53 protein-coding genes and 1 pseudogene (1 of these 54 cut by a window edge) are annotated in these 56668 nt (G+C 67.4%); 33 read left to right on the forward strand and 21 right to left on the reverse strand.

Going from position 1 to position 56668, the window contains the following annotated elements; translation table 11 throughout:
* On the reverse strand, positions 1 to 933 hold a 933-nt coding region (coaA, locus tag AC5Y31_RS13075), incomplete at its 3' end, for a type I pantothenate kinase (RefSeq protein WP_499980812.1).
* A gap of 45 nt (positions 934 to 978) precedes the next feature.
* Between coaA and AC5Y31_RS13080 the strand changes: the two genes are divergently transcribed.
* From AC5Y31_RS13080 to AC5Y31_RS13105, 6 genes are all read left to right on the forward strand, one after another.
* Complete coding sequence (locus AC5Y31_RS13080; protein ID WP_065026071.1) at positions 979 to 2184, forward strand: DUF885 domain-containing protein; 1206 nt, start codon at positions 979 to 981, stop codon at positions 2182 to 2184.
* Between the two features lie 49 nt (positions 2185 to 2233).
* A complete protein-coding gene (glyA, locus tag AC5Y31_RS13085; protein WP_499981056.1) occupies positions 2234 to 3508 on the forward strand; it encodes a serine hydroxymethyltransferase in 1275 nt (424 codons plus the stop codon).
* 129 nt (positions 3509 to 3637) lie between these two features.
* On the forward strand, positions 3638 to 4465 hold the full coding sequence (locus AC5Y31_RS13090) for an acyl-ACP desaturase (protein WP_499980814.1): 828 nt from the start codon (positions 3638 to 3640) through the stop codon (positions 4463 to 4465).
* Positions 4466 to 4661: 196 nt separating this feature from the next.
* Positions 4662 to 5969, forward strand: coding sequence for an RNA 5'-3' helicase PhoH2 (phoH2, locus tag AC5Y31_RS13095; protein ID WP_065026076.1), 1308 nt, complete (start codon positions 4662 to 4664; stop codon positions 5967 to 5969).
* A 62-nt stretch (positions 5970 to 6031) separates the two neighbouring features.
* Positions 6032 to 6835, forward strand: coding sequence for a polysaccharide deacetylase family protein (locus AC5Y31_RS13100; RefSeq protein WP_499981058.1), 804 nt, complete (start codon positions 6032 to 6034; stop codon positions 6833 to 6835).
* Between the two features lie 68 nt (positions 6836 to 6903).
* Positions 6904 to 8427 carry an HNH endonuclease signature motif containing protein gene (locus AC5Y31_RS13105; protein WP_499980815.1) on the forward strand — a complete coding sequence of 508 codons (1524 nt, stop codon included), beginning with the start codon at positions 6904 to 6906 and terminating at the stop codon, positions 8425 to 8427.
* 13 nt (positions 8428 to 8440) lie between these two features.
* On the opposite strand, the gene AC5Y31_RS13110 is transcribed toward AC5Y31_RS13105, so the two are convergent.
* From AC5Y31_RS13110 to glpX, 3 genes are read right to left on the reverse strand one after another with little or no spacing between them, the layout of a single operon-like run.
* Complete coding sequence (locus AC5Y31_RS13110) at positions 8441 to 9769, reverse strand: MFS transporter (protein ID WP_499980816.1); 1329 nt, start codon at positions 9767 to 9769, stop codon at positions 8441 to 8443.
* Between the two features lie 8 nt (positions 9770 to 9777).
* Positions 9778 to 11175 (reverse strand): class II fumarate hydratase, encoded by a 1398-nt coding sequence (locus AC5Y31_RS13115; protein WP_499980818.1) that lies wholly within the window; start codon positions 11173 to 11175, stop codon positions 9778 to 9780.
* Positions 11176 to 11201: 26 nt separating this feature from the next.
* Positions 11202 to 12233 carry a class II fructose-bisphosphatase gene (glpX, locus tag AC5Y31_RS13120; RefSeq protein ID WP_301631110.1) on the reverse strand — a complete coding sequence of 344 codons (1032 nt, stop codon included), beginning with the start codon at positions 12231 to 12233 and terminating at the stop codon, positions 11202 to 11204.
* A gap of 56 nt (positions 12234 to 12289) precedes the next feature.
* Between glpX and AC5Y31_RS13125 the strand changes: the two genes are divergently transcribed.
* Positions 12290 to 12919, forward strand: a complete 630-nt coding sequence (locus tag AC5Y31_RS13125; protein ID WP_499980819.1) for a DUF4245 domain-containing protein — start codon at positions 12290 to 12292, stop codon at positions 12917 to 12919.
* Here the strand turns inward: AC5Y31_RS13125 and AC5Y31_RS13130 are convergent.
* Together AC5Y31_RS13130 and AC5Y31_RS13135 are read right to left on the reverse strand one after the other, a co-directional pair.
* Positions 12902 to 14026: an AI-2E family transporter gene (locus AC5Y31_RS13130; protein WP_499980820.1), complete on the reverse strand. Its 1125-nt coding sequence runs from the start codon at positions 14024 to 14026 to the stop codon at positions 12902 to 12904. The genes AC5Y31_RS13125 and AC5Y31_RS13130 overlap by 18 nt on opposite strands.
* Complete coding sequence (locus tag AC5Y31_RS13135; protein ID WP_499980822.1) at positions 14023 to 15072, reverse strand: NAD-dependent epimerase/dehydratase family protein; 1050 nt, start codon at positions 15070 to 15072, stop codon at positions 14023 to 14025. Before AC5Y31_RS13135 ends, AC5Y31_RS13130 begins: the two co-directional genes overlap by 4 nt.
* A gap of 74 nt (positions 15073 to 15146) precedes the next feature.
* Here AC5Y31_RS13135 and AC5Y31_RS13140 point away from each other — a divergent pair, with 74 nt between their 5' ends.
* From AC5Y31_RS13140 to AC5Y31_RS13160, 5 genes are all read left to right on the forward strand, one after another.
* On the forward strand, positions 15147 to 15671 hold the full coding sequence (locus AC5Y31_RS13140; RefSeq protein WP_499980823.1) for a 2'-5' RNA ligase family protein: 525 nt from the start codon (positions 15147 to 15149) through the stop codon (positions 15669 to 15671).
* A gap of 130 nt (positions 15672 to 15801) precedes the next feature.
* Positions 15802 to 18930: an ATP-binding protein gene (locus tag AC5Y31_RS13145; protein ID WP_499980825.1), complete on the forward strand. Its 3129-nt coding sequence runs from the start codon at positions 15802 to 15804 to the stop codon at positions 18928 to 18930.
* On the forward strand, positions 18927 to 22052 hold the full coding sequence (locus AC5Y31_RS13150; RefSeq protein ID WP_499980826.1) for an ATP-binding protein: 3126 nt from the start codon (positions 18927 to 18929) through the stop codon (positions 22050 to 22052). The genes AC5Y31_RS13145 and AC5Y31_RS13150 overlap by 4 nt, the downstream gene beginning before the upstream one ends.
* 134 nt (positions 22053 to 22186) lie before the next feature.
* Positions 22187 to 25204, forward strand: a complete 3018-nt coding sequence (locus AC5Y31_RS13155; RefSeq protein WP_499981060.1) for an ATP-binding protein — start codon at positions 22187 to 22189, stop codon at positions 25202 to 25204.
* A gap of 50 nt (positions 25205 to 25254) precedes the next feature.
* On the forward strand, positions 25255 to 27834 hold the full coding sequence (locus AC5Y31_RS13160; protein WP_499981061.1) for a helix-turn-helix transcriptional regulator: 2580 nt from the start codon (positions 25255 to 25257) through the stop codon (positions 27832 to 27834).
* A 22-nt stretch (positions 27835 to 27856) separates the two neighbouring features.
* On the opposite strand, the gene AC5Y31_RS13165 is transcribed toward AC5Y31_RS13160, so the two are convergent.
* Together AC5Y31_RS13165 and AC5Y31_RS13170 are read right to left on the reverse strand one after the other, a co-directional pair.
* Positions 27857 to 29176: an acyltransferase gene (locus AC5Y31_RS13165; RefSeq protein ID WP_499980827.1), complete on the reverse strand. Its 1320-nt coding sequence runs from the start codon at positions 29174 to 29176 to the stop codon at positions 27857 to 27859.
* Between the two features lie 6 nt (positions 29177 to 29182).
* Positions 29183 to 30520, reverse strand: coding sequence for a cytochrome P450 (locus AC5Y31_RS13170; RefSeq protein WP_499980829.1), 1338 nt, complete (start codon positions 30518 to 30520; stop codon positions 29183 to 29185).
* 172 nt (positions 30521 to 30692) lie between these two features.
* Between AC5Y31_RS13170 and AC5Y31_RS13175 the strand changes: the two genes are divergently transcribed.
* The 5 genes from AC5Y31_RS13175 (at position 30693) to AC5Y31_RS13195 (ending at position 36936) form a co-directional block, all read left to right on the forward strand.
* Positions 30693 to 30878, forward strand: coding sequence for a hypothetical protein (locus AC5Y31_RS13175; RefSeq protein ID WP_499980831.1), 186 nt, complete (start codon positions 30693 to 30695; stop codon positions 30876 to 30878).
* Between the two features lie 65 nt (positions 30879 to 30943).
* A complete protein-coding gene (locus AC5Y31_RS13180; protein WP_499981063.1) occupies positions 30944 to 31636 on the forward strand; it encodes an ABC transporter ATP-binding protein in 693 nt (230 codons plus the stop codon).
* A gap of 8 nt (positions 31637 to 31644) precedes the next feature.
* Positions 31645 to 34203, forward strand: coding sequence for an ABC transporter permease (locus tag AC5Y31_RS13185; RefSeq protein WP_499980832.1), 2559 nt, complete (start codon positions 31645 to 31647; stop codon positions 34201 to 34203).
* A gap of 29 nt (positions 34204 to 34232) precedes the next feature.
* Positions 34233 to 35774: a PE-PPE domain-containing protein gene (locus AC5Y31_RS13190; RefSeq protein WP_499980834.1), complete on the forward strand. Its 1542-nt coding sequence runs from the start codon at positions 34233 to 34235 to the stop codon at positions 35772 to 35774.
* Positions 35775 to 36267: 493 nt separating this feature from the next.
* The gene (locus AC5Y31_RS13195) at positions 36268 to 36936 is read left to right on the forward strand and encodes a hypothetical protein (protein ID WP_499980836.1); all 669 of its coding nucleotides are present in this window, start codon (positions 36268 to 36270) and stop codon (positions 36934 to 36936) included.
* An 85-nt stretch (positions 36937 to 37021) separates the two neighbouring features.
* Here the strand turns inward: AC5Y31_RS13195 and AC5Y31_RS13200 are convergent, their stop codons facing one another.
* Genes AC5Y31_RS13200 through AC5Y31_RS13215 form a run of 4 tightly spaced genes read right to left on the reverse strand, consistent with a single transcriptional unit; the run spans position 37022 to position 40271 of the window.
* Positions 37022 to 38131, reverse strand: a complete 1110-nt coding sequence (locus tag AC5Y31_RS13200) for a 3-beta-hydroxysteroid dehydrogenase (RefSeq protein ID WP_499980838.1) — start codon at positions 38129 to 38131, stop codon at positions 37022 to 37024.
* A 55-nt stretch (positions 38132 to 38186) separates the two neighbouring features.
* Complete coding sequence (locus AC5Y31_RS13205) at positions 38187 to 38426, reverse strand: exodeoxyribonuclease VII small subunit (protein ID WP_499980841.1); 240 nt, start codon at positions 38424 to 38426, stop codon at positions 38187 to 38189.
* A complete protein-coding gene (gene xseA, locus AC5Y31_RS13210; protein WP_499980842.1) occupies positions 38416 to 39660 on the reverse strand; it encodes an exodeoxyribonuclease VII large subunit in 1245 nt (414 codons plus the stop codon). Before xseA ends, AC5Y31_RS13205 begins: the two co-directional genes overlap by 11 nt.
* Positions 39657 to 40271, reverse strand: a complete 615-nt coding sequence (locus AC5Y31_RS13215) for a lipid droplet-associated protein (protein ID WP_499980844.1) — start codon at positions 40269 to 40271, stop codon at positions 39657 to 39659. The genes xseA and AC5Y31_RS13215 overlap by 4 nt, the downstream gene beginning before the upstream one ends.
* Positions 40272 to 40367: 96 nt before the next feature.
* On the opposite strand from AC5Y31_RS13215, the gene AC5Y31_RS13220 reads away from it, so the two are divergent.
* Positions 40368 to 41381 (forward strand): 4-hydroxy-3-methylbut-2-enyl diphosphate reductase, encoded by a 1014-nt coding sequence (locus AC5Y31_RS13220; RefSeq protein ID WP_499980846.1) that lies wholly within the window; start codon positions 40368 to 40370, stop codon positions 41379 to 41381.
* On the opposite strand, the gene AC5Y31_RS13225 is transcribed toward AC5Y31_RS13220, so the two are convergent.
* A complete protein-coding gene (locus AC5Y31_RS13225; RefSeq protein WP_499980847.1) occupies positions 41378 to 42409 on the reverse strand; it encodes a DUF6542 domain-containing protein in 1032 nt (343 codons plus the stop codon). The genes AC5Y31_RS13220 and AC5Y31_RS13225 overlap by 4 nt on opposite strands.
* Before the next feature lie 96 nt (positions 42410 to 42505).
* Here AC5Y31_RS13225 and ychF point away from each other — a divergent pair, with 96 nt between their 5' ends.
* On the forward strand, positions 42506 to 43579 hold the full coding sequence (ychF, locus tag AC5Y31_RS13230) for a redox-regulated ATPase YchF (RefSeq protein WP_499980848.1): 1074 nt from the start codon (positions 42506 to 42508) through the stop codon (positions 43577 to 43579).
* 165 nt (positions 43580 to 43744) lie between these two features.
* Positions 43745 to 43996, forward strand: a complete 252-nt coding sequence (locus tag AC5Y31_RS13235; RefSeq protein ID WP_499980850.1) for a hypothetical protein — start codon at positions 43745 to 43747, stop codon at positions 43994 to 43996.
* Here the strand turns inward: AC5Y31_RS13235 and arr are convergent.
* Complete coding sequence (gene arr / locus AC5Y31_RS13240) at positions 43989 to 44399, reverse strand: NAD(+)--rifampin ADP-ribosyltransferase (protein WP_499980852.1); 411 nt, start codon at positions 44397 to 44399, stop codon at positions 43989 to 43991. The two genes, AC5Y31_RS13235 and arr, sit on opposite strands and share 8 nt — an antisense overlap.
* Positions 44400 to 44516: 117 nt before the next feature.
* On the opposite strand from arr, the gene AC5Y31_RS13245 reads away from it, so the two are divergent.
* Complete coding sequence (locus tag AC5Y31_RS13245) at positions 44517 to 45746, forward strand: acetyltransferase (RefSeq protein ID WP_499981064.1); 1230 nt, start codon at positions 44517 to 44519, stop codon at positions 45744 to 45746.
* On the opposite strand, the gene AC5Y31_RS13250 is transcribed toward AC5Y31_RS13245, so the two are convergent.
* Positions 45736 to 46188, reverse strand: coding sequence for a hypothetical protein (locus AC5Y31_RS13250; protein ID WP_499980854.1), 453 nt, complete (start codon positions 46186 to 46188; stop codon positions 45736 to 45738). The genes AC5Y31_RS13245 and AC5Y31_RS13250 overlap by 11 nt on opposite strands.
* 171 nt (positions 46189 to 46359) lie before the next feature.
* On the opposite strand from AC5Y31_RS13250, the gene AC5Y31_RS13255 reads away from it, so the two are divergent.
* From AC5Y31_RS13255 to AC5Y31_RS13265, 3 genes are read left to right on the forward strand one after another with little or no spacing between them, the layout of a single operon-like run.
* On the forward strand, positions 46360 to 46758 hold the full coding sequence (locus AC5Y31_RS13255; protein WP_499981065.1) for a VOC family protein: 399 nt from the start codon (positions 46360 to 46362) through the stop codon (positions 46756 to 46758).
* A 40-nt stretch (positions 46759 to 46798) separates the two neighbouring features.
* Entirely contained in the window at positions 46799 to 47014 is a 216-nt protein-coding gene (locus tag AC5Y31_RS13260) for a toxin-antitoxin system protein (RefSeq protein ID WP_499980856.1), read from the forward strand.
* Position 47015: 1 nt separating this feature from the next.
* Positions 47016 to 47363: a type II toxin-antitoxin system PemK/MazF family toxin gene (locus AC5Y31_RS13265; protein WP_499980858.1), complete on the forward strand. Its 348-nt coding sequence runs from the start codon at positions 47016 to 47018 to the stop codon at positions 47361 to 47363.
* 64 nt (positions 47364 to 47427) lie between these two features.
* Here the strand turns inward: AC5Y31_RS13265 and AC5Y31_RS13270 are convergent.
* Positions 47428 to 48211: pseudogene (locus AC5Y31_RS13270) on the reverse strand (alpha/beta hydrolase).
* Between the two features lie 18 nt (positions 48212 to 48229).
* On the reverse strand, positions 48230 to 48583 hold the full coding sequence (locus AC5Y31_RS13275; RefSeq protein ID WP_499981067.1) for a Fe-S protein: 354 nt from the start codon (positions 48581 to 48583) through the stop codon (positions 48230 to 48232).
* 72 nt (positions 48584 to 48655) lie between these two features.
* Here AC5Y31_RS13275 and AC5Y31_RS13280 point away from each other — a divergent pair, with 72 nt between their 5' ends.
* Complete coding sequence (locus AC5Y31_RS13280; RefSeq protein WP_499980862.1) at positions 48656 to 49171, forward strand: OsmC family protein; 516 nt, start codon at positions 48656 to 48658, stop codon at positions 49169 to 49171.
* On the opposite strand, the gene AC5Y31_RS13285 is transcribed toward AC5Y31_RS13280, so the two are convergent.
* Positions 49168 to 50049, reverse strand: a complete 882-nt coding sequence (locus AC5Y31_RS13285) for a LysR family transcriptional regulator (protein WP_499980863.1) — start codon at positions 50047 to 50049, stop codon at positions 49168 to 49170. The genes AC5Y31_RS13280 and AC5Y31_RS13285 overlap by 4 nt on opposite strands.
* A 74-nt stretch (positions 50050 to 50123) precedes the next feature.
* Here AC5Y31_RS13285 and AC5Y31_RS13290 point away from each other — a divergent pair, with 74 nt between their 5' ends.
* From AC5Y31_RS13290 to AC5Y31_RS13305, 4 genes are read left to right on the forward strand one after another with little or no spacing between them, the layout of a single operon-like run.
* Positions 50124 to 51323: an MFS transporter gene (locus AC5Y31_RS13290; protein ID WP_499980864.1), complete on the forward strand. Its 1200-nt coding sequence runs from the start codon at positions 50124 to 50126 to the stop codon at positions 51321 to 51323.
* Positions 51324 to 51349: 26 nt separating this feature from the next.
* A complete protein-coding gene (locus tag AC5Y31_RS13295) occupies positions 51350 to 51673 on the forward strand; it encodes a putative quinol monooxygenase (protein WP_499981069.1) in 324 nt (107 codons plus the stop codon).
* A 60-nt stretch (positions 51674 to 51733) separates the two neighbouring features.
* Positions 51734 to 51979 carry a ribbon-helix-helix protein, CopG family gene (locus AC5Y31_RS13300; protein ID WP_109470856.1) on the forward strand — a complete coding sequence of 82 codons (246 nt, stop codon included), beginning with the start codon at positions 51734 to 51736 and terminating at the stop codon, positions 51977 to 51979.
* Positions 51966 to 52274: a type II toxin-antitoxin system PemK/MazF family toxin gene (locus AC5Y31_RS13305; protein ID WP_065026078.1), complete on the forward strand. Its 309-nt coding sequence runs from the start codon at positions 51966 to 51968 to the stop codon at positions 52272 to 52274. The genes AC5Y31_RS13300 and AC5Y31_RS13305 overlap by 14 nt, the downstream gene beginning before the upstream one ends.
* Here AC5Y31_RS13305 and AC5Y31_RS13310 read toward each other — a convergent pair whose 3' ends face one another.
* Entirely contained in the window at positions 52275 to 52970 is a 696-nt protein-coding gene (locus AC5Y31_RS13310) for a guanylate cyclase (protein WP_499980866.1), read from the reverse strand.
* Positions 52971 to 52992: 22 nt separating this feature from the next.
* Between AC5Y31_RS13310 and AC5Y31_RS13315 the strand changes: the two genes are divergently transcribed.
* Positions 52993 to 53151, forward strand: a complete 159-nt coding sequence (locus AC5Y31_RS13315) for a hypothetical protein (protein WP_499980867.1) — start codon at positions 52993 to 52995, stop codon at positions 53149 to 53151.
* Here the strand turns inward: AC5Y31_RS13315 and AC5Y31_RS13320 are convergent.
* Positions 53148 to 53969 (reverse strand): adenylate/guanylate cyclase domain-containing protein, encoded by an 822-nt coding sequence (locus tag AC5Y31_RS13320; RefSeq protein WP_499980868.1) that lies wholly within the window; start codon positions 53967 to 53969, stop codon positions 53148 to 53150. The two genes, AC5Y31_RS13315 and AC5Y31_RS13320, sit on opposite strands and share 4 nt — an antisense overlap.
* Positions 53970 to 54818, reverse strand: coding sequence for an alpha/beta fold hydrolase (locus tag AC5Y31_RS13325; RefSeq protein WP_499980869.1), 849 nt, complete (start codon positions 54816 to 54818; stop codon positions 53970 to 53972).
* A gap of 25 nt (positions 54819 to 54843) precedes the next feature.
* Here AC5Y31_RS13325 and AC5Y31_RS13330 point away from each other — a divergent pair, with 25 nt between their 5' ends.
* The 3 genes in view from AC5Y31_RS13330 to AC5Y31_RS13340 are tightly spaced (at most 10 nt apart) and all read left to right on the forward strand, a layout consistent with a single transcriptional unit that may run on beyond the window.
* On the forward strand, positions 54844 to 55347 hold the full coding sequence (locus AC5Y31_RS13330) for an Rv1363c family protein (RefSeq protein ID WP_065024973.1): 504 nt from the start codon (positions 54844 to 54846) through the stop codon (positions 55345 to 55347).
* Positions 55344 to 55817 carry a hypothetical protein gene (locus tag AC5Y31_RS13335; RefSeq protein WP_499980871.1) on the forward strand — a complete coding sequence of 158 codons (474 nt, stop codon included), beginning with the start codon at positions 55344 to 55346 and terminating at the stop codon, positions 55815 to 55817. The genes AC5Y31_RS13330 and AC5Y31_RS13335 overlap by 4 nt, the downstream gene beginning before the upstream one ends.
* Before the next feature lie 10 nt (positions 55818 to 55827).
* Positions 55828 to 56668: the 5' portion of an alpha/beta fold hydrolase gene (locus tag AC5Y31_RS13340; protein ID WP_065024975.1), read on the forward strand. 50 nt of this gene lie beyond the right edge of the window; the window shows 841 of its 891 coding nt (coding positions 1–841); its start codon is at positions 55828 to 55830; the stop codon falls past the right edge of the window.

Consider the following 56668-nt stretch of genomic DNA (forward strand, 5'->3'; position numbering starts at 1 on the left):
CTTGCGCAGCCGCAGCCGGTTGATGGAGTGATCGGCGTCCTTGCGCAACACCAGTGTGGCCCGCGGCCGGGTGGGCAGGATGTTCTCGACCAGGTTGGGCCGGTTGATGGAACGCCAGATGTCGCGCGCGGCGGTCACCGCCTGCTGGTCGTTGAGCGCTGCGTAGTGGTGGAAGTGCGACTCCGGGTTGGCGAACGAGGTGGAGCGCATCGCCAGGAAGCGCGAGACGTACCAGTGCTCGATGTCCTCCACCCGGGCGTCGACGTACAGCGAGAAGTCGAACAGGTCCGAGATCATCAGCGTCGGCCCGGTCTGTAAGACGTTGAGGCCCTCGAGGATCAGGATGTCGGGGTGGCGGACCACCTGCTTGGCGCCGGGCACGATGTCATAGCTCAGGTGTGAGTACACCGGCGCGCAGGCGTAATCGGCCCCGGACTTCACCGAGGTGACGAAGCGCATCAGCGCACGACGGTTATAGCTCTCCGGAAACCCTTTGCGGTGCATCAGGTGCCGGCGTTCCAACTCGTGGTTGGGATACAAGAATCCGTCGGTGGTGACCAGGTCCACCCGCGGATGGTGTCCCCAGCGGGCCAGCAGCGCCTGCAGCACGCGGGCGGTCGTCGACTTGCCGACGGCGACGCTGCCGGCCACGCCGATGATGAACGGCACCGGCCGGTCCGGGTTCTGGTCGTGCTCACCGAGGAACTCCGAGGTCGCGGCGAACAGCTGCTGACGAGCGGCGACCTGCAGGTGCAGCAGACGCGCGAGCGGCAGATAAACCTCTTCGACCTCCAGCAGGTCGACCTGCTCACCGAGGCCGCGCAGGGCCACGACCTCTTCTTCGGTGAGCGGCATCGGCGTCGACATACGCAGCGCCCGCCATTGACGTCGGTCGAACTCCACATAGGGACTCGGCTCGCTAAGCCGCCGCATGACCGTACAGTCTTGCAGTAACCCCGGCGGTTAGCCTGATCGGGTATGGAGCCCGCCGAATTGACCCGTGAATACCTGCTGCTCGGTCTGCGCTTCGACCGGATCGAGTCAGGTTATGTCGACGCCTTCACCGGTGATCCGGCGCTGCGACGACGTGTCGAGAACGAGCCGATGCCCGAGCCGGCCGCGCTGGCCCGCCAGGCCGAGACGCTGCTCGCGGCGCTGCCGAGTGGTCTGCCGGAGGCGCGCGCCGACTACCTGCGGGTGCACCTGCGGGCGCTGGCGTGCGCGGGGCGCAAGTTCGCCGGGGAACAGGTCGGTTTCGTCGACGAGGTGCGCGACTACTTCGATGTCGACATCGCCAAGGGTGACACCGACCGCTACCGGCAGGCGCATGCCCGACTCGACGAAGCATTGGGCGGGACCGGCCCCTTGGCTGACCGGATGGCCGCGCACCGCCGGGCCGAGGAGATTCCGCCGGAACGGCTCGAGGCGGCTATCCACGCGTTCTCCTCGGCGCTGCGCGACCGGGTGCGCGTCCACTTCCCGCTGCCGGAGACCGAGGCCATCACCTACGAGGTCGTCACCGACAAGCCCTGGTCGGGATTCAACTACTACCACGGTGACTACCGCTCCACGGTGGCGGTCAACGCCGATCTCAAGCAGCTGATGTCGAACCTGCCGCGGCTGGTGGCCCACGAGTCCTACCCGGGCCATCACACCGAGCACTGCCGCAAGGAAGCCGGGCTGGTCGCGCAACTGGGCCAGGCCGAGCAGACCATTTTTCTGGTCAACACCCCGCAGTGTCTGATGGCCGAGGGGTTGGCCGACCTGGCGCTCTACGCCGCGGTGGGCCCCGGTTGGGGCGGCTGGGCCGCGGAGATCTACGCCGACCTGGGGCTGCGGTTCGACGGCGGGCGGGCCGAGGCGGTCTCGGAGGCCGCGGCGGCGCTGGCCGATGTGCGCCAAGACGCGGCGCTGATGCTGCACGACGAGCACCGCGACGCCGACGAGGTGGCCGACTACCTGCGTCGCTGGCTGCTGGTCCCCGACGATCGCGCCCGCCAAACCCTGCGGTTCCTGTCGTCGCCGCTGTGGCGGGCCTACACCTCGACATACGTGGAGGGCTACCGGCTGCTGCGCTCCTGGTTGGACTCCCGCCCGGCCGGGGTGGACCTCACCGAGCGGTTCGGTCGGCTGCTCGACGAGCCGCTGATCCCGTCGTCGCTACGGGCCGAGCTGGCTCTATAGACTGGCCCGCGTGACTGCGATGCCCAAATCCCGCCCCGCCTCCGCTGTGTTGTCGGCCCCGTTGCGCGAGCTCGACCCCGATATCGCCGAGCTGCTCGGTAAGGAGCTGGGGCGCCAGCGCGACACCCTGGAGATGATCGCGTCGGAGAACTTCGTGCCGCGTGCGGTGCTGCAGGCCCACGGCAGCGTCCTGACCAACAAATACGCCGAGGGCTTGCCCGGCCGGCGCTACTACGGCGGCTGTGAGCACGTCGACGTGGTGGAGAACATCGCCCGCGACCGCGCCAAGGAACTGTTCGGCGCCGAGTTCGCCAACGTCCAGCCGCACTCGGGTGCCCAGGCCAACGCGGCGGTGCTGCAGGCGCTGATGGAGCCCGGTGAGCGGCTGCTGGGCCTGGACCTCGCCAACGGCGGGCACCTGACCCACGGGATGCGGCTGAACTTCTCCGGCAAGCTCTACGACAACGCCTTCTACGGCGTCGACCCGGTCACCCATCGCGTCGACATGGACGTGGTTCGCGCGCAGGCGCTCGACTTCAGGCCGAAGGTGATCATCGCCGGCTGGTCGGCCTACCCGCGGGTCCTCGACTTCGAAGCCTTCCGCTCGATCGCCGACGAGGTGGACGCGACGCTGTGGGTGGACATGGCGCACTTCGCCGGGCTGGTGGCCGCCGGCCTGCACCCGTCGCCGGTGCCGCACGCGCAGGTGGTGTCCACCACCGTGCACAAGACCCTCGGCGGCCCGCGCTCCGGGCTGATCGTCGGCAAGAAGGAGTTCGCCAAGCAGATCAACTCAGCGGTCTTCCCCGGTCAGCAGGGCGGACCGCTGATGCACGTGATCGCCGCCAAGGCCGTCGCGCTCAAGATCGCCGGCACCGCCGAATTCGCCGAGCGGCAGCAGCGGGTGCTCTCCGGCGCCAAGATCATCGCCGAACGCCTGCTGGCCGCCGACGTCGCCAAGGCGGGGGTGTCGGTGGTCAGTGGCGGCACCGACGTGCACCTGGTGCTCGTCGACCTGCGGGACTCGCCGCTGGATGGCCAGATGGCCGAGGATCTGCTGCACGAGGTGGGCATCACCGTCAACCGCAACGCGGTGCCCAACGACCCGCGGCCGCCGATGGTGACCTCCGGGCTTCGGGTGGGCACCCCGGCGTTGGCCGCCCGCGGCTTCGGCGACGCCGAGTTCACCGAGGTCGCCGATGTCATCGCCACCGCGCTGGCGGCCGGCTCGGCCGCCGACGTACCGGCGCTGCGGGCCCGGGTCGCCAAGCTGGCGCAGGACTTCCCGCTCTACGACGGCCTGGAGGACTGGAAGCTCGCCTGACCCGGGCGCGGCGGAGCTTGCGGAGCCGGGCGCGGCGGGTCGCCCGTGGATGACCGGCCGCGTCGGCCGTGGAGGACACGCCGCCCCCGAGTTGACAAGATAGTGTGAATTCGGGTTACAGTTACTTTCATGGCTCAACGTCCCGTTGCTAATGCGCTGATTCGCGAGCTGGAACCGGTGGTCGCCGCGAACATGGTCCGTCACATCGACACGGTGGACCCGTGGTACGCGCACGACTTCGTGCCGTTCGAGCAGGGTGAGAACTTCGCCTTCCTCGGCGGCAAGGACTGGGACCCGTCGCAGGTCAGTTTGCCCAAGGTGATCACCGACGCGTGCGAGATCCTGCTCATCGAGAAGGACAGCCTGGCCGGCTACCACCGCGAACTGGTCGAGCACTTCATCCTTGAGGACAAGTGGGGACGCTGGATCGGCCGGTGGACCGCCGAAGAGCACCTGCACGCCATCGCACTGCGCGAGTACCTGATGGTGACCCGGGAGATCGACCCGAACGAAAACGAGCGTGTTCGCATGGAGCACGTGCAGAAGGGCTATCGGGCCGACCGTTACAGCCAGGTCGAGACGCTGGTGTTCATGGCCTTCTACGAGCGCGCGTGCGCCGAGTTCTGCCGCAACCTGGCCGACAAGACCGACGAGCCGGTGCTCAAGGGTCTGATCAGCCGCATCGCCGGGGACGAGGAACGCCACGAGGAGTTCTTCGCCAACCTGATCGCGCACTGCCTGGACTACGTGCCCGAGGAGACGGTGGCCGCCATCGCCGCTCGGGCCGCCGAGCTGAAGATCGTCGGCGCCGACATCGACGCCTACGCCGACCGGCAGGCCGGAATCGCCGAAGCCGGCATCTTCGGGCCCGACCAGTTGCGCCGGGTGATCTCCGACCGGATCAGCGCCTGGGGCTTGGCCGCTCACCCCGATCTGAAGGCCTTCGCTATCAGCTGATCAGCTCCGGCGCGCCTGCCCGGCGGGCGCCCGACGACGGGGGTACCGTCGCAATCGATGGCTAGCCACACGCTCTGCTGTCTAGGCGGCACCACCGGTCATGAACTCGACAGGACCGGCCCTGGTCCTGGTGCCGTATCACCCCGTCGAATTGCTCGCGCGGGGTCGCGCGGGCCCTCACCCGCTGGAGCGCTCAGTGCCTGAAATCCGGACGTACGTGCTCGACACCTCCGTGCTGCTATCGGACCCGTGGGCTTGCACCCGGTTCGCCGAGCACGAAGTCGTCGTCCCGCTGGTGGTGATCAGCGAGCTGGAGGCCAAACGCCACCATCACGAGCTCGGCTGGTTCGCCCGCCAGGCGCTGCGCCTCTTCGACGATATGCGATTGGAGCACGGTCGTCTGGATCAGCCGATTCCCGTTGGTACCCAAGGCGGTAGGCTGCACGTCGAGCTCAACCACAGCGACCCTTCGGTGTTGCCCTCGGGGTTTCGCACCGAGGACAACGACTCGCGGATCTTGACCTGCGCCGCCAACCTCGCCGCCGAGGGGCGACGAGTCACGTTGGTGAGCAAGGACATTCCGTTGCGGGTCAAGGCCGCCGCGGTGGGTCTGGCGGCCGACGAATACCACGCCCAGGATGTCATCGTCTCCGGCTGGACCGGGATGGACGAGGTCGAGGCGTCCGTCGATGACATCGACGCCCTGTTCGACGAGGGCGAGATCGACCTGGCATCCGCGCGGGATCTGCCGTGCCACACCGGAGTTCGCCTGCTCGGCGGTAGCTCGCATGCACTGGGCCGGGTCAACGCGGCCAAGCGAGTGCAGCTGGTCCGAGGTGACCGGGAGGCCTTCGGGCTGCGCGGTCGCTCCGCCGAGCAGCGGGTGGCACTGGATCTACTGCTCGACGAGTCGGTAGGCATCGTCTCACTCGGCGGTAAAGCCGGCACCGGTAAGTCCGCGCTAGCACTGTGCGCCGGCCTGGAAGCGGTCCTGGAGCGGCGCACGCAGCGCAAGGTGGTGGTGTTCCGCCCGCTGTACGCCGTCGGCGGCCAGGAACTCGGCTACCTGCCCGGCTCCGAGAACGAGAAGATGGGCCCCTGGGCCCAAGCGGTGTTCGACACTCTGGAAGGTCTGGCCAGCCCGGCGGTGCTCGAGGAGGTGCTGTCCCGCGGCATGCTCGAAGTGCTGCCGCTGACCCACATCCGGGGCCGGTCGCTGCACGACTCGTTCGTGATCGTCGACGAGGCCCAGTCGCTGGAGCGGAACGTGCTGCTGACGGTGCTGTCGCGGCTGGGCACCGGTTCGCGGGTGGTGCTCACCCACGACGTCGCCCAGCGCGACAACCTGCGGGTCGGCCGGCACGACGGCATCGCCGCGGTGATCGAGAAGCTCAAGGGTCACCCGCTGTTCGCCCACATCACGCTGCTGCGCAGTGAGCGTTCGCCGATCGCCGCGCTGGTCACCGAGATGCTCGAGGAGATCAGCGGCCCCGATCTGCGCTGAGTCCCCGGTAGGCTGCCCGCGTGCAGTGTCTGCGAGTGCTTGCCGGTCTGATCGCTCTTGCGGTGGTGGCTGCATGTGCCTCCCCGGCCCACCACGCTGCCGCCGGTCCGGTGGACTGCGCGGTGGTCAAGTGTGTGGCGCTGACCTTCGACGACGGGCCGTCGCCCTACACCGACCGGCTGTTGCGGATCTTGAACGACGCCGACGCCCGCGCGACGTTCTTCCTGATCGGCAACAAGGTGGCGGCCGACCCGGCGGGCGCCGCGCGGATCGCCGAAGCCGGGATGGAGATCGGCAGCCACACCTGGGAACACCCGAACATGACCACGATTCCGTCGGCGGACGTGCCTGCCCAGTTCAGCCGGGCCAACGACGCGATCCGCTCGGCGACCGGTTCCACGCCGACGCTGTGGCGCCCGCCCGGCGGGCTCACCAATGACGCGGTGAATGCCCAGGCCGCGACGTTCGGTTTGGCCGGAATCCTCTGGGACGTCATCCCGTTCGACTGGATCAACGACGCCGACACCGCCGCCACCCGCTACATGCTGACGACCCAGATCAAGCCAGGCTCGGTGGTGTTGTTCCACGACACCTACTCGTCCACCGTCGATCTGGTCTACCAATTCCTGCCGGTGCTGAAAGCCAATGGCTACCGGATGGTTACGGTCGGCGAGCTGCTCGGGCCGCGCGCACCGGGCAGCGTGTACGGAAGCCGGGACAACGGCCCACCGGTCAGCGACCTGCACGACATCCCGCCCGGCGACATCCCGGGGCTGCCGGCGACGCCGTCGCCGCCGCCGATGCCGAACTTCCCGATCACCGACATCGCCGGGGCGAATTCGGGGGGACCGAACAACGGGGCGTAGGCGTTTTCAGTAGCGTCGCCCTCTAATCGCGAAGGCGCGCGTCGGCGGGTTCGCGTATAATCGAACACATGTTCGAGTCGTCAAGGTCACAGCCGCCGTCGCCGGCGTCGGTGGCTGAGTTCAGTGCGTGGTTTTCGCAGCGCCATCATGCGACGACGCCGGAGTCGGCGGCGTTGGTAGACCGGATCTGTGCCTCGGCGCGGGCGGAGAATCGGGCGGCGGCGGCGCACCTGGTGGCGATCGGGGAGTTGTTCGCGCTGCGGTTGAGCCGGTGCAGCGAGACCGAGGACTGGGCCATCGACACCACCGCAGCGGTCACCGCCGAAGTGGCCGCGGCGTTGCGGATCAGCCAAGCGCTTGCCGGTAGTCGGTTGCGGTATGCCCGGGCGATGCGCGAGCAGCTGCCCAAGGTGGCCGAGGTGTTCAAAGCCGGCGATATCGATGTGCGGTTGTTTCAGACCATCGTCTATCGCACCGAGCTGATCACCGATCGTGAGGTGCTCGCGGCCGTGGATACCGAGTTGGCGCTCAAGGTGCCGCGCTGGCCGTCGCTGACGGCAGCCCGGCTGGCCGGCAAGATCGACAAGATCGTCGCCAAAGCCGATCGAGATGCGGTGCGCCGCCGCAAAGAACGCCAGGTGCAGCGCCAGATCGCGTTTAGTGATCAGGAGGGTGGTATCTCCGAGATCTACGGCAGCTTGTTCACCACGGATGCCCGTGCCCTGGGCAAGGCCTTGGACGCGTTGGCGGCCACGGTGTGCGAGCACGATCCGCGCAGTCGTGATGAGCGCCGCTCGGATGCGATGGGTGCCCTGGCCGCGCGGGCGGATCGGCTGGGATGTCGTTGCGGGCGCCCGGATTGTGCGGCGGGGTCGCGCCCCGCTGCTTCGCCGGTGGTCATGCATGTCATCGCCGAGCAGGCCACTATCGATGGGACGGGTAACGAGCCGGGATGGTTGGTGGAGGCTGATGGCCTCGTCCCGCCGGAACTGATTGGACAGCTGGCCAAGTCGGCCCGGTTGGTACCACTGGTCCACCCCGGTGATGCCCCGCCCGAGCCGGGCTATGTGCCCTCGGCGGCATTGGCGGCGTTCGTGCGCGCCCGGGATCTGACCTGCCGCTGGCCCGGCTGCGACCGCCCCGCTCTGGACTGCGACATCGACCACACCGTCCCCTACGCCGACGGCGGCCCCACCCACGCGTCGAACCTGAAGTGTTACTGCCGCACCCACCATCTGGTCAAGACGTTCTGGGGCTGGAGCGATCAACAGCTACCCGATGGGACGGTCATCTTGACCTCACCGTCGGGGCAGACCTATGTCACCACCCCGGGCAGCGCGCTGCTGTTTCCCCACCTCTGTGCGCCCACCGGGGACCTGCCGTCACCGCAGCCGAAACCGGAGGGCCCATGCGGAGAGCGCACCGCGATGATGCCCCGGCGCCGGCGCACCCGGGCCCAGAACCGGGCGGCGCAAACCGCCACGGAGCGAAACCAGAACCGGAAAGCCCGCGAAGCCCGCCGCGCCGGCCGCCAAGCCGTTTGGTTCCCCAAAGTCTCAGCTGCGAACGACGACGACCCGCCGCCTTTTTAGACGCAGCTAGGCCTCAACGAGGTTGTCCCGCCCCCGGATTCGGGGCGGAACCGAGCCGGACGACCAACGCCGCCGCTGCCAGCGAAAACGCCCCGACCACCCACAGTCCGGCCTTGTTGCTGCCGGTCAGGTCCGTCAGCCAGCCTGTGACGTAGGGACCGCCGAAGCCGCTGAGGTTGCCCAGGGAATTGATCAAGGCGATCCCGCCGGCCGCCGCCGTACCGGTGAGGAACGTCGACGGCAGCGCCCAGAACACCGGCATCGCGCACATAATCGAGCACGTCGACACCGTGATCGCGACCATCGCCAGGTACGGGTTGGCCATGTACAGTGCCGCCGGGATGCTCACACCGCCGACGATGGCAGGGATCGCGACATGCCAGACGCGTTCCCCGGTCCGGTCAGCGTGCCGTGCCCAGGGCACCATCACCACGGCTGCGATGGCCCAGGGGATGGCGGTCACGATGCCGCTTCCGATGATGCTCAGGTGCGTTCCGTACTGCTGGGCAAATCCGGTGACGATGGTCGGCAGGAAGAACCCGACGGCGTAGAGCCCGTAGACGACCCCGAAATAGACGAACGCCAGCGCCAGCATCCGGGGATGGCTCAGCGCCTTCTTGAGCGGCCAAGGCCGCCCGGCCTCGGCCGCGGCCCGCTCACTCGCCAGGGTTTCCTCCAGCCACTGCCTCTCATCGACGGACAACCAGCGTGCCTGCGCAGGCCGGTCGGTCAGGTAGAACCAGCACGCGAACGCGAGCACGATCGCGGGCAGTCCCTCGACCAAGAACATGACACGCCAGCCGGCAAGACCGAAAATGCCCTGGCCCCAGTCGATGACCAATGAGGACAAGGTGGAGCCGACCGCCGTCGACACCGGTACCGCCACCATGAACAGCGAGATCGCCCGGGACCGCTGCTTTTCGGGGAACCAGAACGTCAGATAGAGGATGATCCCCGGAAAGAATCCGGCCTCGGCCACTCCCAGCAGGAACCGCAGCACCACAAGCGTCGGTGCGTTGGGCACGAAAGCGATTGCGGTGCTGACGATTCCCCAGGTCAGCATGATCCGGGCCAGCCAACGCCGGCCGCCGAACCGATGCAGTGCGATGTTGCTGGGAATCTCCAGGAACAAGTAGCCGAAGAAGAAGATCCCCGAGGCGAAACCGAACATCGTCGCGGTCATGCCGAGTTCGTCGTTCATGCCGTTGGGCCCGGCGAACCCGATATTGACACGGTCGAGGTAGTTGACGAAGTACAGCAGCCCCAGGAAGGGGATCAGTCGACGGGTGACCTTCGCCGTCGCCGACTTGGCCGCTGCGGGAGCGGCGTGATCGGCGGTCATCAGCTGGCTTAGGCGTCCTTCACCTTGGCCATCGCCAGCACGTCGAGGCGCTTGTCCAGCTCGGCCTCCGAGAGCTTGTCGCCGATCAGGCCGCGGTCGATCACCGTCTGGCGAATCGTCTTGCGCTCCTTGAGAGCCTGCTTGGCCACCGCGGCGGCCTCCTCGTAGCCGATCGCGGAGTTCAGCGGTGTCACGATCGACGGGCTGGACTCGGCGAGCTCGCGCAGGTGGTCCTCATTGGCGACCAGTCCGACGATGCAGCGCTCGGCGAACAGCCGCGAGACGTTGGTCAGCAGCTTGAAGGACTCCAGCGTGTTGCGGGCCATCATCGGGATGTAGACGTTGAGCTCGAAGGCGCCGTTGCCGCCGCCCCAGGCGATCGCCGCGTCGTTGCCGATCACCTGCGCCGCCACCTGGGTGACCGCCTCGGGCAGAACGGGATTAACCTTGCCCGGCATGATCGAGCTGCCCGGCTGCAGGTCGGGCAGCTGAATCTCGGCCAGCCCGGTCAGCGGGCCCGAACCCATCCAGCGGATGTCGTTGGCGATCTTGGTCAGCGACACCGCGATGGTGCGCAGCGCCCCGGACGCCTCGACCAGACCGTCACGCGCCGCCTGGGCTTCGAACGAGTTCGCCGCGGTACGCAACTCGGTGATGCCGGTCTCGGCGACCAGTACCTCGACCACCTTGGCGCCGAAGCCTTCCGGAGCGTTCAGTCCAGTACCGACGGCGGTACCGCCGATCGCCAACTCACCCAGGCGGGGCAGCGTCGACTGCACCCGCTCGATCCCGGCGGCGATCTGGCGGGCATAACCGGAGAACTCCTGGCCCAGCGTCACCGGAACGGCGTCCATCAGGTGGGTGCGGCCCGACTTCACCACGGTGCGCCATTCGGTCGCCTTGGCGTCCAGCGCGTCGTGCAGCACCTGCAGTGCCGGAATCAGGTGGCGCACCGCCGCTTCGGTGGCCGCGATGTGGGTGGCGGTCGGGAAGGTGTCGTTGGACGACTGCGACATGTTCACGTCGTCGTTGGGGTGCACCGTGACGCCGTTGGCGGCCGCGATCGAGGCGATCACCTCGTTGGTGTTCATGTTCGAGCTGGTGCCCGAGCCGGTCTGGAACACGTCGATGGGGAACTGGTCGTCGTGCTTACCGTCGGCGATCTCAGCGGCGGCGGCCTTGATCGCGTCGGCCTTCTCGCGCGCCAGTAGTCCCAGGTCGGCGTTCACCTGCGCGCACGCGCCCTTCAGCAGGCCGAGCGCCCGGATCTGGGTGCGCTCCAGGCCGCGACCGGAGATCGGGAAGTTCTCCACCGCCCGCTGGGTCTGCGCGCGCCACAGCGCATTCACCGGCACCCGGACCTCGCCCATGGTGTCGTGTTCGATGCGGTATTCGGTGTCGCTCATAGGTTTCAGGTCCTCGCTTGACGTCGTCAGGGCAGGGGGTAGGCGGCGTGTGCGTCGCCGGTGAAGTCGACCGCCGAATACTCGTTGAGCTTCGACAGCCGGTGATATGCCTCGATCATCCGGACGGTGCCGGACTTCGAGCGCATCACGATCGATTGCGTGGTGCAGCCGCCGGGGTAGTAGCGCACACCCTTGAGCAGGTCGCCGTCGGTGACGCCGGTGGCGCAGAAGAACACGTTGTCGCCGGAGACCAGATGCTCGGTGGTCAGCACCTCGTCCAGGTCGTAGCCGGCGTCGACGGCCTTCTGCCGCTCGGCGTCGTCGGTGGGCGCCAGCTGGGCCTGGATCTCACCGCCCATGCAGCGGATCGCCGCGGCGGCGATGATGCCCTCCGGGGTGCCGCCGATGCCGGCCAACATGTCGGTGCCCGAGTCGGGCCGGCATGCCGCGATGGCGCCGGCCACGTCGCCGTCGGTGATCAGCCGGATGCGCGCGCCGGCGGCCCGCACGTCGTGGATGAGCTGCGCGTGCCGAGGCCGGTCCAGAATGCACACCGTCATGTCGCGCGGTGACAGGCCCTTGACCTTGGCGACCGCCTTGATGTTCTCGGCGATCGGCTTGGTGATGTCCAGGACGTCGGCGGCCTCGGGGCCGACCGCGATCTTGTTCATGTAGAACACCGCCGAGGGGTCGAACATCGCGCCGCGTTCGGCCACCGCCAGCACGGAGATGGCGTTGGGCATGCCCTTGCTCATCAAGGTGGTGCCGTCGATCGGGTCGACGGCGAAGTCGCAGTCGGGTCCGTCGCCGTTGCCGACTTCCTCCCCGTTGTAGAGCATCGGCGCGTGATCCTTCTCGCCCTCGCCGATCACCACCACGCCGCGCATCGACACCGAATTCACCAGTTCGCGCATCGCGTCGACGGCCGCGCCGTCCCCGCCCTCCTTGTCGCCGCGGCCGACCCACCGGCCGGCGGCCATGGCGCCGGCCTCGGTCACCCGCACCAGCTCCAAGGCCAGGTTGCGGTCTGGGGGTTCACGGCGAGGAGGTGCGGTCATGGTTGTTGATTGTCCCAGAACAGGATGGACGGCCCGGAGCTGGGATACTGGCATCCGTGAGCACAGAGCCCCAGCCGGCGCCGAGACCCGCCAAACCACGCCTGCTGCAGGACGGCCGCGACATGTTCTGGTCGATCGCGCCGCTGGTCCTGGCCTGCATCGTGCTGGCCGGAGTGGCCGGGACGTGCTCGTTTCATCCCGGCGGCATGTCGCCCGGGCCGGTGCCCTCCTACGACGCCGTCGCCGCGCTGAACGCCGATGCGCAGACGCTCGGGTTTCCCGTCCGGCTGCCGGCGCTGCCGGAAGGCTGGCAACCCAACTCCGGCAGTCGGGGCAGCATCACCGACGGGCGCACCGACGCTAAAGGCCAGCGGCTGCGCGCGGTCACCTCGAGAGTCGGCTACATCACCCCGACCGGGATGTATGTCAGCCTGACCCAGAGCAACGCCGACGAGACCGCGCTGGTCACCGCGATCCGCCCCGGACTGCATGCCACCGGTAGCGAGGACGTCGACGGCACCGGCTGGGTGGTCTACCAGGGCGAGGGCGAGCCGGTGTGGACCACCCGGTTGACCTCGACGGGCGGCCCGGCCCAGCTCGCGATCACCGGTGCGGCCGCTGCCGAGCAGTTCCGCGTTCTGGCGGCGGCCGTGCAAGCGCAGGCGCCGCTACCGACGACCCGGTAGGGGGAGGCGCCACCGTCGCGGCTTGGGCTCCTCATCTTCGGTCTGCAACTCCACGCCGTGATACACCGCCAGGTAGACGTCGATGGTGGTGACGATGATGATCATCACCACCGGGCCGATCACGATGCCCCAGAAGCCGAACATGGCGATCCCGGCGAAAACCGCCAGCAGCATCAACGCCGAGTTGAGCCGGGCGTCGCGCGGCACCAGGATCGGCCGCAGGACGTTGTCGATGTTGGTGACGACGATCAGGTGGAACGCCACCACGAACACCCCGCCGACGACGTTGCCGAACAGTGCCATGCCCACGCCGAACGGGATGGTGACGATGCCCCCGCCGAGCGGGATCACCGACAACGCCGTCAGCAGGATCGCGAAGATGAAGAACGCCTGGTGGAACCCGCCGATGTAGATCGAGGCGGCCCCGGCCACCCCTTGGCAGAACGCGATGACGAACTGCCCGCCGACGGTGCCGCGCACCATCGAGCCCATTTTGGCCAGGTACAGATCGGTGACGTCGGCACCGAGCGGGTTGAGCTGGCCGATCAGGGTGTGCAGTTCCTCGCGGTGGGTCAGCAGCGCGAGGAACACGTACAAGAAGATGATGGCCGCGGTGATCGCCCCGACGAAACCTCCGACGGCGCCCTGCAGCACCTGCAGCAGCATTTCGCCGCCCCGCTGCGCCACATTGACCATCGCCCCGCGCAGCGAGTCCATGGTCAGCTGGACGTGCACGAACGGAATCCGCTCCAGCAGGCCGTTGACGAACGTGAGCACCTTGTCGCCGAGGGTGTTGGGATCGGTGGACTGCACCCACTCCGCCACCTCGCCAGCGGTGCGGGTGATCTGCATGACGGCCAGAAAGATCGTCAGGCTGACCGGGACGATGACGGCGATCAGCGCGGCCAGCAGCGTGCCGGTGGCCGCCAGGCCGGTCGGCAGCCGTCGGCCCAGGGCGCGGAACAGCGGGGTGAACAGGTAGGCACCCACCGCGGCCACCACGATCAGCACGAAAAAGGTGCGCAGGAAGTACGCCCCGAACAGCAGTGCGATAACGGTGAAGACCGCAAGGGCACGCCGCTGAGTAGGGGAGAAGTCGGAGTTCACGGGCGCGGGTCGTCCCACTTGTCAGCGATGGCCCGCCACGGGTCGGCGAACTTCTTGCCGGTGCCGAAGTAGGGCGCGCGCCAGCGCAGGACGACGTGAGCCAACGGAGCAACCACCCTGAGTAGGTAGCGCTGTGGGCCGGCCTTCGCGGTCGTCTCCGCCAACATCTGCGGCCAGGAGTGGTGCCGGAAGCCCAGCGCCTCCTGGGCGCGACTGGTGTCCATCCAGTCGGTGTTGAACCAGTCCTCGTCGCTGTCGGGGTTGCCGGGCAGGCCCGCGGGGATCCCGTTGACCAATCCCATTGCTGCGGCCATCGCCGGCGCGATGTCGCCTTGCAGCTGGCGGTGGGTGTCGTCACCGCCGATCAGCAGGGTCTCGCCGACCACGGGTGCGGTGGTGGCCGCGACGAACGCCGAGGCGACGTCCCGCACGTCCACGGTTTGCAGTCTGCCGTCGGACGGGAGCAACTGCTCGAAATACAGGCTGTCGAGATTGATGCTGGAGCCCAGGTCGACGGCGAGCACTCCGCCGAGCCGCAGGACCACCCAGTCCAGCGTGGAATCACGAACCAGTTGTTCGGCCTGCACTTTGTGGTCGCCGTAGACGTCGGCCGGATTGGTCGGGGTGTCGGCGGTCAGCACGCCGGAGACGGTGTGCGGGTTGCGGGAGCCGTACACCGCGATGCTGGAGGCCTGCACGAAGCGCGGCGGGTCGGGCTGCTGCGCCGCCGCGGCAAGAAGGTGCCCGGTCGCCTCGACGTTGACCCGGTAGGCCAGCTTGCGGCGCGAATAGATCAGCGGTGGGATCACCGCGGCCAGATGGATGATCGCGACGGGTTCAACGGTGGCGACGAGCTCATCGACCGCCGCGGCGTCAGTGAGGTCGGCATATCGCACCGTTACCGATTTCGGCAGTGCCGCCGCCGCTTTGCGATTGGCCGGGATGTCGAGATCTGTTGCGACAACGCTTCGGCCGTCCGCGGCCAACTGCCGCACCACTGCCGAACCGACCAGACCGAATGCGCCGGTCACCAACACCGTGCCCACGAGCACCTCCTCAATTAGCGCGATCTTTCCGTGAAAGCGAGGTCTGCGACAGCCGTTCGGAACAAACTGGCCCAATGGCCCTGGCCGTCTGCCTGCTGTTCGACCGGCGATCCGAGCGGGCGCTGCGAGCCCTATGGGACCGTATCGAAAGCCACGGTGTGCCCAGCCTGCGATCGCATACCCATCGGCGGCACGTTCCGCACCTGTCTTACGCGGTGCTGCGCAGCTGGGACCGCGACGCGGTGGCAGCGGCGCTGGCCGAGCTGGACGACGGTGCCCCGGTGGAACTCAGCTTCGATGGCCTGGGCCTGTTCCGTCGCGGGCGGGCCTGGCTGCTCGCCGGGGTCAGCGCCGATATTGTGGCGCGCCAACAGCGCGTCGTCGAGGTTGTCAGGAGCGCCGGTGCCGAGCTGCACAAGCACTATCGGCCCGGCGTGTGGCTGCCGCACTGCTCGCTGGCCCCGCGGGCCAGGCTGGATCAGCTGCCGCTGGTGGCGGCCGAGGTGTTCGACGTGGTGCCGTTTCAGGCGCGGTTGGATCGCGCGGCTCTGGTCAACAGCGCGACTGGCGAGGTGTTCCCGCTGTTGTCGCTGCCGTGATGGGTTTCGCCCAGCTACAGCGCCGCCCGCAGCCGTCGCTACTGTGACGATCACGTTACAACAGTCCAGCTAGCTGCGGAAAAGCATATTGTTGGCCGATCGGTTGATTTTATGGATCGGCGGCGTCGGGATGACCGCAACCACATGCCGGGCGTGCGGTGCCGAACCACTGGAGAATGCACGGTTCTGCCACTCCTGTGGTTCGCCGATCACCGCTGCCCCGGCGCCGGCGGAATTCAAGCAGGTGACGGTGTTGTTCGCCGACGTGGTGCATTCGATGGATATCGCTGCGGCGGTGGGCGCCGAACGGCTGCACGAGATCATGGCGCAGTTGTTCGACCAGTGCGCGGCGGTGGTGCGACGTTTCGGCGGGACGGTGGACAAGTTCACCGGGGACGGCATCATGGCGGTGTTCGGTGCGCCGGTGGCGCTGGAGGATCACGCTTTTCGGGCGTGCTTGGCGGCCTTGGAAATTCAGCGGTCCGAAGAGGGTGTGCTGCAGCTGAGGGTCGGGCTGAACTCGGGTGAGGTGGTCGCCGGGGAGATCGGGTCCGGACCGGGCAGCTATACGGCGATCGGCGAGCAGGTCGGGATGGCGCAGCGGATGGAGTCGGTTGCCCCGCCGGGCGGGGTGATGCTCAGCGCATCCACTGCGCGGTTGGTCGAAGAGGTTGCCGCACTGGGCGAATCGGAGTGGGTGCAGATCAAAGGCGCCGACGATCCGGTGCGGGTACGCCGGTTGCTGGGGGCGGCGCAACAGCATCAGCAAGGCAAGCGAAGCGACCCGGCGCTGGTGGGGCGCACCTGGGAGTTGAACACCATAGCCGGGATTCTCGATGAGGCGATCGGCGGCGCCGGGTGCGTGATCAATGCTGTAGGTCCGCCGGGTATCGGTAAGAGCCGCATCGTCCGGGAATCCGCCGCACTGGCCGCACAACGTGGCGTGGAGGTGTTCGCCACTCATTGCGAATCGCATACCAGCGACATCCCGTTCCATGCGGTCGTGGGATTGCTACGGGCCGCGCTGGGAGTCGAAGGTCTAGGACACCAGGCGGCTCGGGCACGGGTCCGTGACCTCGTCACCCCTGCCGACCTCGAAGACCTGTTGCTGCTGGACGACTTGCTGGGCATCGCCGATCCCGACGTCGAACTGACCGACATCGAAGCCGATGCCCGGCGGCGGCGGTTGACGGCGCTGGTCAATGGCGCCTCGGTGGCCCGAGATACGCCGGCACTGTATGTGATCGAAGATGCCCATTGGATCGATGAGGTCAGCGAATCGATGTTGACCGATTTCTTGGCGGTGATACCGCAGACCCGTTCGATGGTGTTGATCACGTATCGCCCCGAATACCATGGCGCGCTGGCCACCATGTCCGGGGCACAGACTATCGTGCTGCGGCCGCTGAACAACGCGCAAGCCGCGACGCTGATCGGGGAGCTGCTGGGCAGTGATCCCTCGGTGCGCGGGCTGACACAGATAATCGCCGAACGTGCTTCAGGCAACCCGTTTTTCGCTGAAGAGATCGTGCGCGACTTGGCCGAGCGCGGCGTCATCCGCGGCAGCCGACACTCCTACCTGCTGGTCGGTGACGTCGCCGACGTGGGGGTGCCGGCAACACTGCAGTCCGCCATCGCCGCCCGTGTCGACCGCCTCACTCCCGCCGCCAAACGCACGCTGAGTGCCGCGGCGGTCATCGGGTCACGATTCAACCCCGATCTGCTGGCCGCACTGGGGATCGACCCGCTCCTCGATGAGTTGGTCAAGACCGAGCTGGTCGATCAGGTCGGGTTCGCCCCGCGCCCCGAGTACGCATTCCGGCACCCGTTGATCCGGTCGGTGGCCTACGACTCCCAGCTGAGATCCGATCGCGCCGAGCTGCACCAGCGGCTGGCTGCCTCGATCGAACAACGCGGCCCGGAGTCGGCGGACGAGAACGCTGCGCTGATCGCCGAACACCTTGAAGCGGCAGGCGATCTGCACGCAACGTTTGACTGGCACATGCGCGCCGGCACGTGGCTGACCCATCGGAACATGATCGCGGCACGGGCCAGCTGGCAGCGTGCGCGTGACGTCGCCGACCGATTGCCCGACTCAGACCCAGAACGCACCGCACTGCGGATCGCCCCGCGGACGCTGCTGTGCGCCACATCGTGGTTTGCCGGCGGTACCCTGGCCGACACCGGTTTTGACGAACTGCGCGACCTGGCCGGCGCCGCCGACGACAAGGTGTCGCTGGCCATGGGGATGGCGGGATGGCTGCCGGCTTTGATCGTGCACGCCCGGTTCCGGGAAGCATCGATGATGGCTTCCGAGCTCACCAGCCTGCTCGAATCGATCGGCGATCCGATGTTGACCCTCGGGCTGCTCTACAGTGCGCTCGCCGCCAAGTTCGAGCGGGCCGAGATGCGCGAAGTCGTGGGGCTGGCGCAACGGATGATCGACCTGGCTGACGGCGATGCCACGAAGGGCAATCTGATAGTCGACTCTCCGTTGGTGTGCGCGCTCATGTTGCGTGGCTGCGCACGATGTTGCCTGGGCGACCGCGGCTGGCGAGACGACGTCGAGCAGGCCGCGACCATGGCCCGGGCATTCCAACCGTCGTTCCGCGCGGTGACACTGCTGTTCAAGTACACCCTCGTCGGTGGTGGCGTGTGGCTGCCGGACGCGGCCGCATTGCAGGAGACAGCTGAGGTGCTCGAACTCGCGGAGCGATCCGGCGACGATCTCCCGCTCGCATCCGCCCGGCAGGTGCGCGGCATCGCCCTGATGAGCCAGGACAATCCCGACCGGGAAGCGGGTTTGGCACTGCTTGCCGCGGCCCGTGAGGCTGCTGTGCAAGAGCGCTTCACGTTGATCGCGGCCTTTTTCGCCGACAATGTTTTCGCCGAGGAGAAGGCCCGAGCCGGCGACCTCGACGGCGCGATCGCCCTGTCGCGAGTCGTCCTCAACGAGCTGTTCGCCTCAGGCGATGTACTCAATCTTGGGCAGGCCACCGCCGTTCTGGGCGGGTTTTTACTGCTCAAAGGTACAGACGCCGACGTGCGGGAAACACAGGAGGCCATCGACCGGCTCGTCGCCGTGCCGACCGAACCGGGGTTCGTCGTGCACGACATCTGGCTGCTTCGGCTGCGGGCCCTGCTGGCCCGGGCCAAGGGAGATGCGGACGGCTACCGGGACCTGGTCGCCGGCTACCGAAAGATGGCCGCCGATCTAGGGTTTGAGGGCCACATCGCACAAGCGGAGACGATGACATGACCGCCTGCGGCACGTGCGCCACCGAACTGCAGACCAATGCCAAGTTCTGTTTCGAGTGCGGTGCGCCGGTTGCGGCGGCTGTACCGGCGGAGTTCAAGCAGGTGACGGTGTTGTTCGCCGACGTGGTGCATTCGATGGACCTCGCGGCGGCTGTGGGTGCCGAGCGATTGCGCGAGATCATGGCGCAGTTGTTCGACCGCTGTGCGGCGGTGGTGCGGCGTTATGACGGGACCGTGGACAAGTTCACCGGCGATGGCGTCATGGCGGTGTTCGGCGCGCCGGTGGCGTTGGAGGATCATGCCTTTCGCGCGTGCCTGGCGGCCGTGGAGATCCAGAGAACCGAGGAGAGTGCGCCGCAACTGCGGGTAGGGCTGGACTCGGGGGAGGTGGTCGCCGGTGACATCGGGTCCGGGCCGGGCAGTTACACCGCGATCGGTGAGCACGTGGGTATGGCGCAGCGGATGGAGTCGGTAGCGCCCCCGGGTGGAGTGATGCTCAGCGAATCAACCGCGCATCTGGTGGACGATGTCGTCACGCTCGGCGAACCGGAGTTGGTGCACATCAAGGGCGCCGCCGAGCCGGTGGTGGCGCGTCGGCTGCTGGGGGTGCCGTCGGGCCATCAGCACGCCGGGCGACGAGACGCGTCGTTGGTGGGCCGCGGCTGGGAGATGGCGGCGCTGACAGGAATGCTGGACGCGGCGATCGATGGCAGTGGCGGTGTGGTCGGCATCGTCGGACCGCCCGGTATCGGCAAGAGCCGGATTGTCCGGGAGGTCACCGCTGCCGCGGCAGGCCGCGCCGTCGAGGTGTTCGCCGCCTACTGTGAGTCGCACGCGAGCGAAATCCCGTTCCATACGGTGACATCCTTGCTGCGGATCGCACTGCGGGTTGCCGACCTTGACGACGAGGGGGCACGCGCCCGGATCAGGGAACGCGCGCCCGATTCCGATCCGCAGGACCTGCTGCTGCTCGACGATCTGCTCGGCATTCGAGACAGCAGCGTCGAACTGCCCGACATCGATCCCGATGCCCGGCACCGGCGGCTGACTCGTCTAGCGAACACCGTCTCGCTGGCCCGGCGGACCCCAGCCGTGTACGTCGTCGAGGACGCGCATTGGATTGACGAGGCCAGCGAGTCGCTGCTGGCGGGCTTTCTCACGGTGATCTGGCAAACCCCGTCGCTGGTGTTGGTCACCTACCGGCCGGAGTATCGCGGCGCGCTGACCCGTATACCGAACTCGCAGATGATCACCCTTGCGCCATTGAATGCTGCGCAGGCATCCGCATTGGCCGGTGAGCTGGTTGGTTCCCATCCGTCAGTTGCCCACCTGACTGCCCAGGTGGTCGAGCGGGCCGCCGGCAATCCGTTCTTCGCCGAGGAGTTGGTGCGTGATCTGGCTGAGCGGGGTGTGTTTGCCGGTGACCGTGGCAACTATGTCTGCGACGTCGAGGGTGCCGAGGCGAGCGTGCCCGCCACCTTGCAGGCCACCATCGCAGCCCGCATCGACCGGCTCGGTGCCGCCGCAAAGAGAACGCTGAACGCCGCCGCCGTCATCGGGTTGCGGTTCAGCGCGGAGCAGTTGGCATTCTTCGATGGCGAGGCTGCGATGGCTGAGTTGATCGAGGCCGAACTCATCGATCAGGTCCGGTTCACCCCGGACGTCGAATATGCCTTCCATCACCCGCTGATCCGCACGGTGGCCTACGAATCTCAGCTGAAATCCAGCCGCGCCGAACTGCATCGGCGTCTGGCCGCTTCATTGATGCAGAGTCACCCGGATTCGCTGGACGAGAACGCGGCGCTGATTGCCGAGCATCACGAGGCCGCCGAGGACCTGCACGCCGCCTTCGACTGGCACATGCGCGCCGGGGTCTGGGCGCAGTATCGCGACGTCAGGGCCGCGAGAGTCAGTTGGGAACGCGCCCGATCAGTCGCCGACCGATTGCCAGCCGATGACCCGGGCCGGACACCGATGCGGATTTCCCCGCGGACCCTGCTGTGTGGGAGCACCTTTCGGGTCAGCGGCACGATTGCCGCCACCGGGTTCGACGAACTGCGCGAGCTGTGCGCCGACGCCGGTGACAAAGTGTCACTGGCGATAGGCACGGCGGGGCTGATGACAGCACTGGTATTCCACAACCGGTTCCGGGAAGCCGCGCGTGTCGCGTCGGACTGCGCCGAGCTGGTCGAGGCGATCAGCGACCCGACGCTGACCGTCGCGCTTGGTAACGCGGCGAGCAATGGGAAGTGGCAAGCGGGTGAGGCGGTCGAGAGTTTGCGATTGGCGCAGCGGGTTATCGATCTGGCCGAAGGCGATCCCACCAAGGGCAATCTGGTTGTCGGGTCGCCTTTGGCGATAGCGGTGGCGCTCCGGGGTGCCAGTCGATGTTGCCTCGGCATCCCGGGTTGGCGGGAAGACCTGGATCAGGCCATCGTGACGGCGCGCACCGTCGGCGACGCGATGTCGTATGTCTTCACCGTGCTGACGAGGTACTTCTTCCCCATCTGGAGCGGCGCACTGCTCCCGGACGCGGCGGCTGACCGGGACACCGCCGAAGCGATTGAGCTCGCCGAGCATTCCGGCGACGACTTTGTAGTGGACTACGCCCGCTTGAGTCGCATCGCGGCCCTCGCCAGGGAGGACGATTCTCACCGCGCAACGGTTCTGGCGCTGCTCGCCGAGGGGCGTGACGCGAGCCTGCGACACGGTTACGCGCAGAAAGCGGTGCGGTTCATCGACGGTGCACTTGCGAAAGAGAAAGCCAAGGCCGGGGATGTCGACGGCGCAATCCAGCTGGCGCGCAGGTCCGTCGATTACCTGTTCGACGTCGGCGAAATGCTGAGCTGCGGAGCGGACACTGTCGTGTTGGTGGAGTCCCTGCTGCAGCGCGGTACGAACGACGATCTTGCGGAGTCGCAGGCCGTCGTCGAGCGACTGGCAGCGGTGCCGACCGACCCAGGGTTCGTGTTGTTTGAGATCCCGTTGCTGCGGCTGCGGGCGCTGCTGGCGCAGGCGAACGACGATGCGGCCGGCTATCGCGAATTTGCCGACCGGTACCTCGAGAGAGCCACCGAGGTCGGGTACGAAGGGCACATCGCACAAGCGGAGGCGATGACATGACCACCTGCGTCGCGTGCGCCACCGAACTGCAGACCAATGCCAAGTTCTGTTTCGAGTGCGGTGCGCCGGTTGCGGCGGCTGTACCGGCGGAGTTCAAGCAGGTGACGGTGTTGTTCGCCGACGTGGTCCATTCGATGGACCTCGCGGCGGCAGTGGGTGCCGAGCGATTGCGCGAGATCATGGCGCAGTTGTTCGACCGCTGTGCGGCGGTGGTGCGGCGTTACGGCGGGACGGTGGAGAAGTTCATCGGAGATGCCATCATGGCGGTCTTCGGCGCGCCGGTGGCCTTGGAGGACCACGCGTTACGGGGCTGCTTGGCCGCGTTGAAGATCCAGCAACAGGCTCACCAACTGGCTGTTGAGGTGGCGGGCGTCGACGGCGTCGAATTGGCGCTGCGGGTAGGGCTGAATTCCGGGGAGGTCGTCGCCGGGGAACTCGGCTCCGCCGCGCTGAGCTACACGGCGATCGGTGAGCAAGTCGGATTCGCGCAGCGGATGGAGTCGGTCGCGCCGCCCGGAGGAGTGATGCTCAGCGAATCGACAGCGCGACTGGTTCAACACGTTGCCGCGTTAGGCGAACCCGAGTTGGTGCGGATCAAGGGTGCCGTCGAGCCGGTGTCCGCTTGTCGGCTATTGGGGGTGTCCCCGGAACGCCGGCATACCGCCCGACAGGATTCGACGCTGGTGGGCCGGTCCTGGGAGATGGGCGCACTCAGGGGCATCTTGAATGAGGCAATCGCCGGGACCGGCTGCGTAGTGGGTGTGGCCGGACCTCCCGGAATCGGTAAGAGCCGGATCGTCCGCGAGGTCAGTGCCGTGGCGCAAAGCCGTGGAGTCGAGGTGTTCGCCGTCTACTGCGAGTCCCATGCGCGCGAGATCCCTTTCTACGCAGCGACTTCGCTGCTGCGCACCGCTCTCGGGATAGACGGTCTCGACGACGAATCGGCCCGCACTCAAGTGCAGGAGCGCGCGTCCGATGCGGATCCGGAGGACCTGCTGCTGCTCGAGGACCTGCTCGGCATTCGCGATAGCGCGATTGAGACGCCCTCCATCGACCCCGACGCCCGGCGGCGCCGGGTGACGCGATTGGTCAAAGCCGTCTCGCTGGCTCGTACCACGCCGGCGGTCTATGTGGTGGAGGATGCGCATTGGATCGATGAGGTCAGCGACGTGTTGCTGGCGGATCTGCTCGGGGTGACCCAGCAGACCCCATCGCTGGTGATGATCACCTACCGGCCTGAATATCACGGGGCGCTGGCCAGCACGGTGAGCTCGCAGACGATCAACATCGGGCCACTGAACGCGTCGCAGACGGCCCGGCTCGCGGCCGAACTGATCGGATCCGATCCGACGGCGGCGGCGCTGTGTGGGCAGGTCGCCGAGCGGGCCGCCGGGAACCCGCTTTTCGCCGAGGAGATGGTGCGCGATCTGGCCGAGCGCGGCGTGCTGACCGGATCACGCGGTCACTACGCCTGCGCAGTAGATGATGCCGAACTCGTCGTGCCGGCAACGGTGCAGGCCACCATCGCGTCCCGCATCGACCGGCTCGACCCGGCGGTCAAGCGAGCGTTGCATGCCGCCGCGGTGATCGGATTGCGGTTCGACTCCGAGCAATTGGCGTTGCTCGAAGATGATGCACAAATCGTTCCGTTGCTCGCCGCGGAGCTCATTGATCAGGTGCGGTACACCCCGCATCCCGAATACGCATTCCATCACCCGCTGATCCGGATCGTGGCTTATGAATCGCAGCTGAAATCGCAGCGTGCCGTACTGCATCGGCGGTTGGCTTCAGCCATCGAGCTCAGCCACCCCGAGGCGCTCGACGAGAACGCTGCACTGATCGCCGAACATCTCGAGGCCGCCGGTGACTTGAAGGCTGCGTTCGACTGGCACATGCGAGCCGCAACGTGGGCACAACACCGCGACATCCGGGCCGCCCGGGTCAGTTGGGAACGGGCCCGAACGGTCGCAGACCGGCTGCCCGTCAACGATCCCGGCCGCGCATCGATGCGCATAGCCCCGCGAACCCTGTTGTGCGGGAGTACGGCCTGGGTCAGCGGCACCGTCGCCGATACCGGATTCGACGAATTGCGCGACCTTTGCATCGCCGCCGGTGACCAGGTGTCACTTGCAATCGGCATGGCAGGGTTGATGACGGCGCTGATCTTCCACAGCCGGTACAACGAGGCGTCCAGCGTCGCGTCGGACTGCATCCGGCTGATCGAGTCGATCGACGACCCACTGTTGACGGTTACGCTTGCTATTGCGCCGAGCAACATCAAGGTGCAGGCCGGCGAGGCGGCTGAAGGCCTGCGGTTGGCGCAGTCCATTATCGACCTGGCTGACGGCGACCCGTACAAGGGCAACCTGTTGATCGGGTCACCGCTGGCGACCGCGCTCATGTTCCGCGGCACCAGCCGATACTGTCTTGGGCTGCCAGGGTGGAAAGAAGATCTCGACGAGGCGTTGTCGATGGCCCGCAGCGTCGACGTGCGAACCTATGTGACCGCCGTGCTGGCAAAGTACGGCTTCGCCGTGCATTGTCGTGCGTTACTGCCGGACTCGGCCGCAGACCAGGTGACCGCGGAAGCGCTGGCGATGGCCGAACATTCCGGCGATGACTACGCCGTTGATACCGCGTTGCTGACCCGCGGCTTCGTCCTACTCCATCAGGGCGGCCAGCGTCGCGAGGCTGGAATGGCGTTGCTCGCCAAGTACCGTGACGCGTACCTGCGGCACGGATATACCCAGGGTTGCGTCCGGTTCTTTGAAACCGAACTCGCGCGTGAGAAGGCCCGCACCGGCGATGTCGATTTTGCTGTTGAGACCGCGCGTGTCGCCGTCGATTACCTGTTCGACGTCGGCGACATGATCGCGCGCGCCGAGGCCGTCAGAGTTTTCGTTGAAAGCCTGCTGCAGCGCGGCAGCCGCGCTGACCTCGCCGAGGCGCAGGCTGCGATTGACCGGCTGGCGGCGGTGCCGACGGACGCGGGGTTCGCATTGCTTGAGGTTCCGCTGCTGCGACTGCGTGCCTTGCTGGCGAGGGCGAACGGTGATGAAGGCGGCTACCGCGACCTTGCCGACCGGTACCTCAAGAGGGCCACCGAGGTTGGCTACGAAGGTCACATTGCGTTAGCGAAGGCGATGAGGTGAGGGCCGGGATCGTGCGTGTGTCGTGGCCGTTGACCGCCCGTCCGGCGGAGATGCGGACTCTCGAGTCGGCCATCGCGGCGCCGGATGTCGCCGGAATCGTCATCCACGGTGTTTCGGGAGTGGGAAAGAGCCGGATCGCACGTGAGGCATTGTCGGCAGCCGAGTCGCGGGGAAGCGTAACTCGCTGGGCGATAGGCACATCTGCGGCACGCGCAATTCCGCTCGGCGCCTTCGCGGCGTGGACGCCGCCGGGTGTCACCGACACGGTTCAGTTGCTGCGGGGGGTGATCGAGTCGCTGGTCGCCGCCCCTACCGGCGCCATGGTTGTGGTGGGCATCGATGATGTGCATCTGCTCGACGACCTGTCCGCATTCGTTGTGCACCAGATCGTGCAGCGGGGCTTGGCCAAGGTGATTCTCACCGTCCGCGACGGTGAAGCGATTCCCGGCGCGGTGCACGAGATCTGGGCGTCCAGCCGGTTCGAACGGCTCGACCTGCAGCCGTTGTCGATCGAGGAAACCGCCACGTTGGTGTCGGCGGCTATGACGGGACCGGTGGATCCTTCTGCGGTTCAGCGGCTGTGGAGGCTGACTCACGGGAACGTGTTGTACCTGCGTCACATCGTCGAGCAGGAGGTTGCCGACGGCCGGATCGAGCAACATGGCGGTTACTGGCGCTGGATCGGGGACCCAATCATGCCGCTGAGCCTGGTCGAGCTCATCGAATCCCGCTTCGGCGCCTTGCCCGAGCCGATCAGCGATGTGATCGACACCCTGGCGGTCGGGGAGCCGATCGATCTGGCCGCCCTGATTCGGATCACCGACCCCGCTGCGGTCGAGGAGGCCGATACCCGCGGCCTGATCACCTTGGAGCCCATCGTCGGCGGTGTGCAGGTGCGGGTCGCGCATCCGCTCTACGGGGAAGTGCGCCGCACCCGCGCACCGGCCACCCGGCTACGGCGGCTGCGGGGACTGGTGGCTGCCGAACTCGCCGTAGCCGATGATCGAGACGACATCCAGATGGTGGTGCGCCGCGCCACCCTAAGTCTTGACTCCGATCTCAGGCCGGACGCCGAGTTGCTGGTCAGGGCAGCTCGTGGCGCCGTCTGGCTGGCGGACTTGACTCTCGCCGAACGACTTGCCGCAGCGGCGATCCAGGCCGGCGGTGGGACGGAGGCGAGTTTCGTTCGCGCTCACGCACTGTCGTGGCTTGGCCGCGGCGGGGAGGCCGACGGTGTGCTCGCTGACATCGCCGTCGGCGACTTGGCTGACGGCGACTGTGCCCGGTTGGCATTTCTGCGGGCCAGCAACATGCTCTGGGCGCTCGGTGAGCCCGCGCGGGCGAAGGAGATCATCGACGAGGCGTCGTGCACCGTAGCGCAGCAGGCCCGCAGTTACATCGATGCCTTCCTCACGGTGTACTGGTTTGCCGTGGACCGCCCGGATGCGGCGAAACGGGCCGCCGAAGTACTTGACCTGGAGGAGTTGCCGGCTGTTGTCGGCGCCGAGATCGCCTGGGTGCTCGCCGCCATCGCCGCGGACGGCGGGCGTACCGCCGAGGCCGTGGCCACTGCTGAGGCCGGGTATGGCATTGTTGCCCGTTCATTTGACGCCCCCCACATGAGTTTCAACATCGCCGATGCACACATCGGCGCCTTGCTGCTGGCGGGGCGGGTGAATGAGGCGGTGAAGGCGGCCGAGCGGGTCAGCCAGCAGGCAGCCGAGCTGCCGGGCACGGCTCAATCACTCGGTGCCGCCGTCGCGGGCCTGGCAGCCCTGGGTGCCGGTAGCCTCGACGCCGCGTGCCGACTGCTGGAACAGGCGGCAGCAGGACTGTCCGCCAGCCATGCCATCGGTTGGGGATACCGCTATCTGGTGCCGGGCATCACCGCGCTGGCGATGCGTGGTGCAACTGACGAGGCCGTCGCTGCTCTCGCCACGCTCGACGAGCTGAGACGTCCGTTCCGGTTGCTCGACTATGACCGGAGCCTGGCCCGGGCGTGGGTGGTCGCCGGCCAGGGTGCAGTCAGCGCAGCGATCGCGGTCGCAAGGTCGGCCGCCGAGGCCGCTGCAGCCAAGGGGCAATTCGCGGCGGAAGTGCTTTGTCTGCAGACCTCCGCCCAGTTCGGAGATCGCACCGCTGCGGTCCGATTGCGCGAACTCGAAGCTGTCGTCGAGGGGCCGCGGGTTGCTCTGGCCGCCCGGTTCGCCGCCGCGCAACGCGATGGAGACGCCGCGGAAATGGCCGCGGTGTCGCTGGACTTCGAACGCATGGGAGATTTGGTCGCCGCCGTCGACGCCGCCGCCCACGCAGCGATCCGGTACCGCCACCAGGACCTGCGTGGAACAGCGTTGGCATGCGCTACTCGCGCCGCGGCGCTGGCCGAACAATGCGGGGGCGCAAGCACCCCGGCGCTCCGCCGAGCCGCAGAGCCGTTGCCGCTGACAGAACGGGAAGCAGAGATCGTGATGCTGATCGGCGCGGGATTGTCCAACCGCGCGATCGCCGAGCGGCTGACTCTTTCCGTGCGAACCGTCGAAAGCCACATCTACCGGGCTATGTTGAAGACGGACACCAACTGCCGGGACGAACTCGCCGCACTGCGACCCCGCCTCCGGGGGCAACAATGATCGCTACGGGGACCGATCCGGGTCAGCCGTGAAGCTCGCCATTCAATCGTGGAAGATCGTCGCCGGCACACCGAAACCGGTGCAGTCCCTTCCGCGTCGCGGGTCCTGACATAGCCGCGAACGTCTTGGGCGGCAATGACATCTGAAAAACCAATCCGCGACCGGACACCCCTTCTACCAGAGCGCCGAGCCCAGCAACCGGCAATCTCATCAACGGCGTGAAATGGCATGGAAAGGTCTCTTCGAAGCAAACCCGATACACGCCGAAGCCGCTCCAGTTGGTGACAATCGGGTTCCATCGGTCGGGATTGAACGCAGCGGAGACGCAACGAGCTGCCCGCCACGCACCGGCAGCGTCGAGGAACTGTTGGTTGATGCGCATGTCGCAGTGCTCGTCTGCGAAGTGATCCACATTGTGGCGGATGCGCTCCGCGATCGAACGTGCCGGCTCCCCGCGGCGCAGGTCGATGTTGAGCGTTGTGATGATGTTGCCAACGAGCATTGGATTCAGGCCGCAACGACTCCGGGCGTTCACGACGATCCCCAGGGTACGACGAGCCACCGCCGGATCCACATTCATCAGCGCTTCGGAAACATACGCGCACACGACGTCGTTGGCGGACAACCGCATCCGGCTGCCGTAGGAATCGCGTATGCGGGTGATCTCGTCGTCGCTGAAGTAGAGACTCAGGGTCCGCTGTCGGCGTGCGTCCTTTGCTAGGCGCAGCGCGCTGCTTGCGGTCTCGCCAAGCCCGAGGCAACGCACTCCGGGCTCCCGGGTGCCGTCGGCAGGAAGATGTTCGTCAAGGTAGGCGGCACGGTCTTCGACGATCAACGGCTTCGCGATCGGACTTCCGGCAGCAGCGGCGGCCCACGCGTTCATGAAGTGCATCGCCGTCTGCATGTCGCCGATCGCGTGGTGCCAGGAAAAGCCGATCGCGGTCGCTTCATCGGCAAGATGCGTGAGACGAATCTTGCACAGCGGACCCAGCCCCCATCTGGCTGCGGGGCCGTGCACGCTGTCGACAAGCCAGTCTCCGGTGTCCTGCGACGCCGAACTCATCGCCTCACGCAACGTGCGGTCAGACGACACTGACGTGCAGGGCACGCCTTGTCCCGCGCATCGGATACGCATCCGGCCGTGCTTGATGGCCAACCGTCCCGCGAAGATCGGAAACGCCGTGAGCGCATGCGCAAACGCGCCGCTCAGTTCCGCGAGGTCGAGCCGCCGTGGAAAGAAGAAGACGATGTGGACGGCCAGGTTCGCGACGACGACGTCCTCGACGTTGCAGCGGATGTCGAGCCGCTGTGGCTGTGATGGTCTGATCAGCTGGGTCGACATGGCGGGCTACGTTCGACGCTTCAGGATTACTCGAGCGCCGAGCTTCGGGGTATGGGCGACTCCCCGGAAGTACGATTTTTCGTCGGCGGCCGTATCGGTCTGGATCGAGAAGCGCTGCAATACCGTCCGCAGCACGACATCCATCTCGGCGATCGCGAAATCAGCGCCGAGGCAGCGGCGCGCTCCGCCACCGAACGCCAGCCATGACGATGCCGCCGGCTGGGCGCCGCAGAAGCGATGCGGGTCGAATCGGTCGGGGTGCGGGAAGATCTCCGGATTCTCGTGCAGATCGGCGATGCGCACGAGCACGGTCCGGCCGTGGGGAATCCGCCACACGCCCAGGTTGAAGCTGGATGCCCTGACTTGGCGGCCGATCACGTCGATGACGGTGCGCACCCGCAGGGTCTCCAAGATGGTGGCCCGGCGAAGGACGCCACCTCCCTCATCGACCTCGTCGACCAGTTCGGCCAGCAGGTCGGGGTGACGCCGCAACCGCTCGAACGTCCAGGCCAATGCCGATGCCGTTGTTTCGTGGCCCGCACAGACGAGGGTCAACAGCTCGTCGCAGATCTCGTGCCGCGGGATGCCGAGTCCGTCGTCGCGCTTGTTGCGCAGCAAGAAGGCCAGGATGTCCGTCCGCTCGCCGAGACAAGGATCGGCTTCAGCGTGGGCGATCAGGGTGAAAATGATCCGGTCGAATGCCTCACGGAACTCGTCCAGTTTCCGCCAGGGGCCGCGGCGTCCGGCCCAAACCGGCGGCGCCGGGACAAAGGCCATGAACTGTCCGAGTCTCATATGGGGCGGGATGAGCTCACGCAGTGTCTCCAGTTCGGCCCGATCAGCGCCGAAGATGGCACGCAAGATCACGTTCAAGGTGATCCTGCTCATCGGCTCGAGGATCCTGAACTCGCTACCCTCGGGCCAATTCACGCTCTCACGCAATGTCTCGTCCTCGATGATCGACTCATAGGTTTTGAGGATCCGACCGTGGAACGCCGGTGCGAGCAGCCTGCGTCGCTCGTGATGCCGGCGGCCGTCGAGACCGAAAGCCGAGCCGGGCCCGAACCAGTTGCTGAGATTGGGCTGCACGTTGACCAACTGGTCGGTGCAGGCGGTACACACCGACCTCACCAGGGCCGGGTCGGAAACGACGACGGATCGGCCGAAGAATGGGACGTTGATCTCGAAGACGTGCCCGTTCCGCGCGATCCAATGCCGCATCGCCCGTCGGCGGAAGACGGCGAACTCGACGCCCTGCAGGAGCCTGGGCAAGCGCACCGGCGGCGGGTTCGGCCCGGTCACCGTCGATTCTTCGCCCGGATCGACCATGGTCAGATCGGTCATGGCCCCCCCAACTTCGAAATTCTGCTCGCAATCATCGCTCGGGTGCCGTGGGACGAGATCGGTAGTGCACCACTGCAACCGGAACGAGATTGCAGTGGTGCACTACTGCGCTCGTCGTACCAGGGGCGCGGGACGATCTTCTGATCGCAGCTCCATGGAAAGAAGCCACATCATGTTCACCTTGTCCGCAGTCCACGGTCCTCAGCTGCCGGCGCTGCATACGAAACACTTCCATGTCGGCGACGCCGCGCGGATGGTGTTCCACGTTGCAAGCCGGCCGGAACGAATCCACTATCCGCCCGAGCTCACCTCCTTGTTCGAGGAGGCCGCCATGGCACGAGAGATGTACAGGTTGTGATCACGCAACCTGGCTCGGTCGCCGAGCTCGGTGGACCCGGCCGGGACCGCTACCGCGGTGACCCTATGCCGGCGGCACTGCGGCTCCAGGGAGTCGCCAAGCAGTACCGCCGGGGAGACGAGCAGGTGCACGTCTTGGCCGACTTCGCCCTCAGCGTCCAGGCAGGTGAATTCGTCGTGGTGACCGGGCCGTCCGGGGCCGGCAAGTCGACCCTGCTGCACATCGCCGGGGGGCTGGACGCGCCGGACGCCGGGACGGTATCCGTTGCAGGCCAAGATGTCTGGTCGATGGGCGCCCGCGCCCGTGCCGAGTTCCGCCGGCGCAACCTGGGGTTCGTGTTCCAGTTCTTCAATTTGGTGCCGGCGCTGACGGCCGTCGAGAACGTGTCGTTGCCACTGGTGCTCGACGGCGTGTCGGCCCGATCCGCCGACGAACGCGCCGAGGAGCTGCTGAACCGGGTTGGACTGGGCGACCGGGCCGGGTACCGGCCCGCCGAACTGTCGGGTGGACAGATGCAGCGGGTGGCAGTGGCGCGTGCGCTGGCAGCCCGGCCGTCGATAGTCCTCGCCGACGAGCCGACCGGGAACCTCGACCGTCATTCGTCGACCGAGATCTTGGCCCTGCTGCGCTCGGTGGCAGACGACGACGGCGCGGCGGTGGTGATGGTGACCCACGATCGGGCCGCGTCCCACTACAGCTCCCGCGAAATCAGCCTCGTCGACGGGCGCGCGTACGCAGCCGGCGCTGCACCCACCTAGGGGCGGTGATGCACCGGCTGCGCGCCGGCTGGCTATCCTTCCGGCGCATCCACCTGGCGGCGCTCGTCGCCGACTGGCGCCGCACCCTGCTCAGCGTGATCGGTGTCGCGGTAGGGGTGACGGTGGTACTGGGGGCGGTGATCCTCAAGTCCGAACTCCTGAGCCCCTTCGACTCCTTCGGACCATCCCTCGCTCATGCCGCCGATATCGGGGTGGTCGAGGTTACCCCGAAGGTCAGTGGCCGGTTACCGGTCGAGGCGGTGAACCGGCTGCGCACCGAGGTGCCCGGGGCGCGCGCAGTGATCCCGATCGTCGCCGGCTTGACGCCGGTGGACGTCGACGGTCGCAGTCACGGCTTCTTTCTGCTCGGCGGATCGTGCCAGATCGAGCTGCTGGTCGGCTCCTTCGACTGCCAGCAGCGTGCTCGTCACGAGAAACCCGCCGACGGACCCGGTGTGCCCCTTCAGATCCCGACGGCCATCGCCCAGCGGCACAGTCTGCAGCTCGGCGACCAGTTGCACATTCCCGGCCTGCCTCCCGGTTCGGCACACGTGGGTTGGATGTTCCCGGAGTTCGACCGGGTCGAAGGCATCAACAACGGCTACGTCCTGCTGGCACCCTCCACCGATGTCGCCGCCGACCTGCTCTGCACTCCCGGTTACGCCACCGTCGCGTTCGTCGTGCCCAGGCCGGGCGCAGGGGTCACGGCAGACGTCGACCGCGTCATCGCCGGGGTGGCGACCGCGGGCCCGCCCCGGCCGCAGCTGCCGGCCGTGTTCGAGAACGCCACGCAGGCGCTCGATTTGAACGCGCTGTTCGGTGTCCTGATCGGCCTGCTGATCGCGGTGAACACCATCCTGCTGGCCATCGAGGACCGGCGGGCGGTGCTGGGAACCATCGGCGCGATCGGCGCCAAGCCGGCCGTGTTGTTCGCCGGGATGCTCGGCGAGGGGGCCGTCGTGGGCGGTCTCGGTGGCCTGTTGGGGGTGCCCAGCGGCTTTCTGCTCGGCGGGTACCTGGTGGACCGGTTCGGACAGGCCATGTTGGCCGGCTCCGGCGGCGCAGTGGCGGCACACTTCACGCCGAATCTGATTCCCATCGGGGCAGCAGCGGGAACGGTCTGCGGAGTCCTCGCGATGACCGGGCCGGCGCTGAGACTGCGCCGTGACGGACCGTTGGCGTCGATGGCGAGCGTCAGCGGAGTCCAGCGTGCGAGAACGATTCCCAGCTGGACGCTGGCCGCCGGGGCCGCGATGCTGTCGGGCGCCGTCGTGGTGTCGACGATCTTCGAGCACGGGGCGCTGCCGCTGGCGTTGGGTATCAACGGAATCACCGCGGGGCTGGCCGGTGTGGCGCTGGTGACGGCGTGGCTTGCCTCCCGCGGTGCCGGGAAAGTGATCGCGTTGCTGACCGTGATCCGCCCAGACGTCGGGCGACTGCTCGGTGCCGATGTCCGGCGTTACAGCGTGCTGTTCGGCATCTGCGCCGCGGTACTGGCCGCCGGCGCCAGCACGGCCGTCGGCGCCCAGAGCATGCAACTGCTCGGCACCAGACAGATTGCCGCGCAGAAAGCTGACCGACTGCCCGCCGCCGTGCTGATCGCCGCCCAATCGGTTCTTGACCAGCGGGACGGCCACCTGTCCGACAGCACGTTCACCCGGATCAGCGATGCAGCCGGCGGGCGGAGCGTGTCGTCGCGCTGGCGGTCGACGATCTCGTCAGGGACATTGTCGCGCCTGCTTATCGGCGTGACGCCGGGAGATTGGTACAGCCAAGGGCTGTATCAGCCGACCGGCGCCGACTACGGGTTTTGGCAGGGCCTGCGGGAAGGCAAGGTCGGGCTGAGCGAGGTTGCCGCCGGCCGGCTCGGAGTCCGCGCCGGTGACAGCGTGGAGCTGCCGACCGTCGCGGGCCCGCAGCGTTTCGAGGTGGCCGGGACCATGCGGCCCATGCTGGTCAACGACACCGCGGTGGGCGATATCGTCCTGACGTCGGAGAGGTTGGCGCGCTTCGACTGGGCGGCGGTACGCGAACAGGCCGCCGTGAGATACCGCAGCGCCGCCGAGGCGACCGCGCACCGCGACGATTTCCTGGCGCTGGGAGCCGGATTGTCGGTGTACGACAAGGCGCAGTGGCGCTCGGTGGCCACCGCCGGGATGATCCGCTTTCTGGAGCCGTTCACCGTTTCCGGGTACGTGCAGCTGCTGGCCGCCGGCTTGAGCGTGCTGAACGTGTTCGTGCTGGGCCTGGTGCAACGCCGGCGGGAACGTGCCGTGCTGCGGGCGATCGGGGCCGTACCCCGGCAAGAGCAGGCCGTCGTCATCGCCCACGCGGCACTGCTGGGCCTGCTGGCCGCTGTCATCGGCGGGCTTGGGGGAACGTTCCTCAGCTACCTGTGGTCGCTGGGCACACCGGTGTACTACGGCTTCAAGATCGACTGGGAGCTGCTGGGGCTGCCGCTGCGAACCGGGGTGACCGCGGTGACTGTGCTCGTGATGGCCGCGGCGGTGTTGCCGGCGATCCAGGCGCGGCGGCTGGAAACGGTCGAGGTGCTGCGCACCAGTTGACACCTGAGCGCACAGAGGGAGGAACGACGATGAGTCCACAGAATTCGGCGGTTGCGGCGTTCACGATGAGTGTCGCCATGGTTGCCGGCGTCAGCCTGGCCGCGGTCCCTTCGGTGGCACGGTCGCAGCCCGACGTCGCGGTGCTCGACATCCAGCTCGCCGAAACCGATTCGCCGCTGGGCGGCGGTACGGCATTGGTGTACGGCCCCAGCGGTGTCCCGGTACCACCTCCACAGTATGTGGACGCTGCCGACACGCTATACCTGCAGCCGCTCGACTTCACCGGTGTAGCGCAGTCGGCGTTCATTCCCAATGGGCTGTATCCGTTTACCGGTGCCAAGAGCCTGGGGATCGACACGTCGCTGGCCCAGGGCCGGCAGATCATGATCGCCGATATTCAAGGCCAGCAAGCCGACGGGCAGGGAAGTAGCGACCCCATCGTTGTTTTCGGCTACTCGCAGAGTTCAGCTGCTGCCTCGCTGATCATGCAGCAACTCCACGACGCCGGGGTGCCTAGCGACGATGTGCACTTCGTGCTGGTCGGTGATCCTCAAAATCCGAACGGCGGCTTCCTTAATACCTTCGATTTTCCAGCCGGTAACACCTCGGCCTTCGGCGCTTTTGACACGTCCTTCCTACCCGCGACACCATCCGACCTGTACCCGACCGACATCTACACCCTTGAATACGACGGCTTTGCCGATTTCCCGCACTACCCGGCAAACCTGTTATCGGTCCTCAACGCCATTGTGGGGAACTTTACGGCGCACTTCATCTATCTGAATCTGGCCCCGGAGCAGATCAGCAGCGCGATTCTGTTGCCGGGATCTGAGGCCCTCGCCGGGGAGCGGTTGACCGACTACTACATGATTCCAAACGAGAACTTGCCGTTGTTGATGCCGCTGCTACTCCTCCCGGGTATCGGTAAGCCGCTGTATGACCTGCTGGAGCCGGTCACCCGGATCATGGTGAACTTGGGCTACGGCAGCATCACCGAAGGCTGGAATCAGGGTCCGGCCGACGTGCCCACCACGTTCGGGCTGTTTCCCGACATCGACCAGGCGCAGCTGTCCGAGGCTCTCAGCAGCGGCTGGCAGCAGGGGGTCACCGACGCCTGGGACGCTATTGCGAACCCGATCAGCTACCAGGACCAGATCGCGCCGTGGCTGCCGTTCGCAGATTCGTTCCACATTATGGGCTTCGCCCCCGAAAACCCGTCGTTCGACGACGTGGTGGAGGGGCTGCTCAAGTTCGCCGGCTTTCCGGTTTCGGAGGTGACGCTGAGCTCGCCACCGACCGACATCATCAACATGATCAGCAGCACGCTGGCCTACGACTATTCGACGTTGCTGCCCGCCGCCGACATGGTCAATGCGCTGTCCACCAGTCTCCCCGCGTACGCCGCGAACATCTTCGCGGACCAGCTCCAGGCCGGTAACCTCCTGGACGCCATCGGCCTTCCGCTGGCTGCCTACACCGCCTTGGTCCCGTACGACCTCCTCCTCGGTGTCGCGCCCGCGCTGTTTGCGACCATCGGGACCCTTGACAATTTCGCGGAGCTGTTCTCATAAACCCCACGATCAGGTTGCCCATGGTGGGATCGCCACCGGATGCGTCGATTGCTCGCTGACTCAGCTCCATGGCTTCGGTCACTTCGCCGACAGACCACTTGACGATGGTCGGCGTCATCAAAAGGCCGAGAGTCAGCTCGGGATCACCGATCGAATCGAGGAGTGCCACATACTCTCCAGGCGCCCGCGCGAGGGCGCCATGCGCCTTCCACCAGGCGGGCCGTCGACGCGCTCAGCATCACCCCGCCGTGCGGCGCTAACCGATTCCATCCGTCGGGCCATTCCGACCTGTTCGCCGACAGCGGCTGGTCTTCCAACGCGACCGGCGCGCCGAACACCGCAGAAGCTCGACGCATTAAGTGGCGCTGCCCCTTATCCGGACGGAATTGCAGTGGAGCGCTACTGGGCTCGCACCAGCCGGGCGCGGGTCACGATCCCATGGAACATAGGACTCGATTTCGTGGCTGTCCGTTCGCGACCACAGGAGGCGATCATGTACCCGACCCAACGTCCGCATTTCGTCGAGGCAGTCGCAGCGGCCGGTGCCTGCCTCATCACCGCTACATCGGTGGTCGTCCCCGGTGTCCAGCAGCGGGTAGGCGAGGTTTTGGGGGGCGGGAACGTCGTACACCTGACCAGCTCGCTCACGCCGGTTGGTGACGACAACTGGGTTTCCGATGCCCTGACCGGGGCCGGAACTCTGCTGAACCCAGGGGATCTCAGCGGCGCCGTCGCCGGAGAAGTGCCCGAACTCGGTGGCCTGTTGAGCGGCGCCGCGGGGATGGCCGACGCCGATCCCATCGGCGATCTCTGGGAGCAGGCCCAGCAGTTTTTCAGCTCGATACTGGCGGGGGGCTTCGCGGTCCTCTTCTTTGGCGGCATCTATTTGGTATCCCTCGTTCAGGGCGCCTGGGTGTGGATCGCTGATCAGTTCGGCTTCGATCCCTACCCTGCGGAGGCGTTGGCAACCGCCGTACCCGGCCTCGACGATCTTGGCGTCATTGGCCCGGTCGGCGCCGAAGATCTGACCGCGGCGCTGGGTGGCTGGACACCGGACTTGGATTCCGGCGAAATTCCCAGCCTCGACACGCTGTTCGACCCGACCGGAACAGCCGATATCGACACGGTGCCGAGCAGCCTGTTACCGGATATCGGGATCTAGGCGAGCATTTCGGACCGACAGACGACGCACGAATATCCGGGCTTCAACCGGAACATGCGCGAACGCCGGCCTCACGGTTGTAGCGTCACTCCGGATGCGGCTCGGCCACCACCGTCGCCAGATGCGGATGCGCTTCGGCCTTGACCCGCTGGAACAACTCGCAGTAATACGGCATGCAGTCGACCATCGCCTGCTCGGTGGTGAACAGCGGTTGATAGCCGAGATCGCGGCGGGCCTTGTCGATGGAAAAGTAGTTGTTGAGGTAAAGCCGTTCCACCGCCCCGGGTTCCAGCAGTGCCTGGGGCAGCCCGAACCGGAAGTGCAGCCACTGCCAGGCGACCATCACGTCGCGCACCATCCGGCCGGACACCCGGAACCGGGGCCAGTGCTGGCCGCACGATTCGATGACCGGCCGGGCGAACTCGAACATGTTGATCGGTTCGCCGTCATTGACGAAATAGGCCTGCCCGGGTGCCGTTCCGCCCGGTACCAGGTGCTCGGCGGCCAGGATGAAACCGTGAATCAGGTTGTGCACGTAGGAGTTGTCCAGCTTGGCGCGTTTGCTGCCGATCAGGACTTTGACGTGACCGGCGACCACGCTCTCGAACAGCTTGCGGAACATCGTCTGGTCGCCGTTGCCCCAGATCCCCGACGGCCGGATCGAACAGGTCAGCATGTCGCCGATTCCGTTCTCCTCCAGCACGAACTTCTCGGCGACCACCTTCGTCTCGGTGTAGAGGTCGTTGTATTTGGTGGTGTAGGCCATGGTTTCGTTGCCACCCGAGATGGCCTTACCACCCATCACCACGCTGTTGGAAGCGGTGTAGACGAAGCGCTTCACCCCAGCCCGCTGTCCGGCCTGGACCAGATTCTTGGTGCCGTCGACGTTGACCGCGAAGCTGCGCCGCCGGATCTCGTCGGTGACTTTCGCGCCACCCTGCAGATCGATGATCGCGGCGGTGTGAAACACGGTGTCGATGTTGGCGACCGCGGCGGCCACCGAGGCGGGGTCGCAGATGTCGCCTTCCACCACCTGCAGGTTGCGGTGCGGGGCCAGCGGCGACGGCGCCCGGTCGAACGAGCGCACCTGATAGCCGCGGTCGATCAGTGTCTTGACGAAATTGGTTCCGACGAAGCCGGAGCCCCCGGTGACCAATACCCGGCCGAGTTCGGTTGTCAGTGCGGGATCACCCATCGGGTGAGCATAACGGAAACGTGTTTCAGTTCCCGTCGGCTTCGTGCTGGGGCGGTCAAAGGTCGGCATCCCCGGATTCGCAGGCCAGCGCGTCCTGCACGCGCCGGCGAGCGCCGGCCAGGTGCTCTTCACAGCGCTTAGCCAGCTGTTCGCCTCGTTCCCAAAGGCTCAGGGAGGCGTCGAGATCCAGCCCGCCCTGCTCCAGTCGCTGCACCACTTCGATCAGCTCGTCGCGGCAATGCTCGTAGCCGAGGTCACTAACGGGCCTCGTCGGCTCGGGTTGCTCAGTTGCCATCGGTATGTCCTTCGCTGGTAGCGGCAATCGCTCCGTCGGCGACCCGGATCCGCAGGGGGGTGCCCGCCGGTGCGTCCTGCACCGAGCGCAGCACGTGCGCCGGCCCGTCGGTGTCCACTGTTTGGACGACCGCGTAGCCGCGGGCCAGCGTGGCGGCCGGGCCCAGGGTAGCCAGCCGGGCCGAGAGGTGCCCGACCCGTTCGCTCTGCACGGTGATCATCCGGATGATGTCGCGGCGCACGGCAGCCAGGGCGCGTCCCACCTCTTCGGTGCGCTCGCTCAGTGCGCGCATCGGATCGGCCAGCACCGGGCGGCTGCGCAGCTGGGCCAGCACGCGTTCCTCGCGGACCACCCAGTTGCGCACCGCCTGGGCGCTGCGCCGGCGCAGGTCGTCGACCAGGGCCTGCTCGGCGACGGCGTCCGGGACGATCTTCTTCGCCGCGTCGGTGGGAGTGGCGGCCCGTAGGTCGGCCACCAGATCGCACAGCGGGTTGTCGGGCTCGTGACCGACCGCGCTCACCACCGGGGTGCGGCATGCCGCGATCGCCCGGCACAGGGTCTCGTCGGAGAACGGCAACAGGTCCTCCACGCTGCCGCCGCCCCGCGCCAGCACGACCACATCCACGGCCGGGTCGGCGTCCAGGTCGCGCAGTGCCTCGACGATCTGGGCGACCGCGTTCGGGCCCTGCACGGCGGTGTTGCGCACCGCGAAGCGCACCGCCGGCCACCGGGTGCCGGCGACCGTCATCACATCCCGCTCGGCGGCACTGGCCCGGCCGGTGATCAAGCCGATGGTGGCCGGCAGGAACGGGAGCGGCCGTTTGAGTCGCGGGTCGAACAACCCCTCGGCGTCCAGCAGCCGACGCAGCCGCTCGATGCGGGCCAGCAGTTCGCCGATCCCGACTGCGCGAATCTCACTGAGCCGCAAGGAGAAAGTACCGCGTGCGGTATAGAAGTTGGGTCTGCCGCAGACCACCACCTGGGTGCCCTCGGTCAGCTTGACCGGGGAGCCGGCCACCAGTTCGGGGCTGCAGGTCACCGTCAGCGACATGTCGGCGGCGGGATCACGCAGCACCATGAACACCGTTCGGACGCCGGGCCGGGCGTTGATCTGGGTCAGCTGCCCCTCCACCCACACCGACCCGAGCCGGTCGATCCAGCCTTTGACCCGGATGGCGACCGCGCGCACCGGAAACGGGTTCTCAGCGGAATTGCCCGCTGCGGGTGCGGTCACTTCGTGGTGGTGCGGGTGATCCTGTTGGCCAGCAGCGTCTGGAAGGGTGCTCGCGCCTTGGTGGCCTCCTCGTAGGCAAGCAGAGTCTCCAGCTCGTCGACGCTGAGCGAGGCCAACCGCGCGCGTAGCTGGGCCAGGGTCAGCGCGCCGTAGTCGAGTTCGTCGACCAGGTCCGGGATGGGCACCGTTGAGCCCGAGGCCGGGCGGGTGTCCGCTGTGACGTCGGTCTCGCCGGGCGGTGCGGGCCGGTCGTCGGCGCTCTCGCTGAACGAGTACAGCGCGAAGCGCCCCTCGGTGCGCGGGCCGGAATCGGCATCGTCGAAAGCCGCGGTGTCGGGGTAGTCGGCGCCGTTGAGGTCGTCGTCGACGTCTTCGTCGAAGGTGGCCCACTCCGGCTGCTCGTCCTTCGGTGGAAAGATCGATTCAAGTGTGGAGTCGCCCTTATTGACCAGCTCAGCGATGCCCTGCTGCCAGCGCATCACCGCATGCGCGGCCTGGCTGGCCAGCGTCATCGGGTAGGTCAGGATGGTGTGGGGCAGCTTCATCGTCTCCTCGACGGCGACGGTTGCCGCGCCGACCAGGAGCCGGACTCCGAATGGTGCAGTAGCCATGGCCACCAGACTGCCTTACCTGCCGGTCATCTCCAAGTAGCGACGGCGGTGGCGCGAGCTGGCGGTCCCGTGTCGCCAGTCCGTACCCTGGGTGCCATGCCGACCCTCGATATGGAGACCTTCGACAGTGCAGGGGCGCCGGTCGCCGCTGCCCCCGCCGGCAAGCGCGTGCTGCTGGCCGAGCCCCGCGGGTACTGCGCCGGCGTCGACCGGGCCGTTGAGACCGTGGAGCGGGCGCTGGAGAAGCACGGCGCCCCGGTCTACGTCCGGCACGAGATCGTGCACAACAAGCATGTGGTGGAGACCCTGACCAACAAGGGTGTGGTGTTCGTGCACGAGGCCGACGAGGTGCCCGAAGGCGCGATGGTGGTGTTCTCCGCGCACGGGGTGGCCCCGAGCGTGCATGACCTGGCTGCCGATCGCGGCCTGCGGGTCATCGACGCGACGTGTCCGCTGGTGTCGAAGGTGCACAACGAGGCCAAACGGTTCGCCCGGGACGGCTACGACATCCTGCTGATCGGCCACGCCGGCCACGAGGAGGTCATCGGGATCATCGGCGAGGCGCCTGACGACGTGCAGCTCGTCGACGGCTTAGAGGCTGTGGCCGCGGTGACCGTGCGCGACGAGAACAAGGTGGTGTGGCTGTCGCAGACCACGCTCAGCGTCGATGAGACGATGCAAACGGTGGTCAAGCTGCGCGAGCGCTTCCCGAGCCTGCAGGATCCGCCCAGCGACGACATCTGCTACGCCACGCAGAACCGGCAGACCGCGGTCAAGGCGATGGCTCCCGAATGCGAGCTGGTGATCGTCGTCGGGTCGAAGAACTCGTCGAACTCCAACCGCTTGGTCGAGGTGGCGCTGGACGCCGGTGCCGACGCCGCCCATCTGGTCGACTACGCCGAGGACATCGACCCGGCGTGGCTTGACCCCGCCGGCGGCCAGGTGCAGACCATCGGCGTCACCTCGGGCGCATCGGTGCCGGAGATCCTGGTCCGCGGCGTGCTGGAGCGGTTGGCCGAGCACGGCTACGGCACGGTGTACCCGGTGGCGACCGCCAACGAGACGCTGGTGTTCGCGCTGCCCCGGGAGATCCGGCCCGACCGGCGTTAGCGGCCGGGCTCGTCGCCGGCACTATTGCGATAGCGCACCCGCGAAACCGGGTGGTGACTGGTGCCCGTGCCGTTGCCGCGACCGGCCGCGGGACGACGCCGCGGTAGCGATTCCGGCGGTTCAGTGGGCCGATAACCGCGGGCGCGGGGATCGGTCCTCGGTGCCGGTTCGCCGCGTCGGCGCGGCGGCTCGTCCTGCCACTGCGGCGCCGGGCGTCGCCGCCGGGGCAGCGGCTCGTCGCGCAGATCGGGTGCCGGGCGCCGCCGCGGGCGCTCCGTGATCCCTACGTCGTCCATGGGCGGCCGGACGTGCCGTGAGCGCGTCGGGCTGGACCCGTTGGCCCCGCGCCGACGCTCGCCGGAGCGAGGGGCTGAGCGGTTCGAGGTGGCCTTGCGGGCGGCGCGACGAGCCTCCGGAGTCGCCCGCCGGGGACGCTCGCCGGGGCGCCGTTCGCGCGGGCTCCGCGAGGCCGGCGGCTCGATGGCGTGGGCAGGACTGCGGTTGAGCGCCGCAGTGAGCATGCTGGCGAGCTTGTTGAGTAGCGCGGGCCGCCGGCTCGTGCCGGTGTCGTCGTCTGCGGGGGTCGCCGCGCCGCCGAGCATGCCCAAATACCAGCGGACCATCCCGATCAACAGCACGGCAGCCGCCGTGAACAGCATCAGCGGGAACCGCTCGATCAGCGGATATCCGCAGTTGATGACGATGGCCTTGAGTCCGGGGAAACCCGCGCCGTGAAACAGCCAGTAGGCGGCCGGCACGGTGCAGAACAGGATCAGCGGAGGCTGGATGACCGCGGTGAACACCGCCGATTGCTGCACCATCAGCACCGCCGCGAGGCAGCCCATCACATACAGGGCGGAGAAGACGGTGCTCAGTTCCTTCTCGCCGGAGCCCGCGTCGAAGGCGACGCCGATGGCGGTCGCGACCATGGCCACCGCCACAGCGCCCCACCACGGAAAACCGGCCGCGTTGGGCAGAATCGAACGGTGGTCAGCCGCCACCGCCGACTTGTCCCGCTGCGCTGCCACACATTGACGGTACCGGCTGGGGTCGCCCGAATCCGCAAGGCCTTGCCAGATCGCCCGGGCGACGTGCCGACCGTCACGCTTTAGACTTGGCTCCCTGTGAGCCTGAGCCTGGGAATCGTGGGGTTGCCCAACGTCGGTAAGTCGACCCTGTTCAATGCGCTGACCCGCAACGATGTGTTGGCCGCCAACTACCCGTTTGCGACGATCGAGCCGAACGAGGGCGTGGTGCCGCTGCCCGATCCCCGGCTGGGCAAGCTGGCCGAGATCTTCGGTTCCGAGCGGATCCTGCCAGCCCCGGTGACGTTCGTCGACATCGCCGGCATCGTCAAGGGGGCTTCGGAGGGGGCCGGGCTGGGCAACAAGTTCCTGGCCAACATCCGCGAGTGTGACGCCATCTGTCAGGTGGTGCGGGTGTTCTCTGACGACGACGTGGTGCACGTCGACGGCAAGGTGGATCCCGAGTCCGACATCGAGGTGATCGCGACCGAGCTGATCCTGGCCGACATGCAGACCCTGGAGAAGGCGGTACCGCGGCTGGAGAAAGAAGCCCGCAACAACAAGGACCGCAAGCCGATGCTCGAGGCGGCGGTGGCCGCCAGTGCGGTGCTCGATAGCGGCAAGACGCTGTTCGCCGCCGGGGTCGACGCCGCCCGGCTGCGCGAGTTGAACCTGCTGACCACCAAGCCGTTCCTATACGTGTTCAACGCCGACGAGGCGGTACTCACCGATGCCGTGCGGGTGGCGGCGCTGCGCGAGCTGGTGGCCCCGGCCGACGCGGTCTTCCTCGACGCCAAGATCGAAGCCGAGCTCGCCGAGCTGGACGACGAGTCGGCGATGGAGCTGCTGGAGTCGATCGGGCAGACCGAACGCGGCCTGGATGCCTTGGCGCGGGCCGGATTTCACACCCTGAAGTTGCAGACCTACCTGACCGCCGGGCCGAAGGAGGCGAGGGCCTGGACGATTCAGCAGGGCGACACCGCGCCGAAGGCGGCCGGGGTGATCCACACCGACTTCGAGAAGGGCTTCATCAAGGCCGAAGTGGTCTCCTACGGCGACCTGGTCGAGGCCGGATCGATGGCCGCCGCCAAGGCCGCCGGCAAGGTGCGCATGGAGGGCAAGGACTACGTGATGGCTGACGGGGACGTGGTGGAGTTCCGGTTCAACGTGTAGCGGGGAAAACAACCAGCGCTAGAAAGGTCGCTCAGAAGACGGGCGCTCTCCGGCTGAGCCCGGACGAATAGATGGCTCCAGCCATGATGCCGCTCGCGTAATGCGCGCCGACATTGTGTCTTGCCGGTGATCTGACCGCGATGGCGGCAGGGGAGGCTCGTTGTCATGGCGGTGGTTGAGCTGATCTACCTGGTGGCGGCGCTGCTGTGGATTTTGGTGGTGGTGGGAGCGTTGTGCATCGCAGGCCACTACATGCTGAAACTCCGCGCCCGGCGTCGCCGCATGAATGGGCTGATCAACAGTGTGCGGCTATCCGTCGAGCGCGCCATCGGCCCGTATCGGGCTGTGGCAGCTGGGAGCGCAGCCCTTTTCCAGAAGCTGGTTGGCGGACTTGTTCGCGACGACCGGATCAGTTGATGATCTCGTTGCGGTCCTCCGCCCGCAGCGAGGCCAAGCGGTCGTGCCACTCCTGGAGCGCCTCGGGAGACAGCCTCGTCCAGTCGTCGACTTTTTCGATGACCCGCAGCGGCTCACTGCTGCGGTAGGAGCGGGTCGGGTTGCCGGGGAACTTCTTATCGGTGACGTTCGGATCGTTCTCGAACTCCCCGGTCGGTTCGACGAGATACACCCGCGGTGTGCCGGCACCGGCCGCGAGCTCGGCGGCCAGCCCGGCACCGTCGCGCAAGGCGGTGAAATAGATGTGGTTCATGACGATTTCCGGCCGGTAGTTGGAACGGAAGCCTGCGGTGAGCAGGTCTCCGACGCCTAGTTTGGCCTTTGTTCCGTGATAGAACGGACCTTCGTCGAGCACCGGATCCACCGCATCAGGCTACCGGGCGCGATATTCCGCGAGACTGAAGCCATGCTGGAAAATTCCGCGAGTCCTCCTGCGTCAGTTCATTCTCGGGCAAGGACGGGTCGATAGCTGACTATGACGATGCCTACGGTGCGGATTCGCGGCTGCGTCGGACCAGCGGAGTACCCACGGCTGGTGGAGATCTGGCGAAGTGCCGTCGTGGCGACTCACCACTTTCTGGCAGAACCGGACCGCGTGGCCATTGAGCGTCAGCTAGCGGATAACTACTTTCCCGGCGTCCGCCTCACGGTCGCGGAGGTCGACGGTGAGCCGGTGGGCTTCGCGGGCACCGCGGGGGAGCGCCTCGAGATGTTGTTCGTCGACGCCGACGACCGCGGCCGTGGAGTCGGCAGCGCGCTGCTCGATCACGCGATCGCAGAGCAGGGAATCCGGTACGCCGATGTCAATGAGCAGAACGAGCAGGCGGCCGGGTTCTACACCCGACGCGGTTTCGTCGTCACCGGCCGCAGCGAGCTTGACGACGCGGGACGGCCATATCCGTTGCTGCACATGGAGGCACTGCTTACGCCGGTGCTGAGCTATCTGGACGACCACCGCCCGGGAGGGCTGGTCGGGGCGTATCTCTATGGCTCGGCGGCAGTCGTCGGCCTACGTCCGTCCAGCGACGTCGATCTACTCGTTCTCTCGCGCAAGTCGCTCACCGGGTCCGAGCGGGCTTCGCTGGCGTCTCTGCTACTGAGCGTCTCGGGGTGGCGTGGTCATGCCGCTCAATTCCCCGAGGTCGCCGATCGTCGTCCACTGGAAGTGACCAGCCTGGTCGTCGACGATCTGGATCCGCTGCCCCAGACGCCGCGCCGCGACTTCCAATTCGGCGAATGGCTGCGGGCCGAGATCCTCGACGGCCACGTGCCTCCCGCGGTGTCCGATCCCGATGTGGTCGTGCTCCTGGCCACCGCTCTGAGCGCCCATCGAGTGTTGCGCGGCGCGGCACTCGAGGATCTGATTGCTCCGGTGCCACCCGAGCTCCTCCGCGGCGCCCAGCTGGCCCTGCTGCCCGAACTCATGAACGACCCGGTGGGTGAGGAGGCCTTCATCCTGCTGACCCTGGCTCGTATTCTGCTCACGATCGAAACCCAGGCGATCGTCGCCAAAGATGTTGCAGCCCAGCGGGTGGCGCCGAGGCTAGCGGGCCGGGATCAGGTTCTTCTACAGCTTGCCGGGCAGGACTACCTCGGGGTCAGCAGTGTGGACTGGCGCGACCACTACGACGGCGTCGTAGCACTGGTGCGGACTCTGGTCGGCCTGATTCGGCAGGCCGCCGGGTTCTCAGGGCCTCCAGCTACTGGCTAGATTCCGCGAAAGGGAAATGTGCCGTTATTGATCGGTGTAGGGCGGCGAGTTTTCTCGGGCTTCTCTGCGCTTCAGTTCGGTCAGCGTGCGGTTGCGCGATCGTGTCGTCTTCGATTCGAGCGACCTCTTCTTGGAGCCGGGCGGTTTTCTCCAAGCCGCGGGCGGGCAACCGCGTTAATGTGGAGTGATGGTCGCAGCGGGCCGCGCCGGCGTGCCAGGCGAACCCGACAGTCGCGCCCTTGAGTTGGGTCAGCGCGAGGATGCCCTCACGCGTAGCGCGGCTGAACTCTCCAGGCGCGAGCGGATCGCTGACGAACGAGAGCGCGTCGCCGATGAGCGCGACCGAGTTGCTGACGTGCGTGAGCGGTCGGCGGACGACCGGGAGGCGCGTGCGGACGACCGTGAAGGCACCGCTGCGCAGCGTGAGCGCGAGCGTCTGCAACGGGTCGCGGATCAGGCAGAGCGCCGGGATGCCGCTGCCAGGCGGGAGAACGCCGAAGTCAGGCGTGCGATGGCAGAATCCCGGCGAATTTTGCGCGGGTAAGTGTTGCCGGCGGCCGAGGCGGGGTTGAGCCCGGTCCGCGTGTCGGAGGTGGCGGCTAGCGTGCGCGGCATGAAGTTCGTCTCGACTCGCATCATCACCGCCGACGTCCAGCGACTGGTCGGCTTCTACGAGCTGGTCACCGGTTTCGCCGCGATCTGGGGCAATGAACTCTTCGCCGAGATCCCGACACCGCTCGGCACGCTAGCCATCGGCAGCGACAAAACGGTCCCGCTGTTCGGGGCCGGATCCGCCGAGCCGGGCGCCAATCGCAGCGCGATCCTTGAGTTCATCGTCGACGACGTGGACGTCGAATTCGAGCGCCTCCGCGGGCACGTGTCCGAGGTCGTGACCGAGCCGACGACCACGCCCTGGGGCAACCGCGCGTTGCTCTTTCGGGACCCGGACGGCAACCTCGTCAACCTGTTCACGCCGGTCACCGACCAGGCCCGGCAGAAATTCGGGCTTTGATGTGCTGAACAGCAGGAATACTGACCGGTATACTCATTACATGGCCACAACGATCAAGGTGCCGGCCGAGTTGCGTGACCGGATCAACCGGGAAGCCCAAGAACGGGGCGTGACGGCGGCCGGTTTCATCGAAGGGTTGGTCGATGGCTACGAACGACGCCGGCGCATGGAGGCATTCGGGCGGGCATTCCGCGGGGCGGATCGTGCCTACTGGGATGAGTTCCGGGAGTGGGACGTCGCGCTAAACGACGGATGACATGACGAGCGAGCTGCGGCGGGGGATGGTCGTTTGGGCGGAACTTGATCCCGTCCGCGGCCGCGAGCAGGCTGGCCGTCGGCCAGCGCTCGTGGTCGCCAGCGATCTGTACCTCGAACAGGCTGACACCCTGGCGATCATCGTCCCTGCGACGACGAAAGACCGTGGTTGGCCCAATCACGTACTTCTCCAGGGGCCGGATCTGGCATTGGGCGAGCCGACTTTCGCCATGACAGAACAACCGCGGACAGTCACGCGTGAACGACTATTCGACGTTGTGGGCATCGTTGGTGCAGCGACGATGCGCGAGGTCGACAGTTGGCTTCGCGACTTTCTTGGGTTGCCGTGATCGTGTGGCCGACGGCCAGCCGGGGCAGTTGATGTGTACGGGAGGTCCATGATGCGGACGACAGTCAACTGCTGAGCCACTGCCGGATCCGCTCGGCCACGTCACGCCAGCCCGGCTCGACCATCGTGTTGTGTCCCATCCGCGGGAACAGCTGCGCCTCCGTGCCATACGCGCGTGCGGTGGCATGGACTTCGTCGTTGCTGATCATCCCGTCGTCCTCGGCGCCCAGCACCAGTAGCGGCGTCGTAACCCGTTTTGTATCAGGCAGATTGAATATCTGATCCAGGAAGACGGCGCGCATGCTGTCCGGCTCCACGCGGGCCGCGCATGATTCGACGATGTCGTCCGGGGTGTGCGGACCGAAGAGATGCTCACGTGCCAACCGCGGGGTGTTGAAGATCTCGTGGGACAAGCCGATCGTGTTGGCGCGCATCGCGACCCAGGGATTGCGCCGCCAGATCCGCATCGATACCCGCGAATGCCCCGTGGCGGTGTCGACCCATCAACACCGCGGCCGGAGCATGGCGCCGTTCAAGATACTTCTGCACCAGAAAGCCGCCGGCGGAGTGCCCGATCAACACCGGCGCTCCGCCCAGCTCGTCGGCCACCGTGCTGACGTCGTCGAGGTAATCACCCATGGTACACCGTGCCAGCGGCTTCGACAGGGAGCTGCCGCCGTGGCCACGCCAGCTCATCGCGACGGCCCGGAAGCCATGTGCGGCAAAGTGATCGAGGAAATGCACATCCCAGCACCACGCCGCGTGGCAGCCGCCGTGAATGAACAGCAGCGGAACCTCGTGCACGGCCGTGTTCCGGCCCTTGTCGATGACCTCGATGACCTCGTGCATCGATGCCCTACCGGCCCGCTACCAGATGACGGCGAGCCCCGCAGCGGTCAGGATCAGCGCGCCCGCGGCATAGAACAGCACCCGCGGAGCCGCCTCGCCGGATCGGCGTTGCCGGGCCCGGCCGATCCCGAGCACGGCACCCAGGGCGATCAGCAGCATCAGCTTGGTCCCGATCTTGGGGTAGTTCAGTACCACGTCGGCGGGCCAGGGCGCGGCCAGCGCCAGGCCGGTCACCAACGACAGCACCACGCCGTAGTCCATCACCGGGGTGAGCTGGAAGCGCCGCGCCGCGGCCTCGGCGGCCAGCGCCCCGAAGGTCACCGCGAAGCCGACGATGTGCAGCAGAACTATTACGTGCCGTAGTACCTCCACATCGCTCAGGCTAGCCCGTGACATGGGCATGGGCCAATCCTTGGCAGGGGGCCGCCCATTACCCTGACCGGCATGACCTCATCGACCACCCGCCTGGCCGCCGTTGTCGCCGCCACCAGCGATCCGTCCGCCGCCGACCCGGCCGGCTCCCAGGTCGTGTTCCGGGCCTCCGCGGTCGCCCACGACGCGGTGGCCAGCACGATCACCATGGGGCGCTACCGCGTCGAGGTCGACGAACCGCCGACGCTCGGCGGTGAGAACACCGCCCCGAACCCCGTCGAGTACTACCTGGGATCGCTGCTGTCGTGCCAGATCGTCACCTGGCGGTACTGGGCGGAAAAGCTGGGCATCACCGTCGACGAGATCACCGGCCAGGCCGAGGGCGACCTCGACGTGCGCGGCTTCTTCGGCCTCGACGACTCGGTGCGTCCCGGCTTCAGCGAGGTGCGGGTCGTCATCACCGTGACCGGCCCGGAAACCGACGAGCGCTACGCCGAACTGCATCGGGTCGTCGAATCCCATTGCCCGGTGCTGGATCTCACCACCAATGTCACGCCAGTGCGAAGCAGTCTCGAGGTTCAGCGCTAGGCGGGCAGCAGATCCAGAAACGCCCGAGCGGCCGGATTGGTCGGCACCGCGGTGCGACCGACCAGCGCCAGCCGGCGGGTGGGCGGCTTCGCGCCGCTGATCGGGCGCAGCCCCACGATGTGCAGCCCGCTGCGGCGGGCGACCGGCTCGGGCACCACCGCGACCCCGAGGCCGTGCTCGACCAGACTCAGCGCCTGGTCCATCTGGCTGGTGCGAAACGCGATCCGCCGCCGCACACCCGCGTCGCGGAACAACGCGGCGACCACCGTCTGCAAACCGAGCCCGGCCGCGAACTCCACGAAAGACTGCTCGGCCAGCTCCGCGATCCGCACCGTGGTTCGCTGAGCCAGCGCGTGTCCGGCGCCGACCACCAGCACCAGCGTCTCGGGGTAGTTATACAACGCGGTGAGCCCCGACGGCAGCGGCGCGGCATCGAGGGCCACGAACGCCAGGTCCAGTTCGCCGTCGTCGACGGCGCCCAGCAGATCTAAGGTGGGCGCCTCCCGCAGCAGCACCTGAATGCCGCGGTGCCGGGCGTGCAGCCGCGCGATGGTGGCCGGCAGATCGACGGCGGTGAACGTCTGCACTACCCCGAGTGCCAGCTGACCCGACTCGGCATCGCGGATCGACGCGACGGCGGACTCGGCCGCGGCCACCTCGCGCAGGACGCGCCGGGCGGGCCCGAGCAGCGCACGCCCGGCCGCGGTGAGCAGCACGGAGCGGGTGGTGCGCTCGAACACCGGCGTGGAGAGGCTCTTTTCCAGAGCCTGGATGGATGCGCTCAGTCCCGACTGGGAGATGTTGAGTGCCTCGGCGGCGTGGGTGAAGTGCCCGGATTCGGCGACGGCCACGAAGTGCTGCAACTGCCGGACCTCCATATATCGAGGATAGCAATGAGATCGACCCAATTATCTTGTTTTACATCAGAGTGGTCGGGGGTAACCATGGGCAGATGACCACCACCACCGCCTCCGCACCGGCACGACTGGACCGTCGTCTGGTGCTGGTCATGGCCCTGATCTCCGGGCTGGTGGTGGCCAACAGCTATTACGCGCAACCGCTGGTCGACACGATCGCCGGGCACTTCCACGCCTCGACCACCAGCGTCGGGCTGATCGTCACCGCCAGTCAGGTCGGCTACGCGATCGGCCTGGCGCTGCTGGTGCCGCTCGGTGATTTGCTGGAGCGACGCCGCTTGCTCAGCTGGATGCTGGTCGGCACGTGCGTCTGTCTGCTCGGGATGGCGTTTGCGCCCAGCTGGCCGGTGCTGGCCGTCGCCGCCATCCTGGTCGGGCTGGGTTCGGTGGTGGGTCAGGTGCTGGTGCCATTCGCGGCCACGCTGGCCCGCGACGACGAACGCGGCCAGGTCATCGGCAGCGTGATGACCGGACTGCTGCTGGGCATCCTGCTGTCGCGAGTGGTGGCCGGCTTGATCGCCGCCGTGGCCGGGTGGCGAGCAGTGTTCGTCGTCGCGGCCGCGCTGATGCTGGTCGCCTCGGCGCTGGTGCGCACGCTGCCGGTGCATCCGCCCGCCGTGCAGATGAGCTATCGCCGATTGCTCGGCTCGGTCGTCGCGATCATCCGCGAGGAGCCGGTGCTGCGGCTGCGGATGGCCTACGGGATGCTCACCTACGCCTCTTTCGGGGTGTTTTGGACCAGCATCGGGTTCATGCTCGCCGGCGGGATCTACCACTGGTCCGACGGGCAGATCGGGCTGTTCACCCTGTTCGGTGTGGCCGGGGCGCTGGCCGCGAAATTCGCCGGCACGCTGGCCGACCGGGGCTATGCCCGTTGGCAGACCGGGGTTTTCATCGCCGTGACCGCGCTGAGCTTCCTGCTGCTGTGGACCGGCCAGAGCCGGGTCGCGCTGCTCGCGATCGGGGTGGCGCTGCTGGACCTGGGGATCCAGGGCACGCACATCAGCAACCAGAGCGTGTTCTATCCGCTGCGGCCCGCGGCGCGCAGCCGGCTCAACACGGCCTACATGACCGGCTACTTCGCCGCCGGTTCGTTGGGCAGCGTGGCCTCGGCCGTCGTCTACGGGGCGTGGGGCTGGGGCGCGGTCTGTGTGCTCGGCGCCGTCTTTCCGGTCATCGGGACACTGGTCTGGATCGGTGAGGTCTGGGCGCAGCGTTGTTACGCTCGCCGTTGACTAATCGCCGGTCGGCAGGAGCAATGGTGATCTTCATCGTGGTGAAATTCGAGACCAAACCCGAGTGGGCCGAGCGCTGGCCGCAGCTGGTCGCGGACTTCACCGAGGCCACCCGCGCCGAAGAGGGCAACCTGTGGTTCGAGTGGTCACGCAGCCTGGACAACCCCGAGGTGTACGTGCTGGTCGAAGCGTTTCGCGACGGCGCGGCCGGCAGTGTGCACGTCAACAGCGAGCACTTCGCCCGGGCGATGGCCGAGATGCCACAGGCGCTGGTGTCGACCCCGAAGATCATCAGCCAGCAGCTCGACGCGACGGACTGGTCGCTGATGGGGGAGCTGACGATCGACTGACAGGCCGTCCGCGAGTGAAGTGACGGTGTCCGTAATACGACCTAGGATCGTTGTATGACGATGATCAGTTTCCGGGCGGACGACGCCGATGTGGCGGAGGCCGAGCAGTGGGCTCGGCGACTGGACATCGATCGCTCTGAACTCCTCCGTGACGCACTGCGGCGCCACTTGGCCTCACTGGCGGCCGATCGCGACGTGCAGGCGTACGACGAGCAACCCGTCACCGACGACGAGAGCGCCTTTGCCGAGGTCGCCGATTGGGGGCCGGCGGAGGACTGGGCGGACTGGGCCGATGCGACACGGTGAGTTGTGGTTCGCGGCCGCCCCCGGTGGTGACCGGCCGGTGCTCGTTCTCACCAGGGATCCAGTCGCTGAGCGGATCGGCTCGGTGGTGGTTGCGGCACTGACCCGCACCCGCAGGGGGCTGGTGTCGGAGTTGGAATTGACCACCGCGGACGACGGGGTGCCCAGCGACTGCGTCGTCAATTTCGATAACATTCACACGTTGCCGCGCAACGCCTTTCGACGGCGGATCATCCGGCTGTCGCCGGTACGCATGCAGCAGGCCTGCCGCACGCTGCGGGCGAGCACAGGCTGCTGATCAAGACCCGACGACGACGATCTCGCGGCCCAGGTGATAGCCGGGGGTCAGCGGCAGGATGTCGCCACTCCAGAACGACCCGGGGTCGAACCAGTTCGCGTTCTTGTCGGTCGACAGCAGGCCCATCTCCTCGTAGGTGATGGCCACCGTCTCGGCGCAGTAGGCGGTTTGCAGCGCCACTTTGCTGTTGCGCGCCTTGCGGCGCTGGCTGATCTCGCGCGCTTTGCGTTCCAGGACAGGAATGCCGCGGGTCCAGTCGCCCAGTGTCGGCAGCCGGCCGCGCAGCCACCGGCCGGTGAGCCGCGCCGTGGTGGGAAACGCCGTGCCGTCCATCCGGGCGATCGCCTGCAGCAGCCGGTCTTCCTGCTTGCGAGTGATGGTTCCGTCGAGCTGACGGAACCAGCACCGCTGCTCGTAGCGGCCCGTCCACTGTTCGACGGCGGCCCGGGCATCGTTGAGCTGCACCCCGCGGTGGTTGGTGCCGGTCCAGAAGTCGAGCAGCTTGTCCCCGAGTTCCGCATGCCAGATCAGCGGCGGCAGGTCGTCGAGGGCCACCGTCATCCCGACGTGGTTCACCGGGGCGTTGGACAGGGTCTGGATGGCGCGGTCGGGACCGGAGCGGCCGCGGAACAGCCAGAGGTCGCCGGTGCGGGTCTCGGCCAGCGCACGCTCCAACGTCACGGTGTGTTCATCCACGTCAGCACCATAGGGTGTGATCGTGCGCAGCATTTGGAAATGGATCGGCCTGGCGGGCGTGGTCGGAGTCGCCGCCGGGGGAGTGCTGGTGGCGCGAGACCAGCGACGGCGGCGGGCCTACACGCCCGAAGAGGTCCGCGCCCGGCTGCATCAGCGGCTGGCCGAAGCCGGCGAGAATTAGTCGACGTTGACCGCGTACAGGCGGTGGGTGCCGGCGAAGCCCTTCAATTCGGCGTCGCGACCGGCGCCGACGGTGATGTCGTCGCAGTCCTTGACCGCGTCGCGCACCGCTCCGCTGACCAGGATCTCGGCGCCGTCGGCGGCCGCGGCAACGCGGGCGGCCATCGCGACGTTGCGCCCGAACAGGTCGTCGCCGCGGCGCACCGAGCGGCCCATGTGCACGCCGATGCGAACCCGGATCGGGTGCCCCGGCTTGCGGCCGCGCCGCGGCTGCAGTGCGCGTTGCAGCTCCATGGCGCAGCGCACCGCCTGGTCGGGTTGCGCGAACGCGATCATGTACCCGTCGCCCTGGCTTTTGACCACATGCCCGCCGTGCGCGCGGACCGTGCGCTGCACCATCTCGTCATGGCGGGCGATCAGCTTCACCCAGGCGCGGTCGCCGATGCGTTCGTTCAGCGCGGTGGACTCCTCGATGTCGGTGAACAAGATCACCACATGACCGTCCGGGGCGAGGCGGGCCAGATCGGGTCGCTCCACCTCGGCCCAGTCAGCGAGGTCTTCGATGGATGAACGTACGGCTGCCCCAAACCCCTGCTTGCGCACCAGGTTTGCCGTCTGCCACACGGTTTTGACGGCCTCACGGCCGCCGCTCAACAGCAGGTTACGGGTGTCGACGCGCTGTCGCAGATCCTCGGCCTCGGCCCGGGCCTGATGCAGCTGTCGGGTCAACACCGCCAGGGCGACGGCCTCGGCGACGACCACCGCCGCCAGTGCGCCGACCGCCAGCAGCGTCGGCGTCAGCCACCCGATCCCGAACATTCAGCGGGACACGAACTCGACGACGGCCGCACTGAAGGCGTCGTTGTCGTCGCCGGCCGCGGTGTGCCCGGCCTCGGACAATTCGACCAACCGCGCGCCGGGAACCTTGGCCAGGAAGTCCGCGACGCCTTCGGCGCTGACCACATCGGAGAGCTTGCCCCGGATCAGCAGGATCGGGATCTGCAGGCCGATGGCGGCCGCCTCGATCTTGTCGGTGCGCAGCGCCGGGTCGTCGCCGGGCTTGGTCATCAACGCCGGATCCCAATGCCAGAACCAGCGGCCGTCGCGGAACCGAAGATTCTTCTTCAGGCCCTCGGGACTGCGGGGTTTGGGCCGGTGCGGCAGGTATTCCGCCACGGCGTCGGCGGCCTGCTCCAGTGAGTCGAAGCCGTCGATGTGGCTGAACATGAAGTCGCGGATCCGCGCGCTGCCCTTCTTCTCGTAGCGCGGCACCACATCGACCAGCACCAGCTTGACCACCCGCTGCGGGCCTGCCTGATCGGCGACCAGTATCCCGGTCAGTCCGCCCATGCTCGCCCCGATCAGCACCACCGGGCGGCCGATCGCCTCGATGACCGCGACGGCGTCGGCGGCGAGCGTCTCGATGGCGTAGTCCGCGCCGGGCGCGCGGTCACTGTCACCGTGACCGCGGGTGTCGAGCGCAACGACGTGATAACCCCGCTCGGCCAGGATTTGACCGGTCTTGTGCCAGGAGTGCCGATTCTGGCCACCCCCGTGCAGCATCACGATCGTCGGGTCGGCGTCTGCGGCGATACCGCGGTTCCATTCATCGGCGACCAGCGTGACTCCGCCGACGCCGTCGAAGTCGACGGTCTGGGCTGTGCTCATCAGGAAATGGTAGACAGTGTGAATCATGGTGGGTGAGGACATCGCCGACGTCGGGCAGCGTCGCGCACTGATCGCAGGGCTGATCGGGGTGCTGGTTTTGGCGGGCCTGCTCGGCTGGCTCGGGTTCCGTGCCGAAGCGGCCCACCGCGCCGTCGCGCAGCGGGAGATGTTTCTGCATGCCGCCCGGCAGACCGCCCTTCACCTCACGACGGTCGATTACCAGGACCCCCAAGGTGATGTGCAGCGCGTCCTCGACTCGGCGACCGGCGAGTTCTACGAGCGGTTCGCCGAACGCGCCCCGGTGCTGATCGAGACCGTCACCCGGGAGCACTCGCAGGCGGTCAGCGCGGTGAGCGAGGCGGGTCTGGAATGGCAGTCCGGGGACGAGGCGCAGGTGCTGGTCGCCGTCAGCGTCGCCTCAAAGCATCTGGGCGGTCTGGATCTGCAGCCGCATGAGCTGAGGATGCGGATGACGGTGCAGCGGGTGGGCAAGCAGGCCAAGGTTTCCGACGTCGAGTACGTGACATGAGGCGGCTGGTCTACGGGGTGCTGCCCGGGCTGATCCTGGCCATGGCAGTGGCGGCCGGGTGGTTGAAGTGGTACGAGGGGACGATTCGCGCCGACGAGGCGGAGAGCGCCGAAACCATCTCGGCCGCAATCGAAACCACGATCCGAATACTGACGTTTGCTCCCGACACCATCGAACGCGATCTGGCCGGTGCACAGCAGCTGATGACCGACGGCTTCCGGGCGGAATTCGCGGCGCGCGCCCGCGATCGGATCATCCCCGATGCCAAGGCGCGCAATGTCACCGCGGTGGCCGAGGTTCCGGCAGCGGCATCGGTGTGGGCCACCCGCGATCACGCGGCAGTGCTGGTCTTCGCCGACCGCACCGTCACGGTCGGCTCCGCCGAGCCCGCTGAGGTCGATTCGAGCTACCGGGTGACATTGGACAAAGTCGACGGCCGGTGGCTGGTCGCGGGTTTCGAGCCGGTCTGAGGGGTAGACGATGAGTGAACCGCGGTGGATCGACGTGACGGCACCCGAGGTGGCGCTCAAGGCCCTGAGTTGGGGAGAGCCGGGCAACCCGGTGGCGTTGTGCCTGCACGGCTTTCCCGATACTCCCTACGGATGGCGTCGGGTGGCGCCCCGGCTGGTCGCGGCCGGCTGGCATGTGGTGGCGCCGTTCATGCGGGGTTACGCTCCGTCGTCGATCCCCGACGACGGCAGCTACCACCTCGGGGCGTTGATGGACGACGCGCTGCGGGTCTACGACACCGTGGGCGGGACCGGACGCGATGTGGTGATCGGTCACGACTGGGGCGCGATCACGGCCACCGGCTTGGCCGCCATGCCGGACAGTCCGTTCGCCAAGGCGGTGATCATGTCGGTGCCCCCGCCGGCGGCGCTTCGCGCGGCCGGGGCAGCGGACGGGATCGTCCTGGCCGGCCATCTGCCGGCGCAGCTGGTCCGTAGCTGGTACATCGGCTACTTCCAACTGCCGTGGCTGCCGGATCGGTCCGCCTCGTGGGTGCTGCCGCGGCTGTGGCGGCGCTGGTCACCCGGTTATGACGCCGAGGAGGATCTGCGGCACGTCGACGCGGCGATCGGGACGCCGGAGGGCTGGCGGGCGGCGCTGGGCCCCTACCGCGCCCTGCGCAGTGTGCAGGTGCCGGACCGATACGCCGATCTGCACCGGTACTGGCTGCAGCTGCCGCGGTTGCCGATCCTGTACCTGCACGGACGCACCGACGGCTGCATGTCACCGGCCTTCACCCGGTGGGTGGGTCCGGCGCTGGCGGACGGCAGTACGGCGGCCGTGGTCGAGCATGCCGGGCATTTCCTGCAAC

Source organism: Mycobacterium sp. NGS18, assembly GCF_059813185.1.

Bases quoted from the DNA above. Each gene is read 5' to 3' on its own strand.
- AC5Y31_RS13080 (WP_065026071.1), top strand. From the start codon at position 979: ATGGAGCCCGCCGAATTGACCCGTGAATACCTGCTGCTCGGTCTGCGC.
- AC5Y31_RS13090 (WP_499980814.1), top strand. From the start codon at position 3,638: ATGGCTCAACGTCCCGTTGCTAATGCGCTGATTCGCGAGCTGGAACCG.
- AC5Y31_RS13105 (WP_499980815.1), top strand. From the start codon at position 6,904: ATGTTCGAGTCGTCAAGGTCACAGCCGCCGTCGCCGGCGTCGGTGGCT.
- AC5Y31_RS13110 (WP_499980816.1), bottom strand. From the start codon at position 9,769: ATGACCGCCGATCACGCCGCTCCCGCAGCGGCCAAGTCGGCGACGGCG.
- AC5Y31_RS13115 (WP_499980818.1), bottom strand. From the start codon at position 11,175: ATGAGCGACACCGAATACCGCATCGAACACGACACCATGGGCGAGGTC.
- glpX (WP_301631110.1), bottom strand. From the start codon at position 12,233: ATGACCGCACCTCCTCGCCGTGAACCCCCAGACCGCAACCTGGCCTTG.
- AC5Y31_RS13140 (WP_499980823.1), top strand. From the start codon at position 15,147: ATGGCCCTGGCCGTCTGCCTGCTGTTCGACCGGCGATCCGAGCGGGCG.
- AC5Y31_RS13145 (WP_499980825.1), top strand. From the start codon at position 15,802: ATGACCGCAACCACATGCCGGGCGTGCGGTGCCGAACCACTGGAGAAT.
- AC5Y31_RS13150 (WP_499980826.1), top strand. From the start codon at position 18,927: ATGACCGCCTGCGGCACGTGCGCCACCGAACTGCAGACCAATGCCAAG.
- AC5Y31_RS13155 (WP_499981060.1), top strand. From the start codon at position 22,187: ATGGACCTCGCGGCGGCAGTGGGTGCCGAGCGATTGCGCGAGATCATG.
- AC5Y31_RS13160 (WP_499981061.1), top strand. From the start codon at position 25,255: ATGCGGACTCTCGAGTCGGCCATCGCGGCGCCGGATGTCGCCGGAATC.
- AC5Y31_RS13165 (WP_499980827.1), bottom strand. From the start codon at position 29,176: ATGTCGACCCAGCTGATCAGACCATCACAGCCACAGCGGCTCGACATC.
- AC5Y31_RS13170 (WP_499980829.1), bottom strand. From the start codon at position 30,520: ATGACCGATCTGACCATGGTCGATCCGGGCGAAGAATCGACGGTGACC.
- AC5Y31_RS13175 (WP_499980831.1), top strand. From the start codon at position 30,693: ATGTTCACCTTGTCCGCAGTCCACGGTCCTCAGCTGCCGGCGCTGCAT.
- AC5Y31_RS13180 (WP_499981063.1), top strand. From the start codon at position 30,944: ATGCCGGCGGCACTGCGGCTCCAGGGAGTCGCCAAGCAGTACCGCCGG.
- AC5Y31_RS13185 (WP_499980832.1), top strand. From the start codon at position 31,645: ATGCACCGGCTGCGCGCCGGCTGGCTATCCTTCCGGCGCATCCACCTG.
- AC5Y31_RS13190 (WP_499980834.1), top strand. From the start codon at position 34,233: ATGAGTCCACAGAATTCGGCGGTTGCGGCGTTCACGATGAGTGTCGCC.
- AC5Y31_RS13195 (WP_499980836.1), top strand. From the start codon at position 36,268: ATGTACCCGACCCAACGTCCGCATTTCGTCGAGGCAGTCGCAGCGGCC.
- AC5Y31_RS13200 (WP_499980838.1), bottom strand. From the start codon at position 38,131: ATGGGTGATCCCGCACTGACAACCGAACTCGGCCGGGTATTGGTCACC.
- AC5Y31_RS13205 (WP_499980841.1), bottom strand. From the start codon at position 38,426: ATGGCAACTGAGCAACCCGAGCCGACGAGGCCCGTTAGTGACCTCGGC.
- AC5Y31_RS13215 (WP_499980844.1), bottom strand. From the start codon at position 40,271: ATGGCTACTGCACCATTCGGAGTCCGGCTCCTGGTCGGCGCGGCAACC.
- AC5Y31_RS13220 (WP_499980846.1), top strand. From the start codon at position 40,368: ATGCCGACCCTCGATATGGAGACCTTCGACAGTGCAGGGGCGCCGGTC.
- AC5Y31_RS13235 (WP_499980850.1), top strand. From the start codon at position 43,745: ATGGCGGTGGTTGAGCTGATCTACCTGGTGGCGGCGCTGCTGTGGATT.
- AC5Y31_RS13245 (WP_499981064.1), top strand. From the start codon at position 44,517: ATGCCTACGGTGCGGATTCGCGGCTGCGTCGGACCAGCGGAGTACCCA.
- AC5Y31_RS13255 (WP_499981065.1), top strand. From the start codon at position 46,360: ATGAAGTTCGTCTCGACTCGCATCATCACCGCCGACGTCCAGCGACTG.
- AC5Y31_RS13260 (WP_499980856.1), top strand. From the start codon at position 46,799: ATGGCCACAACGATCAAGGTGCCGGCCGAGTTGCGTGACCGGATCAAC.
- AC5Y31_RS13265 (WP_499980858.1), top strand. From the start codon at position 47,016: ATGACGAGCGAGCTGCGGCGGGGGATGGTCGTTTGGGCGGAACTTGAT.
- AC5Y31_RS13280 (WP_499980862.1), top strand. From the start codon at position 48,656: ATGACCTCATCGACCACCCGCCTGGCCGCCGTTGTCGCCGCCACCAGC.
- AC5Y31_RS13285 (WP_499980863.1), bottom strand. From the start codon at position 50,049: ATGGAGGTCCGGCAGTTGCAGCACTTCGTGGCCGTCGCCGAATCCGGG.
- AC5Y31_RS13290 (WP_499980864.1), top strand. From the start codon at position 50,124: ATGACCACCACCACCGCCTCCGCACCGGCACGACTGGACCGTCGTCTG.
- AC5Y31_RS13300 (WP_109470856.1), top strand. From the start codon at position 51,734: ATGATCAGTTTCCGGGCGGACGACGCCGATGTGGCGGAGGCCGAGCAG.
- AC5Y31_RS13305 (WP_065026078.1), top strand. From the start codon at position 51,966: ATGCGACACGGTGAGTTGTGGTTCGCGGCCGCCCCCGGTGGTGACCGG.
- AC5Y31_RS13320 (WP_499980868.1), bottom strand. From the start codon at position 53,969: ATGTTCGGGATCGGGTGGCTGACGCCGACGCTGCTGGCGGTCGGCGCA.
- AC5Y31_RS13325 (WP_499980869.1), bottom strand. From the start codon at position 54,818: ATGAGCACAGCCCAGACCGTCGACTTCGACGGCGTCGGCGGAGTCACG.
- AC5Y31_RS13330 (WP_065024973.1), top strand. From the start codon at position 54,844: ATGGTGGGTGAGGACATCGCCGACGTCGGGCAGCGTCGCGCACTGATC.
- AC5Y31_RS13335 (WP_499980871.1), top strand. From the start codon at position 55,344: ATGAGGCGGCTGGTCTACGGGGTGCTGCCCGGGCTGATCCTGGCCATG.